This is a genomic window from Zhenhengia yiwuensis, from assembly GCF_014384995.1.
Lineage (GTDB): Bacteria > Bacillota > Clostridia > Lachnospirales > Cellulosilyticaceae > Zhenhengia > Zhenhengia yiwuensis.
This window is the reverse complement of the sequence record NZ_JACRSY010000022.1, coordinates 1-57,671: the sequence shown is the minus strand read 5'-3', so window position 1 is coordinate 57,671 and position 57,671 is coordinate 1. Positions and strand designations below refer to the sequence as shown.

Annotated in this window: 49 protein-coding genes and 1 other annotated feature (1 of these 50 running past the window's edge); of the genes, 40 read left to right on the top strand and 9 right to left on the bottom strand. The window is 34.8% G+C overall.

Annotated elements, in window-relative coordinates:
* A protein-coding gene (locus H8718_RS13455) for an erythromycin esterase family protein (RefSeq protein WP_249333295.1) crosses the window boundary here: on the top strand, window positions 1–1,259 show its 3' portion. It extends 1 nt beyond the left edge of the window; the window shows 1,259 of its 1,260 coding nt (coding positions 2–1,260); its start codon straddles the left edge of the window (only 2 of its three bases are visible, at window positions 1–2); its stop codon occupies window positions 1,257–1,259.
* Between the two features lie 73 nt (window positions 1,260–1,332).
* On the opposite strand, the gene H8718_RS13450 is transcribed toward H8718_RS13455, so the two are convergent.
* Window positions 1,333–2,016 (bottom strand): AraC family transcriptional regulator, encoded by a 684-nt coding sequence (locus H8718_RS13450; RefSeq protein WP_177671680.1) that lies wholly within the window; start codon window positions 2,014–2,016, stop codon window positions 1,333–1,335.
* Window positions 2,017–2,181: 165 nt separating this feature from the next.
* Window positions 2,182–2,403 (top strand) — a binding site (T-box leader).
* 51 nt (window positions 2,404–2,454) lie between these two features.
* On the opposite strand from H8718_RS13450, the gene epsC reads away from it, so the two are divergent.
* The 8 genes from epsC to H8718_RS13410 all read left to right on the top strand — a co-directional run bounded on the left by epsC (window position 2,455) and on the right by H8718_RS13410 (window position 10,612).
* A complete protein-coding gene (gene epsC / locus H8718_RS13445; RefSeq protein WP_408646580.1) occupies window positions 2,455–3,216 on the top strand; it encodes a serine O-acetyltransferase EpsC in 762 nt (253 codons plus the stop codon).
* Window positions 3,212–4,621, top strand: a complete 1,410-nt coding sequence (gene cysS / locus H8718_RS13440; protein WP_249333303.1) for a cysteine--tRNA ligase — start codon at window positions 3,212–3,214, stop codon at window positions 4,619–4,621. Before epsC ends, cysS begins: the two co-directional genes overlap by 5 nt.
* 53 nt (window positions 4,622–4,674) lie before the next feature.
* Window positions 4,675–5,055, top strand: a complete 381-nt coding sequence (locus H8718_RS13435; protein ID WP_249333293.1) for a Mini-ribonuclease 3 — start codon at window positions 4,675–4,677, stop codon at window positions 5,053–5,055.
* Window positions 5,056–5,078: 23 nt separating this feature from the next.
* Window positions 5,079–6,662, top strand: a complete 1,584-nt coding sequence (locus tag H8718_RS13430; RefSeq protein WP_177671677.1) for a putative polysaccharide biosynthesis protein — start codon at window positions 5,079–5,081, stop codon at window positions 6,660–6,662.
* Window positions 6,663–6,664: 2 nt separating this feature from the next.
* On the top strand, window positions 6,665–7,654 hold the full coding sequence (gene rlmB, locus H8718_RS13425; RefSeq protein WP_177671676.1) for a 23S rRNA (guanosine(2251)-2'-O)-methyltransferase RlmB: 990 nt from the start codon (window positions 6,665–6,667) through the stop codon (window positions 7,652–7,654).
* Between the two features lie 61 nt (window positions 7,655–7,715).
* A complete protein-coding gene (sigH, locus tag H8718_RS13420) occupies window positions 7,716–8,324 on the top strand; it encodes an RNA polymerase sporulation sigma factor SigH (RefSeq protein WP_177671675.1) in 609 nt (202 codons plus the stop codon).
* 96 nt (window positions 8,325–8,420) lie between these two features.
* Complete coding sequence (locus tag H8718_RS13415) at window positions 8,421–9,833, top strand: flotillin family protein (protein WP_177671674.1); 1,413 nt, start codon at window positions 8,421–8,423, stop codon at window positions 9,831–9,833.
* Window positions 9,834–10,138: 305 nt separating this feature from the next.
* A complete protein-coding gene (locus H8718_RS13410) occupies window positions 10,139–10,612 on the top strand; it encodes a hypothetical protein (protein ID WP_177671673.1) in 474 nt (157 codons plus the stop codon).
* Between the two features lie 45 nt (window positions 10,613–10,657).
* Here H8718_RS13410 and H8718_RS13405 read toward each other — a convergent pair whose 3' ends face one another.
* Both H8718_RS13405 and H8718_RS13400 read right to left on the bottom strand, forming a co-directional pair.
* Complete coding sequence (locus tag H8718_RS13405) at window positions 10,658–12,139, bottom strand: UDP-glucose--hexose-1-phosphate uridylyltransferase (protein WP_249333292.1); 1,482 nt, start codon at window positions 12,137–12,139, stop codon at window positions 10,658–10,660.
* Complete coding sequence (locus H8718_RS13400; RefSeq protein WP_249333291.1) at window positions 12,132–13,319, bottom strand: galactokinase; 1,188 nt, start codon at window positions 13,317–13,319, stop codon at window positions 12,132–12,134. The genes H8718_RS13405 and H8718_RS13400 overlap by 8 nt, the downstream gene beginning before the upstream one ends.
* A gap of 179 nt (window positions 13,320–13,498) precedes the next feature.
* Here H8718_RS13400 and H8718_RS13395 point away from each other — a divergent pair, with 179 nt between their 5' ends.
* Both H8718_RS13395 and H8718_RS13390 read left to right on the top strand, forming a co-directional pair.
* Window positions 13,499–14,479: a LacI family DNA-binding transcriptional regulator gene (locus H8718_RS13395; RefSeq protein WP_177671670.1), complete on the top strand. Its 981-nt coding sequence runs from the start codon at window positions 13,499–13,501 to the stop codon at window positions 14,477–14,479.
* 4 nt (window positions 14,480–14,483) lie between these two features.
* Window positions 14,484–15,521, top strand: coding sequence for an aldose epimerase family protein (locus H8718_RS13390; RefSeq protein ID WP_249333290.1), 1,038 nt, complete (start codon window positions 14,484–14,486; stop codon window positions 15,519–15,521).
* 79 nt (window positions 15,522–15,600) lie between these two features.
* On the opposite strand, the gene melA is transcribed toward H8718_RS13390, so the two are convergent.
* Complete coding sequence (melA, locus tag H8718_RS13385) at window positions 15,601–16,923, bottom strand: alpha-glucosidase/alpha-galactosidase (RefSeq protein ID WP_249333289.1); 1,323 nt, start codon at window positions 16,921–16,923, stop codon at window positions 15,601–15,603.
* 169 nt (window positions 16,924–17,092) lie between these two features.
* On the opposite strand from melA, the gene H8718_RS13380 reads away from it, so the two are divergent.
* Together H8718_RS13380 and H8718_RS13375 are read left to right on the top strand one after the other, a co-directional pair.
* Entirely contained in the window at window positions 17,093–17,857 is a 765-nt protein-coding gene (locus H8718_RS13380) for an AraC family transcriptional regulator (RefSeq protein WP_249333288.1), read from the top strand.
* 194 nt (window positions 17,858–18,051) lie between these two features.
* Complete coding sequence (locus tag H8718_RS13375; protein ID WP_249333287.1) at window positions 18,052–18,393, top strand: DUF6508 domain-containing protein; 342 nt, start codon at window positions 18,052–18,054, stop codon at window positions 18,391–18,393.
* Between the two features lie 159 nt (window positions 18,394–18,552).
* Here H8718_RS13375 and H8718_RS13370 read toward each other — a convergent pair whose 3' ends face one another.
* Complete coding sequence (locus H8718_RS13370) at window positions 18,553–19,617, bottom strand: glycerol dehydrogenase (protein WP_249333286.1); 1,065 nt, start codon at window positions 19,615–19,617, stop codon at window positions 18,553–18,555.
* Between the two features lie 368 nt (window positions 19,618–19,985).
* Between H8718_RS13370 and H8718_RS13365 the strand changes: the two genes are divergently transcribed.
* From H8718_RS13365 to H8718_RS13350, 4 genes are all read left to right on the top strand, one after another.
* Window positions 19,986–21,317 carry a sulfatase-like hydrolase/transferase gene (locus H8718_RS13365; protein ID WP_249333285.1) on the top strand — a complete coding sequence of 444 codons (1,332 nt, stop codon included), beginning with the start codon at window positions 19,986–19,988 and terminating at the stop codon, window positions 21,315–21,317.
* 172 nt (window positions 21,318–21,489) lie between these two features.
* Entirely contained in the window at window positions 21,490–21,648 is a 159-nt protein-coding gene (locus H8718_RS13360; protein WP_249333284.1) for a hypothetical protein, read from the top strand.
* 69 nt (window positions 21,649–21,717) lie between these two features.
* Window positions 21,718–22,809: an FHA domain-containing protein gene (locus H8718_RS13355; RefSeq protein WP_249333283.1), complete on the top strand. Its 1,092-nt coding sequence runs from the start codon at window positions 21,718–21,720 to the stop codon at window positions 22,807–22,809.
* Between the two features lie 108 nt (window positions 22,810–22,917).
* Window positions 22,918–23,223, top strand: a complete 306-nt coding sequence (locus H8718_RS13350) for a hypothetical protein (protein WP_249333282.1) — start codon at window positions 22,918–22,920, stop codon at window positions 23,221–23,223.
* Between the two features lie 53 nt (window positions 23,224–23,276).
* Here H8718_RS13350 and H8718_RS13345 read toward each other — a convergent pair whose 3' ends face one another.
* Window positions 23,277–23,513, bottom strand: a complete 237-nt coding sequence (locus tag H8718_RS13345; protein ID WP_249333281.1) for a hypothetical protein — start codon at window positions 23,511–23,513, stop codon at window positions 23,277–23,279.
* A 255-nt stretch (window positions 23,514–23,768) separates the two neighbouring features.
* Here H8718_RS13345 and H8718_RS13340 point away from each other — a divergent pair, with 255 nt between their 5' ends.
* From H8718_RS13340 to H8718_RS13320, 5 genes are all read left to right on the top strand, one after another.
* Window positions 23,769–25,481 (top strand): alpha-L-fucosidase, encoded by a 1,713-nt coding sequence (locus tag H8718_RS13340; protein ID WP_249333280.1) that lies wholly within the window; start codon window positions 23,769–23,771, stop codon window positions 25,479–25,481.
* 83 nt (window positions 25,482–25,564) lie between these two features.
* Window positions 25,565–26,665: an aminopeptidase gene (locus H8718_RS13335; RefSeq protein WP_177671660.1), complete on the top strand. Its 1,101-nt coding sequence runs from the start codon at window positions 25,565–25,567 to the stop codon at window positions 26,663–26,665.
* 78 nt (window positions 26,666–26,743) lie between these two features.
* Window positions 26,744–27,805 carry a sialidase family protein gene (locus H8718_RS13330; RefSeq protein ID WP_249333279.1) on the top strand — a complete coding sequence of 354 codons (1,062 nt, stop codon included), beginning with the start codon at window positions 26,744–26,746 and terminating at the stop codon, window positions 27,803–27,805.
* 171 nt (window positions 27,806–27,976) lie between these two features.
* Window positions 27,977–28,504 (top strand): sigma-70 family RNA polymerase sigma factor, encoded by a 528-nt coding sequence (locus H8718_RS13325; RefSeq protein WP_177671658.1) that lies wholly within the window; start codon window positions 27,977–27,979, stop codon window positions 28,502–28,504.
* Complete coding sequence (locus H8718_RS13320) at window positions 28,501–29,982, top strand: hypothetical protein (protein WP_249333278.1); 1,482 nt, start codon at window positions 28,501–28,503, stop codon at window positions 29,980–29,982. Before H8718_RS13325 ends, H8718_RS13320 begins: the two co-directional genes overlap by 4 nt.
* Before the next feature lie 51 nt (window positions 29,983–30,033).
* Here H8718_RS13320 and H8718_RS13315 read toward each other — a convergent pair whose 3' ends face one another.
* Entirely contained in the window at window positions 30,034–31,749 is a 1,716-nt protein-coding gene (locus H8718_RS13315) for an oleate hydratase (RefSeq protein WP_249333277.1), read from the bottom strand.
* Between the two features lie 187 nt (window positions 31,750–31,936).
* On the opposite strand from H8718_RS13315, the gene H8718_RS13310 reads away from it, so the two are divergent.
* Entirely contained in the window at window positions 31,937–32,179 is a 243-nt protein-coding gene (locus H8718_RS13310) for a hypothetical protein (protein ID WP_249333276.1), read from the top strand.
* Here H8718_RS13310 and dhaS read toward each other — a convergent pair.
* On the bottom strand, window positions 32,174–32,749 hold the full coding sequence (dhaS, locus tag H8718_RS13305) for a dihydroxyacetone kinase transcriptional activator DhaS (protein WP_249333275.1): 576 nt from the start codon (window positions 32,747–32,749) through the stop codon (window positions 32,174–32,176). The genes H8718_RS13310 and dhaS overlap by 6 nt on opposite strands.
* Before the next feature lie 387 nt (window positions 32,750–33,136).
* Here dhaS and H8718_RS13300 point away from each other — a divergent pair, with 387 nt between their 5' ends.
* From H8718_RS13300 to H8718_RS13225, 16 genes are all read left to right on the top strand, one after another.
* Window positions 33,137–33,967, top strand: coding sequence for an HAD family hydrolase (locus tag H8718_RS13300; RefSeq protein ID WP_249333274.1), 831 nt, complete (start codon window positions 33,137–33,139; stop codon window positions 33,965–33,967).
* A 238-nt stretch (window positions 33,968–34,205) separates the two neighbouring features.
* Window positions 34,206–35,252: an ABC transporter ATP-binding protein gene (locus H8718_RS13295; protein ID WP_177671652.1), complete on the top strand. Its 1,047-nt coding sequence runs from the start codon at window positions 34,206–34,208 to the stop codon at window positions 35,250–35,252.
* The gene (locus H8718_RS13290; protein ID WP_249333273.1) at window positions 35,249–36,124 is read left to right on the top strand and encodes a carbohydrate ABC transporter permease; all 876 of its coding nucleotides are present in this window, start codon (window positions 35,249–35,251) and stop codon (window positions 36,122–36,124) included. The genes H8718_RS13295 and H8718_RS13290 overlap by 4 nt, the downstream gene beginning before the upstream one ends.
* A gap of 8 nt (window positions 36,125–36,132) precedes the next feature.
* Window positions 36,133–36,951 (top strand): carbohydrate ABC transporter permease, encoded by an 819-nt coding sequence (locus H8718_RS13285; protein ID WP_177671651.1) that lies wholly within the window; start codon window positions 36,133–36,135, stop codon window positions 36,949–36,951.
* Window positions 36,952–36,981: 30 nt separating this feature from the next.
* Window positions 36,982–38,310 (top strand): ABC transporter substrate-binding protein, encoded by a 1,329-nt coding sequence (locus tag H8718_RS13280; protein WP_249333272.1) that lies wholly within the window; start codon window positions 36,982–36,984, stop codon window positions 38,308–38,310.
* A gap of 12 nt (window positions 38,311–38,322) precedes the next feature.
* Complete coding sequence (locus H8718_RS13275) at window positions 38,323–39,573, top strand: alkaline phosphatase family protein (protein WP_249333271.1); 1,251 nt, start codon at window positions 38,323–38,325, stop codon at window positions 39,571–39,573.
* Window positions 39,574–40,024: 451 nt separating this feature from the next.
* On the top strand, window positions 40,025–41,017 hold the full coding sequence (locus H8718_RS13270; RefSeq protein WP_249333270.1) for a LacI family DNA-binding transcriptional regulator: 993 nt from the start codon (window positions 40,025–40,027) through the stop codon (window positions 41,015–41,017).
* A 164-nt stretch (window positions 41,018–41,181) separates the two neighbouring features.
* Entirely contained in the window at window positions 41,182–42,828 is a 1,647-nt protein-coding gene (locus tag H8718_RS13265; RefSeq protein ID WP_249333269.1) for a glycoside hydrolase family 13 protein, read from the top strand.
* 115 nt (window positions 42,829–42,943) lie between these two features.
* Window positions 42,944–44,602, top strand: coding sequence for a PTS transporter subunit IIBC (locus H8718_RS13260; RefSeq protein ID WP_249333268.1), 1,659 nt, complete (start codon window positions 42,944–42,946; stop codon window positions 44,600–44,602).
* A 15-nt stretch (window positions 44,603–44,617) separates the two neighbouring features.
* Window positions 44,618–45,409, top strand: coding sequence for an endonuclease/exonuclease/phosphatase family protein (locus H8718_RS13255; protein WP_249333267.1), 792 nt, complete (start codon window positions 44,618–44,620; stop codon window positions 45,407–45,409).
* Window positions 45,410–45,585: 176 nt separating this feature from the next.
* Window positions 45,586–46,524, top strand: coding sequence for a DUF4474 domain-containing protein (locus H8718_RS13250; protein ID WP_249333266.1), 939 nt, complete (start codon window positions 45,586–45,588; stop codon window positions 46,522–46,524).
* Between the two features lie 14 nt (window positions 46,525–46,538).
* Window positions 46,539–47,444 carry a metallophosphoesterase gene (locus H8718_RS13245; protein WP_249333265.1) on the top strand — a complete coding sequence of 302 codons (906 nt, stop codon included), beginning with the start codon at window positions 46,539–46,541 and terminating at the stop codon, window positions 47,442–47,444.
* Between the two features lie 198 nt (window positions 47,445–47,642).
* Window positions 47,643–48,158: a GNAT family N-acetyltransferase gene (locus H8718_RS13240; RefSeq protein WP_249333264.1), complete on the top strand. Its 516-nt coding sequence runs from the start codon at window positions 47,643–47,645 to the stop codon at window positions 48,156–48,158.
* A 243-nt stretch (window positions 48,159–48,401) separates the two neighbouring features.
* The gene (locus H8718_RS13235; protein ID WP_249333263.1) at window positions 48,402–49,919 is read left to right on the top strand and encodes a replicative DNA helicase; all 1,518 of its coding nucleotides are present in this window, start codon (window positions 48,402–48,404) and stop codon (window positions 49,917–49,919) included.
* Entirely contained in the window at window positions 49,909–50,640 is a 732-nt protein-coding gene (locus H8718_RS13230) for a DUF6063 family protein (RefSeq protein WP_249333262.1), read from the top strand. The genes H8718_RS13235 and H8718_RS13230 overlap by 11 nt, the downstream gene beginning before the upstream one ends.
* A 3-nt stretch (window positions 50,641–50,643) precedes the next feature.
* Window positions 50,644–55,065 carry a coiled-coil domain-containing protein gene (locus H8718_RS13225; RefSeq protein ID WP_249333261.1) on the top strand — a complete coding sequence of 1,474 codons (4,422 nt, stop codon included), beginning with the start codon at window positions 50,644–50,646 and terminating at the stop codon, window positions 55,063–55,065.
* 46 nt (window positions 55,066–55,111) lie between these two features.
* Here H8718_RS13225 and H8718_RS13220 read toward each other — a convergent pair whose 3' ends face one another.
* Entirely contained in the window at window positions 55,112–56,032 is a 921-nt protein-coding gene (locus H8718_RS13220) for a LysR family transcriptional regulator (RefSeq protein ID WP_249333260.1), read from the bottom strand.
* Window positions 56,033–56,537: 505 nt separating this feature from the next.
* Between H8718_RS13220 and H8718_RS13215 the strand changes: the two genes are divergently transcribed.
* Window positions 56,538–57,290: an EAL domain-containing protein gene (locus H8718_RS13215; RefSeq protein WP_249333259.1), complete on the top strand. Its 753-nt coding sequence runs from the start codon at window positions 56,538–56,540 to the stop codon at window positions 57,288–57,290.
* Window positions 57,291–57,671 lie beyond the last annotated feature (381 nt).

Genomic DNA, 57,671 nt, shown 5'->3' with positions numbered 1-57,671 from the left:
TGAAAATGAGAAGTTTGATAAAGGGATTAATAAGTATAAGTATTACGGCTTGTCTTGTTACAGGATGTGCTATGCAGACAGAAGCTAAAAAAGTAGAGAATATGATGCAGTATGTTACAGATATTGAAGCTATTAAGGTCCCAGATGATGTGAAGATTATAGGGCTTGGGGAAGCAACACATGGTAATTCAGAATTCCAGGTGTTGAAACAAGAGGTTTTTGAAGCAGTATTAGAGCATAATGGCTGTAAAATCTTTGCTATAGAAGGCGACTTTGGAGGTTGCCAGAAAGTGAATGATTATATACTAACAGGTGAAGGAACTGCTAAAGAAGCAGTAGAGGCCATTGGGTTTGAAATTTACCGTACGCAGGAAATGGAAAATTTGGTGCAGTGGATGCATAACTATAATCAGGGTGTAACAGATGATGAAAAGATTAAGTTTTACGGATTTGATATGCAAAGATATGATTATAGTAAAGAGGGACTCCTAAGCTATTTAGGTCAAATAGATGAGAAGCTCGCTAAATCCTATGAAGAAAAATTAGCTGACTTAAATAATGCGACAGTCTACACACAAGCTAAGGAAAAGATAGAATACGCCTTATCAGAGCTAAATACCTTAATGATGGAAATGAGTGAGAATAGGGCTATTTATATAAAAGAGACCAGTGAAAAAGAATACACCTTAGCCCTTCAATATGCTCAGTGTCTTAAAGAAAATGCAACGTTGCAGTTAGGAAAAGCTAATTATTCACAGACAAGAGATACTTATATGACTCAGAAGGTGAAATGGATTTTAGAGTATGAAGAAGATGAGAAACTTTTTATTACAGGTCACAATGGACATATTACAAAGTCTAAATCAGGGCTTTCTTATACGACTATGGGGAGCCGTTTATTTGATGAATTTGGAGATGCTTACTATGCTATAGGAACAGACTTTTACCAAAGTACTTTTAGAGCCAATAACTCAAAAGGAGAGGCGAAGCATTTTACACTCAAAAATAACAATACACTTATAGAGCAGTTTATGGATTTACCTCATAATATGTACTTCTTAGATTTTGAAAAGGCAAAAACTCATCCAGAATTAAAAGCTATTCTTGAACATTCACAGTCTATGGCTAATATAGGTTCTGAATTTAATGAGTGGCAAAAATTACTAAAGATGAGTTATACGTTAATTTTAGTACCTGATACAAGCTATGATGGGATGATTATGGTAAAAGAGGCCACTCCAACTCATATAGAGAAATAGTGATATTCTATCTTTATAGATGTAAGAGATAAGCAAAGGAAATAGAAAGGCTGTAACAAGGTCCGTCTTAATGTTAATTAAGACGGACCTTGTTAATAAGATCTAGATACTGTACATCTCCTAATCCATAGGCTGTAAAGGTTTGGAGTAATAAAGCTGCCAGTTTTCGATCAGATAAATTTTTATGCTCTTTGATAAAAGTGAGAACTTCCCAGTCATCATCAAAGGTATTAAGATAGAGCCTTATGCCTTTTTGAAGAACAGGCATTAAAGGGGCGGAAGGGATTTCTTTTTTCATAAAAACTTTTTTATAAATATCTGCATAACCTGAACAAGAAAGTGGATAAATCTGGATAGTTTGTAAGTCCTTGTTGATAAAATCTGTATAGATAAGATGAAAGTTGACCTTGCCTGTAAAGTGCATAGTATCTAGATAAGCTAATAGGGTAAGTAGATTCATTTGGCAGAACATATCATGATCAAAGTAAAGATGGATTTCATCAAAATGTTTATTTAAGTCAGTTTGTAAAAGAGGTGCAAGGGGATTGAGTGTAATAGCTTCATAGTCTGAAGCAGTAATATGATGTACACGAGGTCTCTTGGCTATAAAAGATGATGTAAAAGGTAGATCAGTGACTTTACCGACGCACATAGCCTCATTAAAAGGAATATAAATGCCTTCTTTAAAAAGATTATTTGTTTCAAGGTAATCATATAGACATTGCCCATTTAAAATATGTAATGAAGTATTAGACATAAAGTACCTTCTTTCTTATATTTTTATACTTTTTATATTATAGTAAAATAAGCACGAAAATCTAATCTTTTAATATAATGATTCATATATCAGTTGAAACCCTTCTTTTTATGCATTATAATATGAAAGTATCATATACTGAAATGTATAATTAAAATTTATAAAGGAAAAGCAATGAAGGAAAGAGTAATATAGAAGCTTTATTCTAGAGAGACACATCATGGCTGGAAGTGTGTTATGAAGAACTATATGAAGTGCATTCTGGAGCTTTCTATGCGAAAGAAAGTAGTATAGAACGTATAAGCTGCGTTAAAGCCATTGAGATAGAGTACCTGGCATACTTAGGTGCTTTAAACAGAGTGGAACCGCGTATAACTCGCCTCTGATTATAGAGGGGAGTTTTTTTATGTACATTTAAAAATAAAGGAGATGAGAGTTATGGGCTATATTAAAGAGCAAATCGAAGTTATTAAAGAACGTGACCCGGCCATTAAAAAGTCAGCAGAAGTATTTTTATATCCTAGTTTTTATGCACTTTTATTCCATAGAATAGCGCATAAGCTTTATAAAAAAGATCATTTTTTTATAGCAAGACTCATTTCACAATTAGGTAGAGGACTTACGGGTATTGAGATTCATCCAGGAGCTACTATTGGTAAAGGATTATTTATCGATCATGGTATGGGTGTTGTTATAGGAGAAACTTGTGAAATTGGTGAGAATGTTACCATCTATCATGGTGTTACATTAGGCGGTACAGGGAAAGATCACGGCAAGCGGCATCCTACTATCGGTAACAATGTAATGATTAGTACAGGTGCTAAAGTATTAGGACCTTTTAAAGTTGGCGATAATTCACGTATTGCAGCCAATGCAGTAGTCCTTCAAGAAGTACCAGAAGATTCTACTGTAGTAGGTATTCCAGGAAGAGTTGTAAAAGTAGCAGGTCAAAGAGTCAATCCATGTAAGCAGCTTGATCAGGTTAAAGTACCAGACCCTATTCAAATGGAAATCTGTAAGCTTAAAAATACAATAGAAGTATTAGAGAAGAAACTCGGGCAAATAGAAAGTATAACACATATTCATACATCGATGATGTCTCATGATCATCACTGCACTGTGCCTAACTGCACCGGAAAAGAAGTATGTGAAAACTATAGAAAAGATCATTACGAAGGAAAGGAAGAGAGAAATGATTAAAATTTATAACACTCTTACAAAACAAAAAGAAACCTTTAAACCTATTGAAGAAAATAAGGTGCGTATGTATGTGTGTGGTCCAACAGTTTATAATCTCATTCATATTGGGAATGCTAGACCATATATCGTATTTGATACAGTAAGAAGATATTTTGAAGCAATAGGTTACGATGTAAACTACGTTCAAAACTTTACAGATGTAGATGATAAGATTATTAATAAAGCCAATGAAGAAGGTCGCAGTACAACAGAACTTGTGGAAGAGTATATTAGTGAGACGCTTCAAGATGCTAAAAATCTTAATGTAAAACGTGCAACTCATCATCCACGTGTAACAGAAGAGATGGACGGTATTATTAAATTGATCGAAACTTTAATCCAAAAAGGTTTTGCTTATGAGGTAGAGGGTACAGTATACTTTGATACAACAGCCTTTAATGAGTATGGTAAGCTTTCTAAAAAAGTATTAGATGAGCTTGAAGCTGGTGCACGTATTGAAGTTGCGCAGGAAAAGAAAAATCCTATGGACTTTGTACTTTGGAAACCTAAAAAAGATGGTGAACCTTACTGGGAAAGTCCATGGAGTGAGGGAAGACCAGGCTGGCATATTGAATGTTCTGCGATGTGTAAAAAATACTTAGGTGAGACAATAGATATTCATGCTGGTGGTGAAGATTTAGTGTTCCCACACCATGAGAATGAGATTGCACAAAGTGAAGCGGCCAATGGAAAGACATTCTCTAATTATTGGATGCACAATAGCTTCCTTAATATTGATAATCACAAAATGAGTAAGTCTCTTGGTAACTTTAAAGTGTTAAGAGATGTAGGTGAAGCATTCGGTTATGATACAGTACGTTTCTTCATGCTGAGTGCTCATTATAGAAGTCCACTTAATTATAGCAATGATTTAATGGAAGCTGCAAAAAATGGGTTAGAGCGTATTAAAACATGTAAGTCTAACTTAGAATTTGCCCTTATCCATGCAAAAGGTGAACCTTTAACAAATGAGGAGACTGTTCTTTTAGAAGAACTTAAAGGTTTCGAATTTAAATTCCATGAGGCTATGCAAGATGACTTTAACACAGCAGATGCTATAAGCGTTGTCTTTGAACTTGTTAAATTTGCAAATACTTATGCTAAAGAAGGTGCTACAAAAGACTTTACACAAGCTGTATATGATGAGTTTATGAAGCTTGTCAATATTCTTGGTCTTATCTATGAATCAGGTGAAGAAAAAGCACATGCTTTATCTGATGATGAAGTACAAGAATATATTGCAAAAAGAACAGCAGCTAAAAAAGCAAGGGACTTTGCTGAAGCTGATAGAATTCGTGAGTTCCTTAAAGAACAAGGTGTGCTCATTGAAGATACAAGAGAAGGAGTACGTTTTAAACGTATATAAAGCATTAGAATATGAATACTAATCTTAATGAAGTTTTAAATGTGACTACAAAAATGAATACGCATAAAGCCAATACCTATTCTCCGTTAGCACTTGCTTACATTGGAGACGGCGTATATGAACTTTTTATTCGCACATATGTTTTAAGTCGTGGGAATATGCCAGTAAATAAAATGCATAAGGCTTCACGCGAGCTGGTACGCGCTACAGCTCAGGCGAAGCTTTATCATCTTATAGAAGATATGCTTACAGAAGAAGAGCTGCAAGTGTTAAAAAGAGGTCGTAATGCAAAAAGTATCTCAGCACCTAAAAATGCCGATATTACAGAATATAGACATGCAACAGGTGTTGAGGCCCTCATAGGGTATTTATATTTGGAGGGTAGAATAGACCGTATCAATGAAATCATTGAAATAGGCCTTAATGCATTATAAGACGTTGTACTAAGGAGGAAATTATGTCAAAAGCAACAGGAAAGTTTGTAAAAGGGGCACTGATTTTATCAGTAGCAGCACTTTTCGCTAAAGTACTTAGTGCCTTTTTTAGAATACCACTTGGTTCACTTATTGGGAATGTAGGGATGGGATACTATGGATACGGTTATCCAATTTATACTTTTTTAAGTTCTATTGCAATCGTAGCCATTCCTTCAACTATTTCAAAATTAGTAGCCGAAAAAAGAGTTTTAGGTCAGTATAAGGAAGCACACTTAATCTTTAAGCATACTATGCGTTTTATGATTATTGTGGGTCTGATTATGTCTGGATTTTTCATCATAGGATCACCCTTACTTATTAAAGCATTCAGATGGGAAGAGCAGACAATTTATTCTTTATGGGGACTTAGTTTAAGTCCAATCTTTGTTTGTATTATGGGTGTATACCGTGGTTATTTCCAAGGTATGCAGAACATGGTTCCAACAGCTATTTCACAAGTTTTAGAGAACTTTGGCCGCGTTGTAGTAGGACTTGGACTTGCTTATTTCTTTATGCCAAATGTAGGTTATGCAGCAGGTGGGGCATCTTTTGGCTCCGTAGTAGGTGGTGTATGCGGTGCATTAGTACTTGCACTTTTATATCTTAAACATAAAAAAGAAATTCATGAGGAAATGGACAGTCAAAAACAAGCTACTATTGCGACACCATTTAAAAGTGTTGTAAAAGTTGTACTTGTACTTGCTATTCCAATTTCTATTGGGGCAGCAGTTAACTCTGTTATGAATTTTATGGATTCTGCTATTGTAACAGCTGTACTTGTAAAGGGTGGTATGTCTGACTTAGATGCAGCTAATCTTTTTGGACAGCTTACAAATACTTCAACACTTGTTAATCTACCACTTGCTTTTGGTATGGCACTTGTAACAAGTGTTGTTCCTGCTATTGCAGAAGCGGTAGCACGTAAAGATCACAAGGAAATGCAAGATAAGATGGAACTTGGCTCACGCTTTGGATTACTTTTATCCTTGCCAGCAGCTATTGGACTTGCAGTACTTGCTGTGCCAATTATGGGCTTCTTATTCCCAGAATCACTGCAAGGTGGCCCAATTCTTCAAGTAGCAGCTTTCAGTATTCCATTTATTATGTTAGGACAAGCTATGACTGGGGTATTACAAGGACTTGGAAAAGTGTGGATTCCAGTACAAGCAATTGGACTTGCAGCAGTTGTAAAAGCGGTACTTAACATTATTTTAGTAGGTACACCATTAGGTATTTTAGGAGCGCCATTATCTTCTATTGCAGGATATGGTGTATTTACACTTTACAACTTTATAGCCGTTAAAAAGATTACAGGCTTTAAACTTAATGTAGCATTAGTTATTATTAAGCCACTTATTTCAGCGCTTACAATGGGCGTTGCAGCTTACTTTACTTATGGACTTTTAGGGAAAGTATTAGATGCTTCATCAACGATACAAAATGCGGTGATGACTCTTGGAGCTGTTGCAGTAGGTGGAGTCGTTTATATGATTATGATTTTAGTAACAGGCGGTATATCTAAACAAGACCTTGATGAACTCAAGAAGAAAAAGGAGAACAAATAGTAATGAATCTAGAGCAAACAACTGAAAATAGACCAGCAGAAGGCAAAAAGCCATTTAAGAAAAAACCATGCCAAGGTAAAGGGCACCAAGGCAAGAAGCCATTTAATAAAGTACAAGGTGAAAAAGTAGTAGATGGTAAAAAAACATCTAATAAAGCACAAGGCGAAAAAGGTGGTGAAGGTGAAAAAGCTACAAATAGAAGACCTTCTTATAACCAAAGACCAGCTAGAAGCAAACAACCAAAAGAAGGTGTAGTAGTTGATGAAAACATCTTATTTGGTAGAAACTCAGTACTTGAAGTATTAAAATCAGGTCGTGATATTGAAAAAATCCTTGTACAAAAAGGTCAAATGGAAGGCTCTATCAAAAAAATCATGGGTGATGCAAAACAACGTGGGATTGTTGTGCAAGAAGTTGAAAAAACAAAACTTGATGAAATGTGTAACATGGAAAAACATCAAGGTGTGGTAGCTTATGTAAGTGCACACAAATATGTTGAAATCGATGAAATTTTAAATGATGCAAAGTCTAAAGGTGAAGATCCATTTATTCTTATCCTTGAAAACATTCAAGACCCACATAACTTAGGGGCTATTATTCGTTCAGCACATAATGCAGGTGTACATGGTATTATTATTTCAAAACGTCGAGCAGTAGGGCTTACTTCAACAGTATCTAAAGCATCAGCAGGTGCTATTGAATATACAAAGGTAGCGAAAGTATCTAATATTGCACAAACAATTGAAGAGCTTAAAGCAAAAGGGATCTGGGTAGCATGTGCAGATATGGATGGTGAAATCATTTATACAGATAACTTAAGAGGACCAATTGGTATTGTAATCGGTAGTGAAGGCGAAGGTGTATCTAAACTTGTTAAGAGTAAATGTGACTTCGTTGTTAGAATTCCAATGTATGGGAAAGTAACTTCTCTTAATGCGTCTGTAGCAGCAAGTATTCTTGCTTATGAAGTTGTAAGACAACGTTACTTCTAAAATTTTTACAAGAGAGATGAAGGCTTATGTCTTGGAGAGCTAGACTAAGGAGGGGATAGGTATGATGACACCCGAGGTCTTAACAGATGAAGAGCTTATTGCAGCTTATAGGTCTGGAGATTTAAACTGTATAGAAATTCTTATTCAAAGGTATAAAATATTTGTAAGGAAAAAGATTAAATCCACTTATTTCATAGGTGCAGATAGGGAAGACTTGATTCAAGAGGGTATGATTGGATTATTTAAAGCTATATGTGATTATAATCCAAACAAAGATACAACTTTTAAGTCTTTTGCAACTTTATGCATTACAAGACAGCTTAGTACAGCTTTTAAAACAGCTACAAGACAAAAGCATATGCCTCTTAATACAAGTATTTCTTTAAACTTACCTATAGCGGGGGAAGAAGAAGATCAAATCACTTTAATGGATACCTTAAGAGATGAAGTAGGACCAAATCCAGAAGAACTCATTATTCATCAAGAAGATTTGAAGCTTCTGAAAAAGCATATGAAAGAGACCCTTAGCGATTTAGAATGGGAAGTACTTTTAAGTCACACACAAGGCAAAAATTATCATGAGATTGCCCATGAGATGGGTAAGTCTGTAAAATCTATTGATAATGCTCTTCAACGTATTAAAAGAAAACTAAGTGAAAATATAAGATAAGAAAGAGTTTGCATAAGCAGACTCTTTTTTGTATAATTTAGTTATATTCGAAATATTATATTGAGTATAGAATTAATTAATTAAGGGGGAGATAAAATGGATACTATGATTATTACACTTATAAGCGTAGTAGTAGGAATTGTTGTTATTTTGCTTTTGATTGCTCTACTTTGGAAGAAAGCTCCACAAGATAAGGCTATTGTTGTAACAGGTCTTAAAAAGCGTGTTATTAGTGGAGCCGGTGGGGTTGTTATTCCTATTTTCGAACAGGTAGATCGTATTTCCCTGGAAAACATGAAAGTCGAAATTAAAACTTTTGGTTCTTTAGATAGTAACGGTGTACCACTTGATACAGATGGTGTTGCAATTATTAAAGTAAAATCTGATAAAGAATGCATCCTGCAAGCTGTAGAGCAGTTTAATACAGGTCGTGAAAAAGAAACCATTCAAGTTATTAAAGCAACAGTTCAAGATGTACTTGAAGGGAAATTACGTGAAATTATTTCTAAAATGACTGTTGAAGAAATTTATAAAGATAGGGAGATGTTTGCTAATCAAGTCGAAAGTGTAGCAAAATCTGATCTGGAAAAAATGGGTCTTGAAATCACTACTTTTACAATTCGTGATATTGATGACCAGCAAGGGTATTTAAAAGCACTTGGAGCAAAACAAATTGCAGAGGTAAAGAAAAATGCGGCGATTGCAGAAGCAGAAGCTCAAAAAGAGCAAATGCAAAAAACAGCAGAAGCTAAGCGTGCAGGTCGCGAGGCACAGCTTTTAGCTGAGACAGAAATTGCACGTGCTGAAAAAGAAAAAGAATTAAAAGTTCAGGAATACAAAGAACAAGAACAACGTGCACAGGCTAAAGCAGACCTTGCTTATCAAGTAGAAGAAAATATTGTTAGGAAGCAAGTTATTGAAGGACAGAAAAATGCTGAATTGTTTGAAGAACAACGTCAAACAGAAATTGCAGAGCAACAAGCTAAAAAACGTGAACGTGAACTTGAAGCAACGATTAAGAAAGTGGCAGAAGCAGATAAGTTCAAAATTGAAAAGAATGCAGAAGCTGAAAAATATCGTATTGAACAAAAGGCCGATGCTGAACGTACTGAGATGATTAAGCGTGCAGAAGCAGAAGCTGAAACCATCAAGCTTAAAGGTATGGCAGAAGCAGAAGCTATTAGGCTTAAGGGTGAAGCTACAGCTGATGCTATGAAAGCAGAGGCAGAAGCTATGAAAGAAAAAGCAGAGGCTTACAAACAATACGGCGAAGCAGCTATTGTTGAAATGCTTACATCAAGATTACCTGAAATTGCAGCAGCTATCTCTGAACCACTTAGTAAAACAGAAAAAATCGTGGTTATTGATAATGGAGGAGATGGCGGTGCAAGTAAGATCACAAAAAATGTAACCAACATTGTAGCACAACTTCCAGAAGTCATTGATTCATTAACAGGTGTAGACTTAGTAGACGTTGTAAAAAATGTTGTTAATAAAAAAGAGAGTTAGAAAAGTATAAGAAGATGCCATCTGAGCTATTAAAGGTTTAGATGGCTTTTTTATACTTACTGTGGCAAGAATGAATAGGGAGAAGCAGAGTCTCTGCGTACGCTAAAGAGAATGAGATAGTATGCTTAAAAAGAATGGATATAAAGAGAAAAGAATAGGATATGATGTGTTAAATAGTAATAAGAGAGGGAGATAGAATGGGGGAAAGAGTCAGGTTAAATGAAATAACTGACGAGGAAATAGAATATAAATACTGGTAAGAGAACTAGGTTTTAGAGATAAATTAAAGCTTGGGGGGAGAGTGTGTGGATAAGAAAGTACGATATTGGCCAGCTTTTGTACTAGGGATAATGGTTATAGGTTTCTTTATAATGACTAGGCCTGTGACCTTTGAGAAAATGAATCATATTGAGGAGGAGACAGAGATTATAAACTGTATCGTACGTGTAACATGGTGGGATAGGGGAACACCAGCTTCTGAAACGATTGCTATTCATCAAGAACAGTTTGAAGAAATAGCAGCATTGATGGAGGCGTTTAAGTATTGTAAAGTATGGGACAAAAAATATCATAGTTCACCAGATGGGAGGTACTATACGATTGATATTGAATATTTGGTAAAGGGAGAAACTCTATTTCAAAGAATGTACTTAACACGAGATGGCTATATTTATATAGATGATGAAACGTTGCCTTATCAAGAAATACATGGTAATACAGAGTACATTGTCTTAAATTTAGAAAGTTATCTTAAAGGGATTATGGAATCAGATGAATAAAAAACTGCTGTAATATATATTTACAGCAGTTTTTGTATGTCCGATTTATAATGTTGCAAAGTTGCTAAGGAATTTTTTAAGGCCAACTAAACCTTCATTAGTTAATTTGTATACGCCACAGTGTTCAAGTACTTGAACAAACTTATCTCCAAGTGCTGCTGTGATATAATCGTCTAAATTAGTATCTGGTATGTACTTTTCTTTAAGCATATCTGCCCAAGCTTTATGATATGGAGGAACATCTTGGGATTCAGATAAGATATAAGCTTTAATCGTTTCTAATTCAGTAAGAAGTCTCGCTGGCAAGATTGCAAGACCCATTACTTCAATAAGGCCTATATTTTCTTTTTTAATATGGTGTACATCTTCGTGGGCATGGAAGATACCTAGAGGATGTTCATCATTTGTACGGTTGTTGCGAAGTACAAGACGCATAACATATTTATCACCTTGACGTTTGCAAATTGGTGTAATGGTGTTGTGAGGTGTATCTCCAGTATGAGAGAGAATACCAAGACTCTCATCACTATAATTACGCCAAAGTTTTAAAATCATATTGCTACACTCTGCTAAGTCACTAAGAGAAGTGCTTGTGAGTTCAAGTGTAGAAAGAGGCCAGTTAAGCACATGACCTTCTACATTTGGGTATTCATTAGGTGTAAAGTTAAAGAGTGTTGTAGCATGGTCCATAGGGAAGGTGTAGTGCCCACCTTGGTAATGCTCATGAGAAAGAATAGAGCCACCCACAATAGGAAGATCTGCATTTGAACCTATGAAGTAGTGAGGGAACTGTTTGGTAAAGCCAAGTAAGGTATAGAAAGTTTCACCTGTTACTTGCATTGGCGTATGGTTTGCTGATAAAAGGATGCAGTGCTCGTTGTAGTAAAGGTAAGGAGAATATTGAAGCATCCAGTCACCATTATTAATAGCAAGGCGAATCATACGATGGTTAGCACGATCAGGTTGCTTAAGTGTACCTTCGAAGCCTTCATTCTCAGTACAAAGCAGGCAAGTTGGGTAACTACTGCTTGCAAGAAGTTTTTCTGCTGCAATCTGCTTAGGGTCTTTTTCAGGTTTAGATAAATTGATAGTAATCTCAATAGGACCGTAAGGAGAAGGTGTTGTAAATTGCTTATTTTTAGCAATGCGGTTCATTTTAATATAGTTAGAAGCCTGACTCATAGCATAGAAGTAGTTTGTAGCTTCTTCTGGTGAATGAGCGTAGTGTTCAAAGAACTTAGCATTAACTACAGAAGGTTTATCTAGGAAAAGATTCATAAGACGAGAAGTAAAGATATCTTTTTCTGCTAATGTATCGCCAATGAGTTCTTTTTGCATGGCTAAGTCAGCAAGCGCGTCTAATGTATCATAAAGAGTACCTGTAGCTTCTTCAGTTTCCTCGTAGCTCAGTTCACCAAATTCAGCAAGGATACGATTACGTACGTACTGAATGTCTGTTTCCTCTATAAGGTTTGCATCTAGAGAAAGCACAATAAGTCTATCTACAAGAGAGAAAAGGTTAGACATGTGCCTCATCTCCTTCCATTTGAATGCAAGTAGGACCATCACCGATAGATGCGATGTAGAAGGAAGCCTCATAACCGATAGCATCTACATATTTAGCACCTACATATTTAGTAAAGGCTTCAGCAGAGTCTTTTTCTACGATAGCTAAACTACAGCCACCGAATCCAGCACCTGTCATACGTGCACCTACAATACCAGGCGCTTCCCATGCTGCTTCAACGAGTGCATCAAGTTCTTTGCCTGTTACCTCATAGTCATGGCAAAGAGAAGTATGAGAAGCATTAAGAAGTTTACCGAATTCTTCTAAGTTGTTAGCTTTTAAGCATTCAGTTGCTTGTTTAACGCGTTCATTTTCTGTAATAACGTGATGTGCTCTGCGGTATTCGACTTCTGTTAAAAGGTTTTTATGAGCTTCTAAGTCAGCAAGCACTATAGAGCATAAGTTAGGTGCATTTAAGACAGTTTGGAGTTTAGAAAGAGCGCTTTCACATTCACTGCGGCGTTCATTGTACTTAGAGTCGGCAAGTTCACGACGTTTATTAGTATTCATAATAACTATACAATGATCTTCGAGCTTTATTGGGAAATATCCATAATCTAAATTTTCACAGTTTAGTAAAACTGCATGATCTTTTTTACCTAAAGCTATGGCAAATTGATCCATGATACCACTATTTACACCGATATAAAGATTTTCTACTTTTTTACCTAAAAGGGCAGAATCTACAGGGGATAAATTAAAATTAAATAAATCTTTAAAGATATAAGTTGTAAGCATTTCAAGCGAAGCAGAAGAAGAAAGGCCTGAACCGTTAGGAATATCTCCGAATACTACAAGATTAAGTCCTGAAGGAACAGGAGTGCCTTCTTCAGCAAGCATTTTAGCCACACCTTTGATGTAATTTACCCAGTCATGTGCTGGATCATAGGTAAGGTTGTTTAAATCAAAAGTAATAAGGCCAAGATCTTTAAAATTCATAGAATAAGCTTTTACTAATGTATCATCGCGTCTACTTACGAGTGCATAAGTACCAAGTGTAATAGGCGCAGGGAAAACAAGACCACCATTGTAATCAATATGTTCTCCAATAAGATTGATACGGCCGGGGGCAAAGTATGCATGCTCAGGCGCGTGGTCAAAAAGTTTGATGAATTCTTGCTTCATGGTCACTACGTGCATAAGAATCCTCCTTGAAATATTAGAATATAATTTAATTATATTAAAATAGTAAAATAAATCAACATTTTTAGTAAAAAATTATGTTTATTTTACTTAAGAATAAAAAATATAATATTGAAAGACTAGTAAGAATGTAATATACTAAAAGTAAAAAAGAGTAAATTAGAGAAGAGGTATATATGGCAACTATTAAAGACATCGCAGCTCAGGTAGGTGTATGTGTAGCTACAGTTTCCCGTGTACTTAATTTTGACCAGAATATGAGTGTGTCAGAAGAGACAAGAAAGAAGATTTTTGAAACTGCAGAAGCCTTAAATTACACGCCTACACGAACACGTAGATCTAAATCAAAACAGTATACAATAGGTATTGCAAATTGGTATAGTCAAAAAGAAGAGGTGGGGGACCCTTACTATTTGTCTATTAGATTGGCAGTAGAGAAGAAATGTCAGGAACTTGACGTACAGTACGTCAATATTAATCATTTAAATGAAGAAAAAGTAATTGATGGACTTGTGGCAATTGGTAAGTTTGGTGAAGAGGATATTAAAGAAATAGAAGCTCTTTCGCCACATATTGTATTTTTAGATTGTTCACCTGCACCAAAGCGTTATGATAGTGTTATTGCAGATTATGAGGGTGGGGTAGAAGAAGCTTTAAACTATTTAGAAAAGCTTGGACATAAAAAAATAGCCTTTATTGGTGGAGAAGAATTCATTAATAAAGATAAGCAGAAACTAGATGACTGTAGGGAAATAGCCTATAGAAAATGGATGGCACAAAAAGAAGCTGTAAAAGAGAAATGGATTTTAAAAGGAAGTTTTACTTATGAAGATGGACACCGCCTTATGGGTAAACTACTAAAAGAAAAAGATAGACCAACTGCTGTTTTTATTGCTAGTGATCCTATGGCTATAGGAGCTTATAAGGCTATATTTGATGCAGGACTTTCTATTCCAGAAGATATAAGTATTTTAGGTTTTGACGATATTAAAACAGCACAATTTTTAACACCAGCGCTTACAACAGTTAAAGTTTATACAGAATTTATGGCTGAAACAGGGGTCGAGCTTTTGATTGAACAACTTACAACAGGGAGAAGTTTGCATAAGAAAGTAACAATTCCAACTGCTCTTATTCAAAGGGATAGTGTGAGGTGAGAAGATGCGATTAAATAGAGAAGCTATTGGGGTAGGACCTAAACAGGCACAAAAGATAACCTTAACAAATACACAGCAAATGAGTGTAGAAATTTTGAGCTTAGGTGGTATCATTACAAAGATTATGGTACCTGATGCTAAGGGTAATATAGAAAATGTAGTATTAGGATATAGAAATTTAGAAGATTATTTAGAAGATGGAGCATGTTTTGGAGCTCTTATAGGACGTACAGCAGGACGTATTGGCGGAGCTAGATTTACACTCAATGACAAAGTTTATAAATTGCCAGTTAATAATGGAGAAAACAATCTTCATGGTGGGTTAGAAGGCTTTAATAAAAAAGTTTGGAATGTAGAAACTTTCGAGCACGCAGATGCAGTGGGTGTTAGTTTATCTTATGTAAGTACCCATTTAGAAGAAGGGTATCCAGGTAACGTACAAGTTGAAGTAACTTATACATTAACAGAATCTAATGAATTAAAAATACATTATAAAGCAGTAAGTGATGAAGATACATTAGTTAACTTAACAAATCACAGTTACTTCAATTTATCAGGAGATGTAAAAGCGCCTGTTACCATGCATAACTTACAAGTATGTAGCGATTATATCGCACAACTCGATGAAGCTTCGATTCCTACAGGAAAACTTTTATCGGTAAAAGATGTAGATGCATTTAATTTTAATAACTTAAAGTGTATAGGCGCACAAATTGATGAAGAATGTACAAAACTTCAATCAGGCTATGATCATCCATGGGTATTACGTGAAGGAAGTAAGCAGGCAGTTGTTTACGAGGACCCTATTTCTAGAAGGCGTATGTATGTAACAACAGATCAAAAAGTAGTAGTGATTTATAGTATGAACTTTGCAGATGATCCAAAGTACTTACAAAATGGTGAAATGGCTAAAGTAAGAATGGGAATCTGTTTTGAGACTCAGAGTTTACCTATTGGATATGAAGACTGCTTTATAGAAGATAGCATCTTAAGAGCAGGAGAAAAGTATGAAAAGGAAAGTTGCTTTAAATTTGAGTGGTAAAGCGTATCTTATAATATAGAAATAAAAAAGGGAGGATTGCAAATTTTATTTTGCAATCCTCCCTTTTTTATTTGGAAGATTATTGGTATTCAGGAAGCCAATCTTTTTCAGCTTCTATAAGTTCATCTACCATAGCCATAATATCAGGGATAGAAAGTTCACTAGCTGTATGAGGGTCTAGCATAGCAGCGTGATAGATATGTTCTTTCTTTTTAGTAACAGCAGCTTCTATAGTGAGAAGTTGAACATTAATGTTAGTCATATTCATAGCTGCTAGCTGTACTGGAAGCTTACCTACATAGCAAGGATGAATGCCTGCATTATCTACTAGACAAGGCACTTCCACGCAGGCATCTTCAGGAAGGTTTTCAATGAGATGGCCTTTGTTAAGTACGTTTCCACCGATTTTATAAGGAATATTAGTAACGAGGGCTTCCATGATATAAGAAGCATATTCCTGGCTACGATTATGTTCGAGAACTGGGTGAGCAAGTAAGTCATCACGTTGATGTTCCCAACCAGCAATTTGATTAACACAGCGACGAGGGTATTCATCTAAAGGAATATTGAACGCATCAATAAGTTCTGGGTATTTGCTCTTAATATAGAACATATTGTATTCAGAATTATGTTCGCTAGATTCTGTGCAGTAGTATCCAAGTTTATCCATATAGTCAAAACGTACCATATCGTGATGTTTTTCAGAAGCATTCTTAGCTTTGGCACGTTTTTTAATTTCTGGATAGAGGTCATTACCCTCTTTATCTTTGATTTCTAGAAGCCATCCCATATGGTTAATACCTGCTATAAGTTCCTTGCGACCTTCAATTTTATCTTCTAGACCTACAGATTTTAGAAGTTCACGGCTACAAGTTTGTACGCTATGGCACAGACCTATAGTTTTTATTTTTGTATAGCGTTGCATATAGCCTGTAAGCATAGCCATTGGATTGGTGTAGTTCAGGAACCATGCATCAGGGCAAACCTCTTCCATAGCGCGTGCAAAGGTTTCCATAACAGGGATTGTACGAAGGGTACGCATGATGCCTCCAATGCCTAAAGTGTCCGCTATGGTTTGACGAATACCATATTTCTTAGGAATTTCAAAGTCTAAAATAGTACAAGGATCATAACCGCCTACTTGAATAGCATTCACTACAAAGTGAGCATCTCTTAAAGCATCTTTTAGAGCATCTAAACCTAGATAAGTTTTAATAGTACTAGGATTTCCTTTTCCTTTATTAATAGCATTTAGTATCATGTGACTTTCATTTAATCTTTCAGCATCAATGTCATAGAGTGCAATCTCACATTCGCGTAGTACAGGACTACACATACAGTCACCTAGAACGTTACGAGCAAAAACAGTGCTTCCAGCACCTAAAAAAGTAATTTTAAGCATATTTACACTTCCTTTCTTTGGATTTATTATAGGAAAAAAATTAACTATAGGTAATTGGATGATGTGAGATAAATTTGTTATAATGTGTGTAATCTTTAAGATACATCTATTTCGTATTGTTTTAATAAGTACATATAAAATTTGTAATAAATTTAGGAGAAGTGGAAAAATGATTAAAGAAGTTTTATTAAGGGATTATCCTTTTAAAGATATTAAGCCACTTTTATGTGGAGAAGAAAAGTGTAGAAATGGACATGCATTTGGGCCTGCTACAAGACCCTATTATTTATTACATTATGTGTTATCTGGTAAAGGAAGGTTTGAAAGCTCAAGAGGTAGTTATAATGTTAAACAAGGTGAAATCTTTGTGATTCATCCTTTTGAAGTAACCTATTATGAAGCTGATCAAAAAGAACCATGGCATTATTGCTGGGTAGGATTTGAACTAGATTTGCCTATTCGTACATGTCTTGAGGAAGATGTGATTTCGCTCCCTCAAGCAGAGTATATTTTTAAAGCGATAAAGGAAAGTGACCTTATTGAAACAGGTAGAGAGTTTTATATTTGTAGTAAAATTTATGAACTTCTTGTACAGGTAGAGGATAGAAAAAGAGAAAACAAAGAAGCGGTGAGCATCTATATCGATAAAGCGAAGAACTATATTATGGCCAATTATATGAAGCCTATTACTATAGAAGGTTTGGCAGAAAAATTAGGACTTGAAAGAAGTTATTTCAGCAATATATTTAAAAAGAAGATGGGTAAATCTCCTCAAGCTTATTTAGTAGAATTTAGATTAACAAAAGCTGCAGAGCTTATGGGATTATATGATTATAAGCCGGGAGAGGCTGCAACGAGTGTAGGATATCATGATTTGTTCAATTTCTCAAAAATGTTTAAAAAAAAGTTTGGCATATCGCCTACTGAGTATTAAAAAAACTATAGACATTTAAAGAATTAGATAATAATTACCATAAAATAAGTTAAAAAAATATTATATTTTAATAATGAAAATTATAAAATTATCTGATATAATTTATACAATTACTTCTAATTCAAAATTATAAGGTGTTAATTTTGGTTAAAATGATTAAAAAAATACTGAAATAGCTATCAGGGGGACAAATTATGAACAACTATGCTCGTTTATTAAAATTTATTCCGTATTTTGAAGACCCAACTGTACTTACTCTGGGGTACAGAAGACAAGACGATGAAATTACAGCATTTGTAGACGAATCCCATCAATGTGGCATAATTAACAAAGAGTATTTTAACTACTTACAAGAAAAAGCACCAGGTGAAGAATATGAAGCACTTATTCCAACAGCTGATATGGATATGCTAAAAGCACTGTTTGGCTATTATATTTGCCAAAAGCCTTATGCTATGAAGCTTTGGGAAGAACCAATCAAAGAAGAAATCTTTTTGAAACTCTTATATAGACTTAAAACATTAAGTGAAGCGTAAAAGGAAAAACACGTCTTGAAAGGCTATGTGGCCTAGTCAGGGCGTGTTTTTAGTTTAGAGCCTATATTGAGAAATGCTATTAAGAAACTTTATTTAAAGTTGTATAAAGATGTAAGAGAGAGTTGTTTCTTAAATAAAAGCATTGGATTTATAATAAAGCTAGTGTATTAAGCTGATAAGTGCATCATAAAGCATATCAGAAGTAATTGAAAAGGGCATATTTTTGATGCCTGGTTCTTCTAAGATAAGGGGGATGAGTGTGTGAAGTTGCTCTTCTTGAACGCCAAGAGCTGTTAAGGTAGTTGGGAGGCCTACAGTACAGCAAAAACCTATAATAGATTGAACTTCTGATTTTGGTCTTTGCTCAAGTATGATTTGAAGTAGTGTACCAAAGGCAACCTTTTCACCGTGTAGAGAAACAGTAGAAGTAGGTAGTTTAGAAAGTGCATTAGCCGTAGCATGAGCAAGGGCAAGACCGCAGTTTTCAAAGCCTACACCACTTAAATAAGTATTAGCTTCTATAATATTGTTTACAGCAGGTGAATCAACTTTTTTCTCGATGGCACACTTTGCAGCATAACCATCTTCAAGCAATGTATCTAACGCAAGTTTACTAAGAGCAAGAGCGGCTTTAGTGATTGTTCCACCTACTTGAGAGCATGCACCTGACTGGTAGCAGGCATAGGATTCATAATAAGTAGAAAGTGCATCTCCCATACCGGCTACAAAAAGTCTGATAGGTGCTTGTATAATGAGTGAGGTATCTACGATAACCATATTGGGATTAGTGCCAAGCTGAAGGTAGTAATCGAAACATCCATCAGCTGTATAAATGGCAGAAATCTGACTGCAAGGTGCATCAGAAGAAACAGAAGTTGGCAAAATGATGACAGGTAAATGAAGAAAATGTGCTACAGCTTTGGCAGTGTCTAATGTTTTCCCACCACCTATACCTATAACAACATCATAGGCATTTAAAGTATGTGCATGTACATGTAATTGAATTTCTTCCATACAACATTCTTTTCCGAATACAGTTAAGGTGTAGGGCGTATGTGAAACTTCAAAGCTCTTTATAATCATGTCATGATAAGTTTGGTTAATAAATGAATCTACAATAATATAGGCAGATTGATTACCTATTTTTTTATAATAAGAAGCAAGTTTTTCTATAAGATGTTGACCTTGGCTATATTGACTAGGTGCACAGATTATTCTTTCCATTACAAAACCCCCTTAATTTTTTATTACTGTAGCATTTTCGAAATTCTAGGTCAATATTTAATTAATATATTTTTTAAAGTTTTAAATTAAGGAAATTTTTTTACGTGAAAGTAAAATGTAGCTATAAAAATGTTAAGTAAAACAGTATTTCTAAATAGAATGATAATTTTAAAATATAATATGCAAATTTAATACATAATTTATGATATAGTATAATCATATAAAATATTTAGGCTTATAGAGAAAACAAAGGGGGCTTATAAATGATTTATAAGTCATATGGAAAAACAGAAAAGAAGTACCTGTACGTGGGCAGCTATTGTTAAAGAACAAGCCTATAAATAAAAGAAGAATTTAGGAGTAGAACAATGGATAAGAGACCTAATATTATTTTTTATTTTTCTGACCAACAAAGATGGGACACTCTAGGATGTTATGGACAAAAATTAGATGTAACACCAAACTTAGATAAGTTAGCTGAAATGGGGACAAGGTTCAATGGAGCCTTCACTTGCCAACCTGTATGTGGACCAGCAAGATCATGCTTGCAGCTTGGACAGTATGCTACAGCTACAGGATGCTTTACAAATGCTATTGCACCAGATTTTACGCAGAAGATGCTAGCAGATTATTTTAATGAAGCAGGGTATGAAACGGCTTATGTGGGTAAATGGCATTTAGCAAGTGATAATGGTACCAATATGCATTATGAAAAAGCAGCTATTCCAAAGGAAAGAAGGGGGGGCTATAAAGATTATTGGATGGCTTCAGATGTATTAGAATTTACTTCACATGGCTACAATGGGTATGTATTTGATAAAAACAATGAGAAGGTAGAATTTATAGGATACCGTGCAGACTGTATCAATAATTATGCACTTGATTATATCCGCAATAAAGAAAGTGATAACCCATTCTTCTTATTTGTATCACAAATAGAGCCTCACCATCAAAATGACCGTAATCGTTATGAAGGGCCTGATGGAAGTAAAGAACGTTTTAAAAACTATGAAAAACCAGGAGATTTACCAGAAGGAAAAGGCGATTGGGAAGCACAATATCCAGATTACTTAGGATGTTGCCATAGCTTAGACTATAATATAGGAAGACTCGTAGATACACTAAAAGAAAAAGGTATTTATGATAATACTATTATTATTTATACATCTGACCATGGTTCACACTTTAAAACACGTAACAGTGAGTATAAACGTTCTTGTCATGATGGTTGTATACATATCCCACTTATCATCCATGGACCAGGTTTTGAAAAGGGGCGAGTAGTAGAAGAGTTAGTAAGTTTAATTGATTTACCACCTACACTTCTAGATTGTGCAGGGATTGCTATACCAGAAAGTTATCACGGAAAATCTATTCGTAAATTGGCTCAAGGGGATGCAAAGAACTGGCAAGAAGAAGTCTTTTTGCAAATTAGTGAAAGTCATATTGGAAGAGCTATTCGTACTCAGCGTTATAAATACGCTGTAAAAGCACAAGGTGATCCATGGAAAGAATCAGGAGCATCTACTTACTATGAAGCTTACTTTTATGATTTACAAAAAGATCCATATGAACTTTGTAACTTAGTTAGCGATGCTGCATATAAAGAAATTAGAAAAGAGTTAGCGGCAAGACTTGTGGAGAGAATGAAACAAGCAGGGGAAGAGGTGCCTGTTATTTTACCAGCTGAATCAGTATAAGATAAAACACCTCCTTAAGATGATGTAGAAGTCACCTTAAGGAGGTGTTTTGTGACTTTAGTGTAGATTATTATAAATTACAGATGATAGATTGAATAACTTATAATTTTGAGAAAAAATTAGTTTGGTAATTGTGTGGCGTGCACAATAATACTAGAGGAGAAGAATAAAAGTGGTTGTAACAATTAAAGAAATAGCAGAAATGTCAGGTGTTTCGAGAGGTATTGTAGAAGTGATCGCCAAGTGCCCTAATCAACAAGAATATGTTTTTGTTCCTTATTATAGCTGGGGGAATAGGGAAATAGGAAAAATGAAAGTATGGCAGAATTAGTAGTAATTTTTACAGATTATGTTAAAATATATAACATAATATTTTTGTATAATAGGAAGGACACGATAGATGATGGACACTTCAATTGACTTGATGCAGTACGCCGCAGTAGGTGGTATAATAGGGATTCTTATTTCTCTCATACCTGTTGCCATATATTTAGCAGGTGCTGCAAAACGTGACGCAAAGAGAGAAGCAAAAAGAGAACGTAAACTTAAAAAAAAAGAAGCAAAAAAAGCCGAGAAGATGGGCGAAAAAGTAGTATCAGAAGAAAATCAAGAACCACAAGAAGTAAGAAAAGTTCAGAGGGAAGTACCACCAGTCAAACAGGAGGAAGTTCAAGAGGTAAATCAGCCGCAAGTAAGCACACAGCAGGTAGAGGAAAGGTTACAGCCAGTAGAAAAAACACTAAATCAGGGGCAGGAAAGCAAGCAGCAAGTGCAGGAGCCAAATCAACTAGAGGAAAGCAAACAGCAAGCAGAAAAAGTAAGTCAGTCTCAGGTAAGAGAACAACTGGTGGAAGAAGTAAGATGGCCACAGGAAAAACCACAACAAGGAGCAAGTCAGCTTCAAGTAAACGAACCACTAGTGGAGGAGATAAATCCACCCCTAGAAAAAATACCGCAAGTAGAAGTGCAAAATCAGGAGCAGGCAAGGGGACAAGTAGAAAATCTACAACCAGCAGAAGTAGCAAGTAGCCTCAAGGAAGAACCCCATTTAGAAAAAATTATTAGTCAGCTCAAACAAAAAAGTGAGGAATTAGAAGCAGAAAAGTATAAGCAGTTTGCTGAAGATAAACTAGTGCAGCAACAAAATACACAAATCGTATCAGAAACAAGCTATGCAGAAGGATCCGTACCTGTTATTTTAAACTTCTATAAAGTAAGTGCTACTCAAAAAGATGAAAATAAAAGATTTGTACTTGATGGTTATTTAACTATTGGTAGAAATACAGGTTATCATCACTGGACTATTGAGGGAGATATGACAGTATCAGGAAATCACTGTAAGATTTATCAAAGAAATCAAGAGCTTTATATACTAGATTTAAATTCTACAAATGGTACATACATTAATGGACAGAGAGTAAGAGGTGAAATGAAGCTTTCTAATCATGATAAGATTCGCATTGGTCAAAGTGAATATAGATTAGGTCTATAAGAGCTGGATGAATTAAAATGCGGAAGTACTTTAAGTGAGAGTAAATTGAGAAGTTATACAAATACTATAGTATAATGGCATATAAAATTTAAAACAGTGAGGTGTAAAATGACAGCATTAGAGAAGCAATTTGAAGAAGAACTAATTAAAAACTGCCAAATAGCAGAGAAAGAATGTGGTTGTAAATTAACACGCTTCTTACAGACAGTAGAGAAGTTTGGTGGAGTTAAAACAGCAAAAGAAATTCTGAGAAAAGGTAGACTTTCGGATGGATTTGATAAATTACAAGAAGCAGGGCGTATAGAGCTTACTATGGAAGCAGTAGTATGTGATAGTAAGTATGGTGACCTCTTTACAGATGATGAAGTAAATAGCTGTTATGAAGTACTGTGTGAGCATGGATACTATAAGTAATAGGAAAATGAAAAAGAATAATGAATGCTAAAAAGAACTAACTGCCTAGGCAGTTAGTTCTTTTTAGCATTAGAAGAAAGTAAGGCATCACCCTTAGCAATATTAAGCATTCTAGCAGCTTCAAATAAATTTTGGGGATCATGTTCTTCTAATACACCATCTGGAGTTGGGCCACTATTGACAATAAGTAGATTACCTTGTTTGGTTAAATGATGATATTTTTCTGCAATAAAAGCAGGTGTAAGAGTTTGCGTTTTGGGATAAGCTGGCCCCCAGAACCAATAAGTCATATTAAGAATGCAAATAGTAGCTTCAAATAGTAAGTATTATATTCTCTAATGGTGATGTTTACACCAAAACTACAATGAGGTTGAAGTGCTTTTAATGATTTGACATTGTTTTGTGTTATGATTTTAGTATATATTTATAAAAGATTAAATAAAATTAATATAATTATTTAACAAAAACACTATTTATAATAATTGAATTCTATTATAATATTAATGAAATTTTAAACTACAAACTAAAATGATAGGAGTAATAAGATGTTACATAATCAGTTTGAAGCATTAGGATTAAAGCCATATGGAGCGGTACCTTCTAGAAGACAAATGGATTGGTATCGTAGAGAAGCAACAGCATTTTTTCATTTTGGTGTAAATACATTTACTGATTTAGAGTGGGGAGATGGAACAGAGGCAGAAAAAATGTTTAATCCTACAGAATTAGACTGTAGACAATGGATGCGTGTTATTAAGCAGGCTGGATTTACAACAGCTATCTTAACAGCTAAACATCATGATGGATTTTGTCTATGGCCAAGTGAGTACTCTGAGCACACTATAGCAAAAAGTCCTTATAAAGAGGGAAAAGGGGATGTGGTAAGAGAGTTTGTTGAGGCTTGCCATGAATATGGTATTAAACCGGGTCTTTATCTTTCACCTTGGGATAGACATTCAAAATATTGGGGAACAGATGCATACAATACATATTATAACAATCAATTAACAGAACTTATGACACAGTATGGCAGGATTTATGAATGTTGGTGGGATGGTGCGGGCAGTACAGAAGCTCAGTACGATTGGGGAAGATGGGCATATACAGTTAGAACTCATCAACCAGATTGTATTATTTTTGGATCATTAGGTGCTACAGAATATGTAGAAGCAAGATGGGTAGGAAATGAGAGTGGTTATGCAGGTAATCCTTGTTGGGCAACCATTGACCAGAGTTCATTAGAAATAGAAAATACAGTAGAACTTAATAGCGGGAAAGCTGGTGGTAATCGCTTTATTCCAGCAGAGGTAGATGTATCCATTAGACTAGGTTGGTTTTATCATGAAAATCAAGATGGGGCAGTACGCTCAGCTGAAAACTTAGTAAAATATTGGTTTGAATCAAGTGGTAGAAATGCAGGTATCTTATTAAATTTCCCACCTGATCGCAGAGGCTTAATCCATGAGATTGATACTAAGAATGTTCTTAATGCCGCTACTATACTTCAAAAGACTTTTGCAGTAAATTTATTACAAGGAGCAGAAGTTAGTGCGACAAGTGAAATGAGGCCAATTTGTTCAGCTGATAAGATGCTTTTAAAAGATGAAAATTTATTCTATGCAGCAGATGAAAAGGATCTTACACCAACTATTACTTTTATGGCCCAAGAGCCTATTACCTTTAACTGTTTTGTACTCTCAGAAGTGATTGAGTTAGGACACCGCGTAAGAGGCTATAGGATAGAGGCAAAAGTAAAAGATGAGTGGAAAGTATTAGTAGACAATCAGTGCATTGGATTTAGATGGGCAGAGTACTTTGATACGATTACAACACAGGAAGTTAGAATTGTGATTACAGATGCGGTGGTAGCACCTGTATTACGTAGCTTTGGTGTTTATTATAAACCAGAGGTAGCGTCTGTAACGAAGACAATAGATGAAGTTGTTGACCTTATAGCGCAACCTACTACGCGTCAAAGTGTTAAAGATAATGAATTAGAAATTGAATTTGGAGGTATTTACCCATTTAATACATTAGAGATGAATGGTCAAGGAATGAAAGCTTATGTGCTTTACGCTTTTAATGGCACACAGTATGAAAAAGTATATGAGAGTAAGCATGTAAGCGCACATGAAAAAGCTGCCTTTGAAATGCAAGAAGGAAGCTATAAAGTAAAATTAGTAATAGATATGGAAGAAGGATGTAGTTTAGAAACCCTTATAGATGGGCTAGAAATCAAAATTTATAAGTCTATATAAGTGAGATTTAAGTATTAAAATAAGTTACAGTCTGCTATTAAATATCATGACAATAGCAGGAAGTGATAGATTTAGGAGGAAATATGAGAGACCAAAGAATAACAAAACTTGCACAAAACTTAATTCAGTATTCTGTGCAATTACAACCAGGAGAAAAGCTTTTAATTGACCTTCCAAATGGAGGAGAGGAGATTGCATCAGCACTTGTAGAAGAAGCATACCGTGCGGGCGGTATCCCATTTGTAAATCTAGAATCTGAAGTGATTCGCAAGGCCCTTCTTATGGGGGCTACAAAAGAGCAGTATGAGTATCAGTTAAAGTACGACTTAGAGCGTATGAAAGATATGGATGCTTATATTGCTGTAAGAAGAGTAGATAACCTTTATCAAATGAGTGATGTACCAGCAGATAAGATGAAAATCTATACAGAATATAGTGGACCACTTCACTTAGGAGAAAGATGTAAAAATACAAAGTGGTGTATTTTAGGGTACCCAACCAATAGCTTTGCTCAAATGGCGCATATGAGTACAGCAGCTTTTGAAGACTACTACTTTGATGTATGTACATTAGATTATGCTAAATTCACTGAGCTTATGGAACCTTTAAGATCACTTATGGCTAAAACAGATAAAGTACATATTAAAGCACCAGGTACAGATTTAACGTTCTCTATTAAAGGCTGCTGGGCAGGCATTTGCGGTGGACGCTTTAACATTCCAGATGGAGAAGTAGGACTAGGGGAAATTGTAAAAGACTCAGTTAATGGAACAATTGCTTATAACGTACCATCTCATTACCAAGGCACAGTGTTTACAGATATTAAATTTACCTTTAAGAATGGCAAGATTGTAGAAGCAACAGCTAATGATACAGAAAAACTTAATGCCATTTTAGATACAGATGAAGGTGCACGTTATATTGGAGAATTTTCTATTGGGACAAACCCATTTATGACACACCCTATTTATAATACCCTTTTTGATGAAAAGATGATAGGAAGCTTCCACTTTACACCAGGATGCAACTCTTCTATTCACTGGGATCTTATTCAATCTCATAAGCCAGAATGTGGCGGTGGAGAGATTTGGTTTGATGATGTACTTATTAGAAAAGATGGAGAATTTGTTTTGGATGAGCTCCTTCATCTTAATCAAGAAGCACTTCAAGAAGCTTTAAGCTAATAATAAAGCAGAAGGTATAGAATGCATGAAATAGTTAAATATTCACAAGTGATAAAGAAAAGGAGCTAGGGGAATAAAATGAGTAAGCTCGTGTCAGTCAATATTGAAAACTATAATGAAGGCGGATTTAAAAGTTATAGAATACCAGGTATTGTGATATCAAGTAAAGGTACGATTATTGTGTACTATGAAACCAGACTTTCGGCTTATGATGATTGGAGTGCAATGGGTATAGGAATGAAACGTAGCACGGATCAAGGTAAAACTTTTTCAAAAAGGCAAATGATTGCGATTTCTGAAGACCTTGCAGTGAATAATCCCGTTATGATTGCCTCTCAGGATGGACGCATACATTTTCTTTGGCAAAAAGATTATAGACAGCTTTTTTACCAAGTGAGCACGGATGATGGACTTACTTTCTCAGATCCAGTAAGTATTTTAAATGCTGTAACAGCCTTTAAAGAAGAGTACTGCTGGTCACTCTTTGCGATAGGTCCAGGACATGGCATTGAAATGAGAAATGGCAGATTAGTTGTACCTATATGGCTAGCTCGTGGAGAAGGAAATAATCACTATCCAACACAGGTAAGTACCCTTATCAGTGATGATGGAGGCACAACTTGGGAGCGTGGTGAAATCATTTACAGTAGTGAAAACTGGGGAGATGATTTCTTCTGGGTGAATGAGTCACAAGTTGTAGAACTTTCAGATGGGAGTGTCTTAATCAATATGAGGCATAACGGTATTAATCGTTACCGTTATATAGCCATCTCACCAAATGGTAAGGACCACTTTAGCACACCAGTTCCAGATAAACAACTTCCGGATGCTATTTGCTTTGGAAGTATTGTAAGAGATAAGGATGGTAAAATTTTATTTGTAAACTGCGCTAATAATGAAGAGATGAGAGGAAATGGCTGGCCTAAACGTATTCATCTCACTGTAAAAATGAGCTATGATGATGCAAAGACTTGGCAATATGCGAAACAAATTGCAGAAGTTGGGGGATACGCAGATATTGCGACTTCACCAGATGGCAAGACTTATTATTGCTTCTTTGAAGATGGGAATCCACCAGAAAATGAAGAACCAGCAAGATTAACTTTAGCCATATTTGGAGAAGCGTATTTGATCGATTAAAGCTTAGAATAGAAAGAAAAGAACCTACTTAATCTGAGAGATGATGAAGTAGGTTCTTTTTAAAATAAATTTAATAAATGTAACCAATATGAGTAGTGATGGATAAAAATATTTAAAATGTGTTACAATTTTAAAATTGATTGTGTCTAAGGGGAGAAAGGGGGATAGGAGATGGAAAGTATTATAGAGATTGAACAACAAGAAATCGTAGAAATTGAGAGAATGATGAGAGAGTATGGTGATTCACTTTTACGAATGTGTATCATTTACTTGAAAGATAGAGCATTAGCAGAAGATGCAGTACAAGAAACCTTTATTAAAGTCTATCAGAAATATTATACTTTTAATCAAATATCAGAGGAAAAGACATGGATTATGCGTATTGCTATTAATGTTTGTAAAAATTATATGCGTACAAGTTGGTTTAAAAGAGTTAAGACTGGTTTAGATTTAGAAACGATTTCTAAAGAGCGTATAGACCAGAATTTTATTGAAAGAGAGAGGCAAAAACAAATTTTAAGTGAGATTGCCGAATTAGAACGTAAATATAAAGAAGTCATTCTCCTTTACTATTATCAAGAAATGTCTACAAAAGAGATTGCAAGCATTTTACATATTAAAGAAGGCACAGTAAGAGTGAGGCTACAGAGGGCAAGGCAAAAGTTAAGTGTACAATTAGAGGAGGGTGAGAAGTTATGAAAGAAGCTTATAATCTAAAAAAGGTTATAGATAAGCAACTCAAAGAAGTGCATCTTAACGCACAGCTTGAAGAGTCTATAAAAGCCAAGTGTCTAGATAGGAGTACGCAGGCAAGAAAGAAAATATATAGCGTACCTAAAGCTTTAGCACATGTGGCACTATGGATAATAGGTATCCTATTTGTCTTTTCAGGAACTGCCTATGCCATAAACCATGTAGAAGGCTTTAGTATGTTTATAGGAGAGAAGGTACTCAAAAATATAGCTCCTCATGTACAGACTATTAATAAAGAGGATCATCAAAAAGAAGTTAAAATGGTTGTAGAAGCAGCTATAGCAGATCATTACAATTCTCTTCTTGTTTTTAGTTTTATTAATGAAGGTGAAAAACCCTGGACAGAGGGGGTTAAAGTAGGAGAGTGGGATGATTCATGGTCACAATCAGGCAAATATGGACCGCCTATTCTTTCGGAGGATGGCAGGAAACTGACTTATTATGTGGAAAGTAGTGGAAATGAAGATATACTAGAAGGTAAAAAGTTTATACTAAAAGCAAGTAATATCATTCAATCAGTAGAAGTGGAAGAAGAAATTGATATACCGTTAGGTGATTTATTTCAGGCACATAACACGGTACTCGATACAATAGATTATGATTATCCACCCCATAGTAAATATCTTTATATGAAATTAGATAGGTTATTACACAGAGAAATAGGTGATTCTCAAAGAATTGTATTAAGAGAAGAGCCACTTGTGACTTTTGAGTATGTAGGGTTAATTCAAGACTCAAGGCTTGAAAATCCTATGAATCCAGATGGAGGTTTAACCCTTTATACAAGAAATGCAAGTGATAAATATTGGACAGGGACAAGTCATGATTATGTCATAGGAACTATTTCAGAAATAACAGATATACGAACAGGTAAGGTCTATACGGCACATCAAAGAAGTATAAATTATGATATGGCAACTTTATGGAGAGGAAGCCTAGGGACAAGTCAGTTTAGTGAGATCATGGACCCAGCTGATATACCTTATCTAAAAGCTACAAAAGTAACTTATGAGGTGCAGGAAGTCCTTACAAAACAAGACTGGAAAGTGGAATTTGATGTGCAAGATACAACGACCATAGAGCCTATTCAGCTTAATTTAGGTTTTGCTGCAAATGGAGAATCGATTCAGATTCAGCAGATGAATATATCCGTAATGGGGATTACCTTAACAGGAACAAAAACAGGAAGGCCAAAAGATCCTAAGAAGGATTCAATCTATGAACAGATAAAAGTAGAGATGCATATGCAAGATGGTAGTATCATTCCATTTATAAATAGTGATACGACTAGTAGTAAAGATAAGTTTAAAGCTACCTGTGTAGTTTTAGATGATAAACATGATAGGGTGTTCTTAGACATAGAGAAGATAGACAAAATCTTTATTAATGGAGAGCAGGTATGGTCTGCATCACCAAGTATGTAAAAAGAGTGTTCACTTAGCAAAAGTGAACACTCTTTTTTAGCTAGTCATAGCTTAACTATAAGATTTTTTTAATGCTTTAAGGAGGACTTTTTTATCCTTTTTATAAGGGGTAACAGGGCAAATGGTTTTATCTGTAACACCCATTAATTTATAAATAGCCATACGTGCTGCACGGACAGAATACTCTTCAGTAAAGACCATATCTTCAGGAATTTCAACGAATTGGCTAATCATAGCAAAGTTGGTTGAACCTTGTGGAATGACTTGTGGGCGGTCTGTCATTTTACGAGGTTGGAATTGAGCGTCAATATAAGGCATCATACAAGGAACAACATTCACGACATCTGCCATAATCTCATCTAAATGATCTTCCCAGTGGAAGTGATGAATAAGCTCTGTAAGGATTTCTTCACCTGTACAATCACGCATAGCTTTTTTTACATAGTTGCCTGTTTTATCTGTATATAGGCCATAGCCCCAGAAGATAGTTGTATCAGCTGGTTGATTTTTAAAGTGTGGCTGTGCTGCAACGACAATACTCATAAGCCAGTTAGAATCCTTGAAGGTCATAAGGGCACCACTTCCAGGAATATTGCCTGAGAATTGTTCAATCATTTTAAGAAGTTTATTACCTTTGCAAGTTACAGTAAAGCTTTCCCAGTTGGTTTCATCTGGATGCCCAAAGAAAGGTTCAGGATTGCCAAGCCCTTCTCTCTTAGCAGCCACTTTGGCCCAAAGGTCACCAGAGATAGGGTTTGTTGGGTTATAAGGGGCTGGTGTATACATATCGCCAAGGGTTGCACTATCTGTCATACAGCCGTTAGTCATAATGCAAAGGTCTTGGTCTTGTAACGTAATAATTTCTTCGCCTTCACTTGTCTCAAGGTGAATAGCAGTTACAGTAATAGAGCGGCCTTCTTTAAAATCAAGGTCTGTTACCGTAGCATTAGTATGGAAGTTCACACCATAGCCTTCTAAGTAAGTGCGTAGTGGTAAAATGACAGAGTCATATTGGTTATAAGGTGTACGTGTAACCCCTTCAAGTGTTTCAATACGTGAGAATTCAAAAATCATACGTTCCATATAGCGTTTGAATTCAAAGAGACTAGACCATTTTTGGAAGGCAAAAGTAGTTTGCCACATATACCAGAAGTTGGTTGTAAAGAAATGAGGACTTTCTGCAAACCATTCTTCAATGGTCATATCATCAAGAGTTTCTTCTGGCGTAATCATAAGTTTACCAAGAAGAAGACGGTCTTGTGTATCAAAGCCCATACTTGTTACATCTTGAATTACACCTTCTTTATCAATAAGACGTGCCTGTGCATGAGTTGGATGTAAGTGGTCAAAGTTTAGAATTTCTTCTGTAACACTCATGCCTGGCATATCAAGAGAAGGAATAGAAGAGAAAAGCTCCCAGAAGTTTTCGTAAGTCTCTTCGTTAAGCATACGACCACCACGGCATACAAAGCCGTTTGTTACATTACCAGCCCCATCGTTGCTGCCGCCAAGTATATTCATACCTTCAAAGATGTGAATGTTACTTCCTGGGAATTTACAGTCGCGAATAAGATAAGCAGCACCTGCTAAAGAAGCAAGACCACCACCTACAAAGTACACTTGTCTGTCACTATGGTCAGGATAGTTGCTAAGAAGAGGTGTCATTTTATGTGTGTTTTTTTTCTTATTAGTATGATGCATGGCAAAAGCCGCAGCACCTGTAATAGCACCTACAGTTAAAAGAGCGCCTAAATGATTTTTTTTCATATGAAATACCCCCGATTCTTTAAGTTGTTAAGCTGTTTATAGGCCTAGTATATAGAAGGTTAAGAAAGTTGTAATTAGACAAAAAGGAGAATTTGTATAAGAACTAGACAAAAGTGAAAATGTGTATATATATCTTCAAGCTATATAGGCCTAAACTAAGTTTAAATGAAAGAAAGGGGATTATAAGATGAGTTTGGAGACAAAATTAAAGCAGGTTACGCTTAGTGTGTCTCTTCGCCATTTATTGAGAAATAAGGCGAAATCTAAAGAGCGTACCTGCCGTAATATGATTGAGTTAGGGAAAGGATTAAGTAAAGTTACACCTTCAGAAGGTGAGCTAAGTAGACTCTATCAAGAGCTTTTAAAAATGATAGATGAAAAAGATGAAGATGAGCTTAAAAAATGGATGATAGGTGTTTTTAAGCTATAGAAGCCTTTCGTGTTCTTTAATATAGAAATTATAGCCAAGCTGTTCACTGTGGCGTGCAAGTTTTTTAAAGTTCTTAGCAACCTCTTCGGGTGGCTGTTTCATATTGGACTGAACCCAAGAAAGAATAACACCACAAATGCCATAAGCATAGAATTCTGAGAAAAACTGCTTTTGCTGTGCCTGTACTTTATGCTGGGTATCTAAAGCATTAATAGCTTCTGTAAAGAGGGTGGCAGTAATTTCTAAAAGATAGTCCATAAAATAGCGGCTGTCATGCTTGATGGTATGACAATAAAACGTCTGATCCTTCTTCATAATATTTAATAGAAGAAGGATTTTTTGATCCCAATTTTCAAAAGTAATATCTTCTACTACAAAAGCAAAGCCTTCTGTATAGTAAATCCAAGTAAGGAGCTCATATTTATCTTGAAAGTGATAATAAAAAGTTTGCCTGTTAAGCCCACAGGCTTTTGTAAGGTCTGCTATTGAAATTTTATCAAAAGGTTTCTCGAGAATGAGGCTTTTAAGTGCTGTAGCAATAGCTTTTTTGGTAATAAGTGATTCTGACATAGGCCCCTCCTTTGTAAGTTAATATGAAAATACTATAGCAGATTCTATTGCGGCCTATCAAGTTCCACTAGAGATTTTTCGCTAAACATAATGGTTATGGCATAGACATGTTCATAGTTGTGCTTTTCATAGACCTCAGGCTTATAAAAATGCTCTAGAGTGTAAGAGCTAACTACATTTTGAGAAGTTAGTATTTGCATAACCAGTGGGATTTCTTTTCTAAAATAGAAATTGTTAAGTTTATAAGACTATTTGTTAAAAAACAACTTACAAAGTTAAATCGAGTTTAAATATATTGTCATACTTAAAAGAATATTATAACGTATTAGATATAAAAGTTTAAATAGAAATATAAAAAGATTAGATTAAAGAAGAGGTATAAAAAAGATGGACAATATTAAAGTGATTATATGTGATTTAGATGGAACCTTATATCAAGACAGGCAATATTATAAACGATTTATTTCTCATCTTTTGAAAGAAAGTGTATTTGAAGAGTTTGAAGCGCTTATTCAAGCAAAAGCTGATGCTATCATAGAAGGTAAGGATAAGTTTTTATTAGGGCATCTTTATGATAGGACAATGGACTTAACAGGTAAAACATTAGAAGAGAGATTAGATATTGAACCTATTGTAAATATAGATGGACATTTTGAAAACTATTTAGATAGAAAGTATGGATTCATAGGGGATGGATGGAGTATAGTCTTTATGCTTGCTAGCCAATTAGGCATAGCAAAAGAAGTAGTAGATAGAGCCTTTGCTAAGGTAAGAGAAGAAATGCTTATGCCTGAGTATGCTATAGAGGTCAATGAGCAACTTGTGCAGGTTCTAGGTGAACTTGCTAAGTACACAGAGGGGATGTATATGATGACGAATACAGCTAGGCCAGAAGCAATCGATTTTACCAAGTATATTAACTTAGAGGATAAATTTAACATCATTCACTATGGGGCAGATAAGCCTTTTGGTCTTATGGAGCACTTACCAGGCATCCTTAAAAATCATCATATAGAGGGTTCAGAAATATTAGCTATTGGGGACCATGGCTATAATGACCTTTATCCTGTTAAAGCTATTGGAGGTCATACCATTTTAACTTCCCCTTATGATATTCATGATCATGTAGATTGGTCAGTACGTGTTCATACATTAGAACAATTAAGAGAGCAGTTAGAAGAAGTTTTAGTCTACTGCAAGAAGAGAGAAAGTGCTTAATGATAATGGCATGATGTCAAGTTCATGAGATATAAAAGGAAGAGAGAAAGTTTTGATGAGGACTATTTACAAAGAGATAGTCCTCGTTTTGATTTATGAGTCAAAACTCTATTTATCATAAATTTAATATAAAAAAACAATTATTTAACCTAAAGTTCCTCAGAGTTTAATAAAACCTCTTTAAAATAGGCCTTGTAACAGCAGAAGAGAATAAAGTTAGACCAATAAGGGAGGACTTATGTCAGAGATTTGTTTAAAGAATATAAGAAAGACTTATGAGAACGGAACAACCGTTATTGAAAATCTAAATTTAAAAATTGAGTCAGGTAGCTTTACAGTATTAGTAGGGCCTTCTGGGTGTGGCAAATCAACTACATTAAGGATGATCGCGGGCTTAGAAGATACAACAGATGGAGAAATTTATATTGATGGCAAACTGATGAATCATGTAGAGCCAGGAGATAGGGATATTGCTATGGTATTTCAAAACTATGCTTTATATCCGACTATGACGGTGAAAGGCAATATTGAGTTTGGTCTTATTAATGCCAAAGTACCTAAGGCAGAGAGAGAACGTCTTATTGAAGAAATCGCAGGCATTGTGGATTTAACAGAACATCTTCATAAAAAACCTTCCCAACTATCTGGTGGGCAAAGACAACGTGTAGCCTTGGCAAGAGCCATGGTGAAGAAGCCAAAAGTATTCTTAATGGATGAACCTTTAAGTAATTTAGATGCTAAATTACGTAATCAAATGCGATCAGAGCTTATTGAGCTTCATCATAAATTAGGAGTGACTTTTGTATATGTAACGCATGACCAAGTAGAAGCCTTATCTATGGCAACAGATATTGTACTCATGGAAAAAGGTGTGATTAGACAGCACAGTACACCTCATGAAATCTATGCATCTCCTCAAAATATTTTTACAGCACAATTTATTGGGACACCGGAGATGAATATCTTAACAAGAGACAAGGTTAACAAATGTCTAGAGCTACAACCAGAAGTAGGCTATATAGGTTTTAGGCCTTCTAAAGTGAAAATCTATGAAGAAGGCGATGAGACAAAAGAAAAGTTCGTATTTAAGGGTTCTGTTTTAACAAGAGAGATGCTTGGTTCAGAAGTTATTTACCGTATCCAAACTAAGATGGGTGTTATAGCCATTAAGGTATTTAATGATGTAGAACTTGAAATAGAAGATGAAGTAAAGCTTTCTCTTGCTTATAAACATATGTATGGATTTGACTACAATAAAGATAGAATTCAGGGGAGTATATTATGAAAAAAGCTATTAAGACTCTGAAGCCTTATTTATTTGTGGCACCGGCACTTATCGTTTTTATTGTGTTTTCTATTTATCCTATTTTAAATACTATTTTCCTTAGTTTTTATGAATGGGATATGATTTCACCTACTAAAGAATTTGTAGGTATTAAAAACTATCAAACTTTATTTAGAGATGTAAAGTTTTATCAAACCCTATCCAATACCTTTGTGTATATGCTATTAACGGTTGGATTAGGTGTGATTTTAGCTATAGCCTTAGCTTTATTTTTAAGGAAGGATACACGCATTAATAAATTTATGCAAAATCTCATTTTTACACCTTATATTGTATCCCTTGCCTCTATTTCATTCTTATGGATGTGGCTTATGAATAATGACTTTGGACTACTTAACTATCTTTTATCCCTAGTGGGGGTAGGACCTATAGATTGGCTAGGTAATCCTAAAGTGGCCTTAATCTCACTTGTAATTATTTCTGTATGGAAGACGCTAGGGTACAATACGCTTATTATTTTATCAGCCCTTCAAAGTATACCAAAGCATTTGTATGAAGCGGCATCTTTGGATAAAGCAACTAAAAGGCAAACCTTCTTTAAAATTACCTTGCCTATGATTTCGCCTACACTCTTTTTCTTAACCATTGTAAGTATTATTGCCTCATTTAAAGTTTTTGAGACTATTCAAATCATTACAAATGGAGGGCCTCAAAATAGTACCAATACTCTTGTGTATTCCATTTATGAATATGGATTCCAGTTCTATAAGATTGGGTATGCATCAACCATTGGTGTGGTACTCCTTGTAATTATCTCCATTTTTACAATCATTTACTTTAAGTTACTTTCTAAGAAAGTTCATTACCAATAGGAGGCAGTATGAAAAGGATTAAACAACTTCCAAGATTTATGGTGACAGTGATTTTATTTCTCATATTTTTCTTTCCGTTTTATTGGATGTTTATCACATCTGTCAAAACTTTAGGGGAGACTGTTATTTTCCCACCGAGTATGTGGCCAGAAGTTTTTCAGTGGCAAAACTTCCAGCAAGCTTTTAATTCTATACCTTTTATGCATTATCTTAAGAACAGTATCATCATTACAATAAGTGTACTTGTTTTACAAATGCTTACCATTGTTCCAGCAGCTTATGCCTTTGCTAGGTATGAGTTTAAAGGGGATAAACTTATCTTTGGGATTATTATGATTACTATGATGATTCCAGGACAGCTTGTTTTCCTACCTTTATTCGTTATGTTTTCTAATATGGGACTTATTAATAAATTGCCAAGTCTTATTTTACCGTTTGCTTCTAGTGCCTTTGGCATCTTTATGTTAAGGCAAACTTTTAAACAAGTTCCAAAAGAGCTGATTGAAGCAGCTAAACTAGATAAGGCAGGGGAGTTTAAAATCATTACTAAAATTATGCTACCTCTTGCTAGACCGACTCTTACAACGTTAGCTTTATTAACCTTTATTAGTACATGGAATGATTATTTCTGGCCTTTAACGTTAACTACAAACGATAGTGTTAGAACATTACCAGTAGGAATTGCTTCCTTAAGACAGATTGAAAGTGGTGTAAACTATCATATTTTAATGGCAGGTAATGTCATGCTGGTTATACCGATTTTAATTGCATTCCTATTTGCACAAAAACAAATTATTAAAGCTTTTACCTATTTAGGGGATAAATAAAATTTGAATACTCATAAAAGGAGAATGAAAATGAATAAAAATCTTTTTAGAAAAATGTTAGGTGCTTCACTTATTGCTATGATTTCTATAAATACAGTAGGATGTGCATCAGGCCAGGCCGCTGAGGCACAAAGTAGTGTGAAAGATACCCAGAAAGGAAGCAATCAGGAAGGTGAAATGATTGAATTAGAATTTTGGTACTCTTGGCAAGATAAAGTAGCTGAAAATAACCAAGAACTTACTGAAAAATTTAATGAAACCGTTGGCAAAGAAAATAATATTCGTATTACAGCTGAATACCAAGGTAGCTATGATGAATTACATACAAAACTTAAAAGTGCTTTCATTGCCAATGAACAACCAGCTATTTCTGTAATGGAGATTGCCAGTATTAAAAGCTTTGCTGATGCAGGCATGATTGAACCTTTAGAGAACTATATTAGTGATGAAAAAGAAAGCAATTTCTTGCCTGGATTAATGGATAATTCTTATGTAGATGGTAAGCTCTATGGCGTACCTTACTTAAGAAGTACACCTATTTTCTACTATAACAAAACGTTATTTGATCAGGCAGGCATTACCAGTGCACCAACCAATTGGGAAGAGCTTGCAAGTACTTCCAAACAACTTGAAAGTATTGGTGTAAAAGGTTTTGGATTCCTTAATGATATTTGGCATTTTGAAGCATACACACAAGGTAATGGTGGAAATATAGTGAATGCAGATGAAACAGAAGCTATCTTTAACCAAGAACCCGCAGTTGAGGCTGTAGAGTTCTTAAAAGAAGGTATAGAAAAATATAACTTTAAATATTATAGTGGTAACAATGCAAGTGATACACGTACAACTGAAATTATGAATCAAAAAATTGGTATGTGGGTGGACTCTACAGGATCTCTTAATAATACGTTAGATATTGCGGGGCAAAATGGTTATGAAATTGGTACAGCTTTTATCCCATGTGGCAAAGAATATAGCGTACCAACAGGGGGATGTAATATTGTTATGACTTCTAAATTAACCGATGAAGAAAAAGAGGCAGCAGCACTTTTTATTAACTTTATGACAGAAGAAGAACAAGTAGTGTATTCACATAAGAAAACAGGTTATCTTCCAACAACGATTAGTTCAACAACTCATCCAGAAATTGAAGCTTTATATGAAAGCACACCACAATTTAAAGTGGCTGTAGATCAATTACAATATGGTCATGGACGTCCTATGAATAAAGCATATGGTGAAGCCTATAATGTGTATATTAATGCTTTAGATCAGATCTTTACAACGGATGTAAAGGTGCAAGATACATTAGACAAGGCAGCTATGGAAGCAACAAAATTATTACAAGAAAGCAAATAGGAGAATGAATAGATGAGAAAATTAGTGGTAATCAGTGTAGACTCTTTATTTACAAGTGACTTAGAAGTGGTGAAAGACTTACCAGGTTTTAAAGAAATACTAGAAGACAGTGTTGTTGTGAAAAATATAGAGTGTATTTATCCAACACTAACTTATCCATGTCATGCTACGATTATGACAGGTCATTATCCAGAGGGGCATGGTATTCATCATAATGAAATTTTAGATCCCGAGCATTATAATGAAAATTGGTATTGGTACTATAAAGATTTAAAGGTTAAAACAATCTTTGATTATGCTAAAGAAAAGGGCCTTACAACATCAGCAGTGCTATGGCCGGTAACAGCTGATGCACCTATAGATTATCTTATTCCTGAGATCTGGGCGCCAGAGTATGATGCAGCGAATAAAAGAATTGTAGAAACAACATCATCTCTTATGGAAGAGATTTACGAGCATCATAAAGGGTTACTTAATTGGAAGAAAAATCCTAATCTTGACCAGTTTGGAGAAGCTTGTTTATTAGAGATTGTAGACCGTTATACACCAGATGTACTCTTTTTGCATCAGGCAAGTCTAGATCATGCAAGACACGCGGCAGGTACTCAGGCTGAATTAGTAAGTGAGGCGCAAAGACTGCATGGACAGTGGATTCAAAATATAATAGACCTCTACAAACGTAAAGGCCTATTTGAAGATACAACTTTTGTTGTACTAGGAGATCATGGTCAGCTAGATATACAAAGTGTCATCAGTATCAATGAAATGCTAAGACGTGCAGGCTTAATTAAGACAGATGGAGCGGGCAATGTATTAGAGTATGAGGCCTATATGCAGTCAGCTGGTATCTCAGGACATTTATACATAGTAAATCAAGAAGCAGAAATTAAAGCTTTAGAAGTAATGGAAGAAGCTAAGAAGTTAGGTTATATTGAAGCCATCTTCAATAAAGAAGAGGCTAAAGCACTTCATCTTACAGGAGACTTTGAATACGTAGTAGAAGGTAGTGCAGGTATATCCATATCTAATCAAGTAGACTGTGAGGTGGCACAAGATGTAGATACAGAAGACTACAAGTATTCAAAGGCTACCCATGGACACCTTCCTGTAAAAGGAGATAAGCCACCTTTCATTATTTACAATTCTAAACGCCCAGCCAAGGTTATAGAATCTGGTAAGCTAGTAGATGAATTCCCAACTTTAATGAAGTTATTAGGGTTAGAGTTACCAGAAGGATTAGAAGGCAAGGCATTTATAGATTAAATCTTTAGGGAGCATTAGTGTTATGAGCACTGGTGCTTTTTTTTAGCTATATTATAAAATGATTCATATAAATATAAGCATTAAGATATAACTATATGAAAACTTGGATTACTCAGTAATAAACTCCATAAAATTTATAACAAGGGAGTTAAAAAAGATGAAATTAATCGATTAGAAATTGCTGATTATAGAGAAAGTCTAGAGCAAGTATGTGAACCGTACGACGACACGCCTAGCTTAAAATTTCTTTGGGATGGGGGCAATGTGCCTGGAGACAAAAATATGCTTAGGACCAAGTCAAAAGAATAGTATAGTAGTATTTAGAGTATTTTTATATGACTCATAGAGATTATACAACTGAGTTAATAGATTTATTGCTACAGGCTATGATTTTCTTTTTAAAAAAGGTATGATAAAGAAAATGTATAGTACTGGCAAAGGAGTTATAAGCATGAAGGTTACGATTCGAGATGTAGCAAAGGAAGCAGGGGTATCACCTTCTACTGTTTCAAGAGTGTTATCAAATAATGAGCGTATTAGTCAAGAAACAAAGCAAAAGGTAAAAGAGGCAATCAAGAAGCTAAACTTTAAACCTAATGCCATTGCAAGAAGTTTGGCGAATAATAAAACACACATATTAGGTATTATTTTACCTAATGAAATTGAAAATACTTTTGCAAATCCATTTTTTATTCAAGTTATGCAGGGTATTAGTTTATATGCTACGCAGCATCATTATTACTTAATGTATGCTGTAGCCAAGGATAAAAAGGATGAGCTTAAGTATGTCAAAGATTTTACTTTGAATGGGCGAGTAGATGGGATTGTCATTTTAAAAGCTGAATCACAAGACCATACCATAGAACTTTTAAAAGAAATGAATTTTCCCTTTGTAGTCATTGGTCATCCAGAAGATACGGATACTACTTTATGGGTAGATAACGATAATGAGAGTGCTACATATCAGGTAGTAGATGAACTAATCAAAAGTGGACATAAGCATATTGGTTTTATAGGCGCCAAAATAGACTGGGTGGTTTCTAAAGATCGGCTGGAAGGTTATAAAAAAGCACTTAGAGATAATCAAATAGTATATGATGAAGCACTCGTCTATCATGGAACAGGTTTTGATGAGAGAACTGGGGAGGAAGGGGCTAAGGTCTTACTTTCTAAAAAAGAGTTGACAGCTATTCTAACTACTGATGACCTTATAGCAGTAGGGGTTAATCTATACTGCAATGAAAATGGGAAAGATGGAAAAGTACTTATTGGGTTTAACAATACAGTAATAGGCCAGTATCAAAATCCACCTATTTCTTCCATAGATATTCAAGCTGTAAAATTAGGATGGTATGCAAGTAAGCTACTCATTAATCAATTAGAAGGAAAAGAGCAAAAAAATAAGCATTATATAGTAGAAACTGAATGGATTAAAAGAAAATAGAATAAAAAGAATGAAACCGGTTGCATGAATGTAGCAAAATGAGTATAATAAAAATACGATATCAAATTGCACAAAACAACCGGTTAATTTACTATAAATATGGTCATTATAAACATATATTTTTTTAGAGATTTATGCAAACGGTTGCACTGAAAGGAGACATCATGGACTGGAAGAAGGAAGCGATAGGTTATCAAATATACCCACGCAGTTTCATGGATTCTAATGGAGATGGTATAGGTGATTTAAGAGGGATCATTTCTAAGCTAGATTATCTGAAAGATTTAGGTATAGACGTTATTTGGATTTGTCCAATGTACAAATCGCCAAATGATGATAACGGTTACGATATTAGTGATTATGAAGAAATTCTTGATGAGTTTGGCACAATGGAAGACTTTGATGAACTTCTCAATGAGGTACATGGAAGAGGTATGAAGCTTATCATAGATTTAGTTATCAATCATACATCAGATGAGCATGAGTGGTTCTTAGAATCACGTACTTCAAAGGATAGTAAGAAACGTGATTGGTACATTTGGAGAGAAGGTAAGGATGGACAAGAGCCAAATAACTGGGAGAGTATTTTTAGCGGCTCAGTTTGGGAATATGATGAGGTAACGGATGAGTACTTCATGCACCTCTTTAGCAAAAGACAACCTGATTTGAACTGGGAGAATAAGGAAGTTAGAAGAGCTTTATATGATATGATTAATGGCTGGTTAGATAAGGGTATAGATGGTTTTCGAGTAGATGCTATTAGCCATATCAAAAAAGAAGAAGGATTAAAGGATTTAGATAATCCAAAAGGACTTAAATATGTCTCTTCTTTTAGTAAGCATATGAATGTAAAAGGTATACACACTTATTTGCAGGAGTTGAAGGAGAACACTTTTGATAAGTACGATATTATGACTGTAGGCGAGGCCAATGGTGTAAGTGCCAAGGAAAGTCATCTATGGGTAGGTGAAAAGGAAGGGAAGTTCGATATGATCTTCCAATTCGAACATCTAGAGTTATGGGATAAAGAAGGTGTAGAAGATTTAGATGTTATCACGTTTAAGAAGACGCTTTCAAAGTGGCAAGATGCGCTGTATAACAGAGGGTGGAATGCCTTATTCATTGAAAATCATGATATTACAAGAGCAGTATCCAAATGGGGAAATGATAAAAACTATTGGCTAGAAAGTGCTAAAGCTTTAGGGCTTATGTATTTTATGCAACAAGGCACCCCTTTTATTTACCAAGGACAGGAAATTGGTATGACCAACGTAGCTTTTGATAGCATAGAAGCTTACAATGATGTATCTTCTGTCAATAAATACAATGAAATGATTGCAGAAGGTGTACAGGAGTCTGAAGCACTGAAATTTATGTGGAACTGTTCAAGGGATAATGCAAGAACGCCAATGCAATGGGATGGGAGCGTAAATGCTGGATTTACTACAGGCATACCTTGGATAGGTATAAATCCTAACTATGTTACTATTAATGTAAAAGCTCAGCAAGAAGATAAAGATTCTATTTTGAATTTCTATAAAGAGATGATCAAAATTAGAAAATCAAACAAAACCTTAGTTTATGGTAAATATCAATTAATCTGGGAGGAGCATCCTAAGGTTTATGCTTATACACGTGGAGAAGAAGATGAAAAGTATTTAGTACTTTGTAACTTAACAGACCAAGTGGCAACACTTAACGGAGAGATTTTGGAGGTAGAAGACTTACTATTAGCTAATTATAAAGTAGAAGAATTTAAGCAGTATACTACATTACGTCCTTATGAAGCAAGACTTTATAAATTGAAGTAATCCCTCATACATGTATATAAAGTCATTTTAGAAAATATAAGAAGAGGTGATTTTAAAGGCATAAGTATAAATCATTTAAAAAGAGAAGAGAGTAGGAAGAGAGCGAGGTATTGACATGAAGGATAAGAAGGTATTTTCATTCGAATTTTGGCAAAAATTTGGTAAAGCATTACTCGTTGTAATTGCTGTAATGCCAGCAGCAGGGATTATGATCTCAATTGGTAAATTAATTGGTATGAATTTTGATGCAGGATTTTTACAAGCAGTAGCAAGAGTCATGGAAGACATTGGTTGGGCTATTATTGGCAATTTACATATTCTGTTTGCAGTTGCCATTGGTGGGTCTTGGGCAAATGACAGAGCTGGTGGTGCATTTGCAGCACTGTTAACCTTTGTTTTAACAAATCGTATTACAGGGGCTATTTTTGGTGTAAGTAGTGCAATGTTAAGTGATAGTAGTGCAACAGTAACAAGTCTTCTTGGACAAGCGTTAACAGTTCCAGATTACTTTACATCTATCCTAGGTGCACCAGCCTTAAATATGGGGGTATTTATCGGTATTATTTCAGGTTTCTTAGGAGCTTATTTGTATAATAAATATTATAACTTTAATAAATTACCAAAGGCACTTGCCTTCTTTAATGGAAAACGTTTTGTACCTTTTATGGTTATTTTAGGGTCTACAGTAATGGCGGTAGCTTTATCTGTGATTTGGCCATTTATTCAAGGTTCTTTAAATAGTTTTGGGCAATGGTTAGCAGCTTCAAAAGATACAGCGCCAGTTGTAGCACCATTTGTTTATGGAACCTTAGAAAGATTACTTCTACCATTTGGTCTTCACCATATGTTAACTGTGCCTGTTAATTACACAGAGTTAGGTGGCTTATACACTATGTTAACAGGGCCAGCGGCAGGACAAGTTGTAGCAGGACAAGACCCACTATGGCTTGCATGGATTACAGACCTTAATAATTTAAAAGCTGCAGGAGATATGGTAGGCTATAGCAATTTAATTGAGGCAGTTACACCAGCACGTTTTAAAGTAGGACAAGTTATTTTATCCTCAGCTTCTCTCCTTGGGGTAGCCTTTGCAATGTATAAAAATGTAGATAAAGATAAAAGATCAAAATACAAAACCATTTTCTTATCCGCTATTTTAGCCGTATTTTTAACAGGTGTTACAGAACCAATTGAATTTATGTTTATGTTTGTATCACCTATCTTATATGTAGCTTATGCCATCTTAACTGGACTTGCATTTGCTTTAGCGGATTTGATAAACTTAAGAGTACATTCATTTGGAGCAGTTGAACTCTTAACACGTATACCAATGATGGTTAATGCAGGTATTGGTATGGACCTTGTGAATTTTGGGATTAGTTGTATTGTATTCTTCTTCTTAAACTTTGGTGTATTTGGCTTCTTAATTAAGAAGTTTAATATTGCTACCCCAGGACGATGTGGTAACTATATTGATGATGAAAGTGAAGAAGCAGAAGGAAATACTAAGAAAGTGGCATCAACTTATCAAAAAGCATCTCAAGCTACAAGAGCCATTGAACTTTTAGGTGGCGCGGATAATATTGTTGATGTAGATGCTTGTATAACGAGACTTAGAGTAACTGTTAAGGATGTAAGTTTAGTAGGTGACCTAAGTGCATGGAAACAAAATGGTGCTATCGGTCTTGTATGTAAAAACAATGGTGTCCAAGCTATTTATGGTCCACAAGTGGATGTGCTTAAATCAGAAGTTCAAGATTTGTTAGGAAAATAAGTAGGAGATTAAAGCATGAAATTATTGACACTTAACTGCCATTCATGGCAAGAAGTAGATCAACAACATAAGATTAAAGTTTTAGCGCAAGAGATTAAAGACAAGGGCTATGATGTCATTGCTCTCCAAGAAGTTAGTCAGCCTATAGATGGAGATGTAGTTGTACAAGGCCTTAAAGAAGGTAATTTTGTCTATGCTTTATTAGATGCCTTAAAGGCAATAGGTGTAACAGAATATGACTTTAGATGGGGATTCTCTCATATAGGCTATGAAGTTTATGAAGAAGGCTTATGTCTTTTAAGTAAGCACCCAATTGTAGAAGAGCAAGAATTCTTTGTGACGAAAGGGCATGATACAAATTACTGGAAAACACGTAAAGTTGTAAAAATTGCTATAGATTATAAAGGTAAAACCATAGATTTCTATACTTGTCATCTAGGATGGTGGATAGATGAAGAAGAGCCTTTTAAACATCAAATAGATACACTTAATGTATCGATTAACTCAAACCGTCTCTCCTTTATGATGGGCGATTTTAATAATAATGCTAATGTAAGAGATGAAGGCTATGACTATATGCTTTCTAAAGGTTGGGTTGATACTTATACGTTAGCTGAGAAAAAAGATGAAGGTATTACAGTACAAGGTAAGATTGATGGATGGGAAAAAAATCAAGCAGGGTTAAGAATTGATTTGATTTGGGCCAATCAGCCTATAAAAGTTTTAGAATCTCAAGTTTGTTTCAATGGTGTAAACAAAGAAATTGTCTCAGATCATTTCGGTGTAGAGATGGAATGTGAAGTATAAAGAAATACTCGAAAGACGTTATGAGCAGGGTTTTATAGAAAACCCTGCTTTTTGCAATTTAAAAAATATTAAGGATAGAGCATGATAGGGATACAAGCTAGTGATAATAGATCACCAATACTGCTATGAAGGAATAAAATAGTGTAGAGATACATTTATAATAAGGGGGAGGTTAAATGGAACATTCACTTATCCTTGCAATTTGTATGGTAGTTTTATTTATGGGATTAATTGTGTATTGGGCATGGATACGTAGAAGATTAGCAATAGAAAAAGTAGAGGAAAGAACGGATAGTCAAAAGGTAAAAGATATAAATGAAGCATTAAGTCTATATGGTTTTTTGTTTGATGTACAACAAGATCTTGTCTATTCGCACATGTATCCATGGCAGAGAAAGGTAGGGTATTGTCGTCTTTATGATGAATTAGCACCCTCATTAAATATGATTATAGACAGTGAACCTATTTATTTTCAATATGATGGTAGAAGGTGGCTCATTGAGTTTTGGAAGGGGCAGTATGGTATGACAACAGGGGGAGAAGTCGGCGTGTATGTAACAGATAAAGAGGATGTAGATATACCGGGCATTTTCTCAGGGGCTTTCTATGAGTGTGTATCCGATGATGACCGTTTACAAATGGCATATACTTTAAAAAAAGAGGATAAGACGATCATTGAAAGAAAAGGGAGACACTGGTGGTTAACGGATTTTGATGTAGCTGTCTTTTCTAAACCAGAGCAATTATCTTTAGAGCTTCAAATTATTTTTCCAAATAGTGAGATGCAAAGAGCTTTTATTAAGGGGCTGAGTGATGCGGGTTATAAAGCTCAGGATATTAGAGTAGAAAATAGAATGGTCCAAGTTATTTTTACAACGCCTAGAACGGCACAGCCACAGAAATATGGCAAATGGGTAGTAGCCTGGATTCAAAGACTTAATAGATTTTATTGCCATTTATTTAATTGGGTTACGAGAGATTTTACACGCACACTTGATAAGATTGATTTCTTACGTATCTATTATCCTATATTATTTAGAATGCTTGCCAATAGTAAAAGAGCTAAAAAATTGGAAGAACTTTATAAAAATATGCAACCTTATCTCAATCAATAGCAAGGGAGGGGAGTATGAGAACATCTAAATGTTTATCAAAAGCTTATGAAGAGGCAATAATCCTTCCTTATGATCAGGACTCTAAGTTTGTGATGATGAGTGATTGTCATAGAGGGAGTGGAAATTGGGGAGATAATTTTTTATTGAATCAACATTTATTTTGGGCAGCATTAAATGACTATTATAAAGAAGGCTTTACGTATATTGAGCTAGGAGATGGTGATGAACTTTGGGAAAATAGATGTATGAAAGAGATTATTCAAGTGCATAGTAATGCTTTTTGGCTGATGTCTAGGTTTTATAATGAAAAGAGATTATATATGATTTATGGCAATCATGATAAAGAGAAGAGTAATAAGAAATTGTTTAAAAAGAAGTGTACAGAGTATTACTGTGAGACGCGAAAAAATGTTTGTCCGCTATTTCCTTCTATGCAAGTTTATGAGAGCTTGATTTTAGAAGATCGAAATAGTGGTAATAGAATTTTTCTTGTGCATGGGCATCAAGGAGATTTTATTAATGATCAAGCCTGGAGGTTAGGGAGATTTTTGGTAAGGTATTTATGGAGAACAGTGGAGCTTTGGGGTGTAAAGGACCCCACGAGAGCAGGGAAGAATTATAACAAAAAGAATAAGGTAGAGGCTCACTTAAAGAAGTGGGCAGAGGAAGAAAATAAGATGTTAATAACGGGACATACACATAGACCAAGTTTTCCTAAAGTTGGTGAGCCTATGTACTTTAATGATGGAAGTTGTGTGCATCCAAGGTGTATTACAGCAATAGAAATCGAAAAGGGTGCCATTAGCTTAGTGAAGTGGCATGTCATGACAAGGGCAGATAGAAGCTTATATGTTACAAGAGAAGTCTTGGAAGGCGCAGTAAAAATACAGGATTTCTTTGACAGTAGGATAGATGTATAAAATGTTTATAAGTATAGGAATTTCTAAACCATTTTTAGAGAGGCTTATACTTTTTTATTTAAGCTGGGTAGAGCCCTACATAGAGTTTAAAGCTAAGAGGTATATATTCTAAAGAATAGCTGTATACATACATTGTGCATGAAGTTCTTTAAAATAATGATATAATAAGGAAAACTTATAGAAATAGGGGGAGATATTTTGGATATTCAAATTAGGGATATGATGGAATCAGATATACTTGATTTTCACAAAGCTTTTAAGTTACAGGGATGGGATAAGCCTATCAACTTATTTGAAAAGTATTATAAAGAACAAAAAAATGGTGTGAGAAAAGTTTTTATAGCAGTAAAAGGAGAGCAAGTACTTGGATATGCAACGCTTCTGCCAAATGCTCAGCATGGTCCTTTTGCTAATCAGCATATTCCAACTGTATGTGATTTCAATGTTCTTGAAAAGTATCAAAGAAAAGGAGTAGGGACGGCCATTTTTAATGCAATTGAAGATGGAGTCAAAAAGTATTCTGATAAGATTTGTCTAGGGGTAGGCCTACATGCTGGATATGGTCCTGCACAGCGCTTGTATATCAAAAGAGGTTACATTCCAGATGGGAGTGGCGTTTGGTATAACAATGAAAGGTTAGAGCCTTATGCGGCATGTACAAATAATGATGATTTAGTACTTTATTTATCCAAAGATTTTACACGTAAAGCATAAGCGTTTTGGCGTTGGGATTGATGGGCCAGAAGGTAGGGGGTTATTAGGATAGGGATGAACTGAATAAAGACTAATAAGTATAAGAATTTCTGAAATTATTTTTAGGGATTCTTATACTTTTTTAATTAGGGATTGATAGGGGGACATGTTATAATAGAGGGGAACATAAGTTTCTTTTAGTAAATAAGATGATGTGGAAGCGATCCATAAAAAAGATATTTTAGAAATTTGGAGGAAGCTAAAATGCATATAGACATGGGCGGAGTTTTGGACCATTTTGGAGAGCGTATGAAAAGGCTAGCTATTTATGATCCTTTATACAGGCTTGGAAGAAAAACAAAAAAAGATCATTCGAGTCAGGATATTCCTTATTATGAATTAGGGATGCTCACTTTACTGTTCTTTTTTGAAAATATGATTGTGCGCCAGAAGACCAGTGGGGTCAAGGAATTGGCGGCCTTTTTATATAAAGTGAATGATGGAAAAATAGATATGAATAGAGAGGAGTTTCTAGAATTAGCTAGAGAGATTATTGATGTCTTTAGACCTTCTAATGGGAGTCGTAATAGTATGACTTTCTACAACTGGGAGACTAAGCAGGAGGAGACTATTTACTATTCCATTTTGAAGGCTGCACGTGCTGATGTAAAGTCTAATACACAATACTATACATTAGATGACCAAGGGTTAGAGCTGATTTTCTCTAGTAAGGAATACTTTAGTGAGTTTCAAATCTCTATTAATCAATTGCTCCTACGTAAGCAGCTTGAAAAAGGTGAGTTTATAGGTGCCCTTAGACAAGTAGATGAGATGAGTCTTTCAGTTGAGAACTTAAGAGAAAGGCTTATGAAAATTAAACATGAAGTGACGAGGAGCATTGTATCTGAAGAGACCTATGAGCGTTATAAAAATCTTATTGAAGATATTCATGTAAGGCTAGCAAGGGAAAATCAGGAGTTTGATGAACTACAAGACTTTGTGAGATTGACAAAAGATAGTTTAAAGTATCAGATTGAAAATGAAAAAGATAAAAAAGCTTATACACTTATGCTAAAAATCGACCAGCAATTAGAAGCAGTACATCATGAGCATAGCAAGCTGTTACAAGATAGTATTGTGCTACGTACTCATGCTTTAGAAGCGGCTCAGCAGGCACTTTACTTTATAGGACTAGATAATTTTAACTTCCAGCAAGATATTGTAGGTGCTATGATGGGTAAACCACTGCCACTTCATGCAAGTAAAACTTTTGTAGAGCCGTTTTTAAAAGTGGCACGTAGTAGGGAATGGTACCCGCTTAGTGTATTTGGTAAGCAGCGTATTGAAAAGCGTACAGAAGAGGAAACAGGTAGAGCCTTTTTAGAAGGGGCAAGTGAAGAGCAGCTTAATCAGCACAAGGAGCAGTTAAAGGCATACTTTAAAGAGGTGATGTTAGAGGCGCGAGAGCTTCTAAAAGGAAGAACGTGTATTACTTTAGAAGAAATTTGCAGTAGTTTGGAGGAAAAAGAGTCCGTTTTATTAGAACAGAGGCTGTTCTATGATTTTTGGATTATGCTCCATCAAAAGTCTCCTATCGATTTAGATGAATTAGATGATGAAAGCCTTTTAAGTGGCGTGAAGGAAGTTTTACGAGGTATGACTAACAGCATTAAAGTGAGAGAAAACGAAGGCGAGATAGAAAAATATGAGCGTTTTACCATCACAAATATGGAAATAGATTTGACATTAGAAGTAAAAGCAGGTGAGGACGATGGAATATAAAAATGAAGAAATTATTGAGGCTTATAAAATTTATACAAGGCTAGCGGCTAGTGGGAATTGCCTCACAGCAGACGCTAAGGCTTATATGAGAGATGAGCGTATTGAAGAATTAGTAGATCAATTTGCAAGGGAGGATGATGCAACCATTATTGTTGGTGGTGACATACTGTATTTAGTCCCTATTGCAACCACTTCTCCTTTACATATGAGTAATGAAATGATTAAAAGGATTTATCTCTCAAGTGGTGCGACCAATCTAGATATTTATCTTATGTATGTGACTATTATTATTCTACTTGGTGAGTTCTACAATAGCTATCAAAGTCAAGAGCCTACAAGAAGCTTTATTAAAATGGAAGAATGGCTAGAGGCAGTACACTTAAGACTTGAGAGCATTTCCCAAATAGAGGAAGAGGAACTTAGAAAAATAGAAGAAGAACAAGAGTACAACTGGATTAGAATTCTAGAAAAATGGATGGCTATTGATGATGTTAAAGAAAAAGCTAAAAAGCAATCAGGCAATACCAATAGCCGTATGAGTTTCTTAAATTCAGTGAAGAACTTCTTAGAAAAACAAGGTATGATTCATGATATTGGGAACAACGAAATGGAGCTGACTGAGAAGACTAAAGTTATTGTTCAGCGTTACTATATGGATTATGAATACAACCGTGGGTTACTAGATTTTATTTATCAGTTTGACAAGAAGGAGGGAGCATAAAAGATGGCATCGATATCAAAAATTAGATATACTAACGTAATTTATGAAAATGGTAGTAAGCGTTATAATGATGAACTCTTTAAATGTGCAGGACATAACACAGCTATACTACTAGAGAATGGGGGAGGAAAAACAGTTTTCATTCAAGCTGCCCTTCAAGCTGTACTCCCTCATATGGATTTAGGTGAACGTAAAGTTAAAGAGACTTTTTCGTTAGAAGGAGAAGCGGCACATATTGCTATTGAATGGATTATTCAAGATAAGCCAAGACGTTATGGTTTAACAGCTGTTACCCTTTACTTACAAAATAATGAGTTAAAATCTTATAAATATGCTTACGAATACGGCGTAGATGATAAACATAGCATTGAAAACTTACCTTTTACTCAGCCAGAACTTTCAGGAGGTCTACGTGCTTCAAGTAAAGGTGAGATGAATGAGTACTACCAAAGAATGAGCAAAGATTATATGACAGCTCAGTCCTTCCAGACAACAAGACTATTTCATGATTACATCGAAGAGCATTTTAAAATTATTGCTGAAGAGTGGCGTAGTATTGCTGTTATTAATAGTGGAGAAGGTAGCGTAGAGGCCTTCTTTGATGGTTGCAAAACCACACAAGATTTAGTAGAAAAACTTCTTTTGCCAACTGTAGAGCAAGGCTTAGTAGGTAGTGGCAGTGATGACTTTACAAGTACTTTTGAGAGCCAAAGAGAGCACTTCAAAAAGCATAAACAGCTTACAAGAAGTATTGAAGAGAGTAAAAAGATTAAAGAAGAAATGGCTAAATATGTAAAAAGCTATAGTGTTTATGCCAAAAAGATAGAAGACTATACGGCTAAAAAAGAAGAGGCTAAAGCACTTTGGGAACTGATTGAAATGAAGGAGCAGGAAGCACAAAAAGAGCTTAAAGCCTTAGAACAGGAGCAGTATCAATTAAAAGAAGAGAAAGAGCTGCTTGAAAAGCAAAGTAAACTTATAGAAGTAACCGAAGCCAAAGAAATTTTCGAGCAGAGTCAGAAAACTTATGAAGCCGAAGATCATCTGTATCAGGCTATGCGTCATAAGCGTGAGGAGAAGGAAACAAGACGCCATATGCTGAAGCTTTCATGGTTTAAGCATAATATGGGTGAGGCACAGGCTAAAATAAGAGTTTACGAAGAACAGCTGGCTTTATTAAATGAAGACCAAGAAGTAGAAGCATTAAAAGAAGCCTTAGAAGAAAATAGCTGTCAGCTTAAAGGGTGCTTTGAAGATCAGTTGGCTGGCTATAAGAAAGAATATGAACGAGGCTTAATAGAAAAAGAACGCTATGAGGAAGACAGAGAAGTAGCGACTAAGGAAAAGCTCACTTTAGAAGAAGAGATGAAAGTACTGAGAGAAAAGTGTAGCAAGTTAGAAGGGATTATAGAGAGTCAAAAGAGCCGTATGGAGGCCATCAAAAAGACTATTTTAAGCCAAGGGATAGGGGAAGATGTAGAAGAACATTTCAAACTTTGGCAATCACGTATAAGTGAAATTGAAGTCCATGAACTCACTTTAAGACAGGAGTTAAAAACTTTAGAGGAAGAGCAAGACACTCTGAATGTAGCCATTGAAGAAAAAAATAGTAAGAGAACTGCCTTCATGGGAGAAATCAGCCGTATTACTGCCGAGCTTTGCCAGTTAGAGGAAGCTGGAGAAAAAGTGCTACAAGATGTTAAGGTTATGCTACCCATTTTCTATAGCGTGACTTCTATTTATGCCAAACCACAGCAAATGCTCGATACACTAGAAGAACAGGTTGAAAGGTTCACAAGGGAAAAAGAAGATGCACTATTAATGGAAAGACAACATTCTCGTTTCCTTGAAAACTATGAGGATCATGAGTATTTTACAGCAGAACCTCTCATTGAGAGCTTTGTGGCAAAATGGTACAGTCAGTTCTCCTTCCTACAATCTGGGACAGATTTTATCCAAAGTCTAGAAGATGAGGCAGTTAAAGAAAGGATGCAAAATCAGCCAAGATGGACACAGGTTATGATTGTAGCAGATGGGCAAAAGGAAGCTCTTCGTATTAAGCTAGAAGAACAAAGGCAAAAAATAACTACACCAGTAGGTGTTCTCACTTTAACAGAGGCGAAAGGGCTTTTAGAAGAGCATGTAGAGATAGATCAGATGATTTATCCAAAAGCTTGGCAGGAAGATATGCAAACGGAAGCTTTTAAGGCTCATAAAAATGAAGCCATGAAGGCACTGGATGAAGCAATTGCTTATCGTAAACAGAAAGAAAGTAAATTAAGAGAGCTTGATCAGTTACTCGATAAAATCAGAAACTTCCTAAGTGTTTACCCTCATGAAAAATATGTGGCCTTAAGAGAACAGCAAACTAACCTTAAAGCCGAGGAAGCTACTTTAAGTAGAGCAATTCAGCAAGATAAAGACCGTATAGAGGAGATTAAGAAAGAAAGCAAAGGGATACAAACCCTCTTACAGCAAGAAAGCCATGAAAGGAATACCTTGCAAAGCGCTGTAGAAAAGGCGGCCGAATACTTAAAGCTTAAACAAGATAATGACCTTCAGGAACAAGCTATTCATATCTTACAAGGTCAAATTAAAGACCAAGAAAATCTTATTACTAAAGTTCGTGTATCTCTTGAACAACTTAAAGAAGTTCTTGACGACATTAAGGAAAGGTTAGAGGGCCTTAGAAGAAGTCAAACACGTATAGAGGATGATGAGCTTTATAAAGAAGTGAAAAACTATCAGGCAGACTATAGCAATGGGGATTTGGCTTACTTACGAGATAAACAAATCCAGTTAAAAGAAAGCCTAAACAGTAAACAAAAAGGACGTAGTGAAATTGAGCATCTCTTAGAGCAAAGTAAGAAGGCTTATGCAGATAACGAGAAGAACTTCCATTTAGAAGAAGCAGAACTAGAAGAAAAGCTTACAGAAATTCCAAACTTTAGAGTGGAGTATGAAGAAGAAATTAATAAGCTTACAAAAGAGCTTAATGGACTTAAGAAAGACTTAGAAGATTTAGAGCAAAAGGTAAAAGGAGCTAAGACTCAATTTGATAAGATGGAGCAAGATTATCATAGTAAAAAAGAAAACTTTGAGAAGGCTTATGAGCCAATCAGTACCTTTATACCTTATTGCTGTAAGGCAAGGGAAGAGGAAGAGAAGCTTCAAACTCAGTTAAAAGACAAAGAGCAGTATATCAAAGGCCAAAGTCAAACTTTAGAAAAACAGCTTGCTCTTATTGTAGAAAGCAAACTGCAAATGGATAAGAAGGACCAGCTTTATGGCTACTGCGCACCAGAAGTCAAAGTGGGATTATTAGATGAAAAGATAAAGGAAGAAGTTAAGACTCAGCTTAAACGTATTACAACAGAGATGATTCGTACTTTAGAAACGCTCAAAAGTAGTATGGATTCTAGCCATACGCATATTACTGTGCAAAGAGAAAGTTTTAAACACTTCTGCCAAAGAGAGATCAGAGATAGTAAGCTTAGAAATATGGCAATCCAGGGGATTACTCAAAAAGAAAATTATGAAGACCTTATTAAATGGCAAGACCATATGGTAGAACGTATTAATCATACCCTTTCTATTTTAGAAAGAGATATGATTGACCAAGACAAGCAGCTTTCTCAGTTCATTACCCATCTTTATACTTACCTTAGAACAGTGGTAGCAGAACTTAAAGAGATTCCAAAGAAAACAAGGGTAAAGACAGAAGAAGGCTGGAAAACCATCTATGAATTTGATATTCCAGGATGGCAGGAAGATGAAGGTAAAGAAAAGATTCGAAATCATATTTACAAAATGCTAGATGACATTGACCATGAGAGCTTCTTAGATGAGGATAATGAGGAGGCACTACAAAAGGTTAAGAAATATATTAAAGAGCAGTTTAAACTCAAACAGCTTCTAAAAGTGGTTATGGGTAGCACAAGTATTCGTATACGTTGTAGAAAAGTAAGCAATATTAGTGATATTAGTACCCAACTCTTTTCCTGGGAAACATCTAATAAATGGTCTGGTGGGGAGAAATGGAGTAAAAACATGGCGCTTTACCTAGGTATCTTAAACTACCTGGCAGAGAAGAAACAAAACATTCATAGTGATAACAATAAAGTAAGCCGAGTGGTCATTCTAGATAACCCATTTGGTAAAGCTTCAAGTGGACACGTTTTAGAACCTGTCTTCTTTATTGCCAAACAACTTGGATTCCAAATCATTGCCTTAACGGCACATACGGAAGGGGACTTCATTAGAAAATACTTCCCTATCGTCTATAGCTGCAAACTAAGATCTACAGCAGACTTACAAACAGCTATTTTTACAAAAGAACAGGAAATTAAGAAAGCCTACTTTATGGATAACGACCCAGTAGCTCTTAGCGTATTGGGTGAGACGAATCAAGTTAGTTTGTTTTAGTTTTTAAGATTAGATAGATAGCAAAGTAAAAAACAGCATTAATTCTTTAGAGAGAAGGATTAATGCTGTTTTTTACTTCATCGATGAAGTGCAGTTCAATAGGGGTAAGAGGTTCGTTTTTTCGTTTGATACAAATAAGGTTCGATTCATAAATATCATTGTTGCTGATTGGAAGGGCTTTAATGTTTGTATTTTTAAAGTATTTTAAAATCCATTTCGAAGCATATAATACCGCATCTGTATTTTCTAAAAGCTCTATACATAGATGAATAGAGTTACAGTATATAACATGATTAAGGTTAATATATAAGTGTTGCTTATGCGTTTGCCACTCAGATCTTGTGAGCTCATCTATACTTAAACAAATATGTGAGAGTCTTTCTAAATCTTGAAAAGTTATAGAGGCTGCATGATATAAACTTGATTTTGGACCTAATAAAATATAGACAGTATCTGAAGCCAGGTATTCTGTTTCGAGATTTGTAGAGGTTAGTTGCCAATCAAAAGCTTTCGTTTCTTTATTGGTTTGTACAATTAATCCTATATTACAATCCCTTTTTTGAATAGCCTTTATTACATTAGAACGATGACTTTCATAGACTTCAAATTTTAGATTATGATTACTATATTTTTTATATGTATTTAGAACAACCTCGGGAATAAAATCTAATGTTTGGGTAGCAACGAATAGTTGAATTTGATTAATGTAAAAAGAATCTTGAAAGCTTCTTTCTAATGAGTTTGCACTATGAACAACATTTTTGGCATAATACAAAAAATGTCTACCTTCTGATGTTACAGAAACACCTGTAGCAGTGCGTTCGAATATTTTAATGTTATATTGTTTTTCTAGATTTGAAATAGTTTTAGTTAAGCTAGGTTGACTAATATAAAGCTCATGAGCAGCTTTAGTAATAGAACCTAATTCTGCCACCTTTAAAATATATTTCAGATGATTTAGTTGCATGAACTTTCCTCCATATGCTTAATAGGCTATGTTTTATATAAAAGTGGTAGTAGGTTTATAGAAGAATATTAAGAGTAATAAGTATAATAGTATTTAAATGAACCTGTCAAGATAAAGTACTATAGACAATATATATAAAAAAGTTATGGATACTCGATAGGAAAAATATATTACTACCTTAAGAAGATATAAAGATATAATATAGAAATATAATATAAAAAAGTAAAGATATATGAATTAAAGCTATGTTGATTTTAACCTTTATGTTTTCTAAAATTTTTAGGATAGAGACACTTATTAAGTTAATTAAGTAGAGTTATAGAATATGAATAGATAAGCACAGAGTAAAATAGCAAATTAGTAATAAGGCTAATTTGCTATTTTATTTGTGAAAAACTAGGTATAAGGGCATCTTGTAGATTTAAAGATGGGAATAAAGGATAGAAAACACTTAAAAAATATGTACGAGTATAAAAAAATGAGTTAATAAAAAATGGGAGGGTCTATGCAAAATTATGTAACAAGAGAAGATATCATTAAAGCATTTGAGAATAATGAGTTTAAAGTTTATATTCAGCCTAGATATAATATATATACAAAAGAAGTAATAGGAGGAGAGGCATTAGTAAGATGGTTTCATAGGAAAAAAGGAATGTTAAGTTCAGGCTTATGCATACAAGTATTAGAAAAACTAGGATTAATAGAGAAGTTAGATTTATTTATATTTGAGGAAGTGTGTAAAAGTCTTACTTCTTGGGAAAAGCAAGGGCTAAAAAGAATTCCTATATCAGTTAACCTTTCACAAATGACTTTAAAAGATATAAAGAATACTATGCACTTAAAGGACCTATTACATAGACATGAAGTACCTATAGAATTAATAGAATTAGAACTAACAGAAACTTTCATGTGTATGAATACTGAAGCCATAAATAAATTAAGAGAAGAAGGCTTTAAAATTTTGATGGATGACTTTGGGAAAGGTTATTCTTCACTTGTAAGTTTAAAAGAGTTACCTATAGATGTGATAAAGATAGATAGAGATTTTTTAATAGATATAGAAAAAAGCGAAAAAGCACAAGCTATTTTAAAAACAATCATTGATTTAGTTGAAATTATTAAAAAGGAAGTAGTTATAGAGGGAATAGAAACTAAGCAACAATTAGAATTTATCAAATCTACTAAATGTAAATTTGCACAAGGATTTTTATTTAATGAAGCAATGAGCTTGGAAGATTTTAAACAGCTTATTTCATAAGAGATAAAAGACTTGTAATGAATAAAATAAACCTTAAATAAGGACGATATACAAAATAGCCTTCAAGAGAGGAATCTCTTGGAGGCTATTTTTATTAATATTACTTTAAAAATAAAAAAAAATTTCACCAAATTAAGTTTGAGATATATAAATAGCAAAGAAAATCAAAATAATTGAATAAAATATTAATTATTATAAGTCTATAAAGACTATTCTTTGGAAAATAAACAACTAAATACTGAATAAAAATAGAATTAAATTTTGATGCTAGAATAAAAATTGGACACATAGAATGGAGATTTGAGTTATAATAGAAATAACTATAATGAACGAGGTGTCCTAAAACAATGGCTAAGAGATATGACAAAGAATTTAAACTTC

What these genes read in the sequence shown, in the direction of transcription:
- H8718_RS13315 (WP_249333277.1), bottom strand. Translation starts at nt 31,749, where the DNA reads ATGAAAAAAAATCATTTAGGCGCTCTTTTAACTGTAGGTGCTATTACA.
- H8718_RS13215 (WP_249333259.1), top strand. Translation starts at nt 56,538, where the DNA reads ATGCAAAATTATGTAACAAGAGAAGATATCATTAAAGCATTTGAGAAT.
- H8718_RS13320 (WP_249333278.1), top strand. Translation starts at nt 28,501, where the DNA reads ATGAAAGAAGCTTATAATCTAAAAAAGGTTATAGATAAGCAACTCAAA.
- H8718_RS13245 (WP_249333265.1), top strand. Translation starts at nt 46,539, where the DNA reads ATGAGAACATCTAAATGTTTATCAAAAGCTTATGAAGAGGCAATAATC.
- epsC (WP_408646580.1), top strand. Translation starts at nt 2,455, where the DNA reads ATGGGCTATATTAAAGAGCAAATCGAAGTTATTAAAGAACGTGACCCG.
- H8718_RS13365 (WP_249333285.1), top strand. Translation starts at nt 19,986, where the DNA reads ATGGATAAGAGACCTAATATTATTTTTTATTTTTCTGACCAACAAAGA.
- H8718_RS13280 (WP_249333272.1), top strand. Translation starts at nt 36,982, where the DNA reads ATGAATAAAAATCTTTTTAGAAAAATGTTAGGTGCTTCACTTATTGCT.
- H8718_RS13275 (WP_249333271.1), top strand. Translation starts at nt 38,323, where the DNA reads ATGAGAAAATTAGTGGTAATCAGTGTAGACTCTTTATTTACAAGTGAC.
- H8718_RS13390 (WP_249333290.1), top strand. Translation starts at nt 14,484, where the DNA reads ATGCGATTAAATAGAGAAGCTATTGGGGTAGGACCTAAACAGGCACAA.
- H8718_RS13450 (WP_177671680.1), bottom strand. Translation starts at nt 2,016, where the DNA reads ATGTCTAATACTTCATTACATATTTTAAATGGGCAATGTCTATATGAT.
- H8718_RS13255 (WP_249333267.1), top strand. Translation starts at nt 44,618, where the DNA reads ATGAAATTATTGACACTTAACTGCCATTCATGGCAAGAAGTAGATCAA.
- rlmB (WP_177671676.1), top strand. Translation starts at nt 6,665, where the DNA reads ATGAATCTAGAGCAAACAACTGAAAATAGACCAGCAGAAGGCAAAAAG.
- H8718_RS13330 (WP_249333279.1), top strand. Translation starts at nt 26,744, where the DNA reads ATGAGTAAGCTCGTGTCAGTCAATATTGAAAACTATAATGAAGGCGGA.
- H8718_RS13270 (WP_249333270.1), top strand. Translation starts at nt 40,025, where the DNA reads ATGAAGGTTACGATTCGAGATGTAGCAAAGGAAGCAGGGGTATCACCT.
- H8718_RS13405 (WP_249333292.1), bottom strand. Translation starts at nt 12,139, where the DNA reads ATGTCTAACCTTTTCTCTCTTGTAGATAGACTTATTGTGCTTTCTCTA.
- H8718_RS13430 (WP_177671677.1), top strand. Translation starts at nt 5,079, where the DNA reads ATGTCAAAAGCAACAGGAAAGTTTGTAAAAGGGGCACTGATTTTATCA.
- H8718_RS13345 (WP_249333281.1), bottom strand. Translation starts at nt 23,513, where the DNA reads ATGACTTATTGGTTCTGGGGGCCAGCTTATCCCAAAACGCAAACTCTT.
- H8718_RS13355 (WP_249333283.1), top strand. Translation starts at nt 21,718, where the DNA reads ATGATGGACACTTCAATTGACTTGATGCAGTACGCCGCAGTAGGTGGT.
- H8718_RS13260 (WP_249333268.1), top strand. Translation starts at nt 42,944, where the DNA reads ATGAAGGATAAGAAGGTATTTTCATTCGAATTTTGGCAAAAATTTGGT.
- H8718_RS13235 (WP_249333263.1), top strand. Translation starts at nt 48,402, where the DNA reads ATGCATATAGACATGGGCGGAGTTTTGGACCATTTTGGAGAGCGTATG.
- H8718_RS13335 (WP_177671660.1), top strand. Translation starts at nt 25,565, where the DNA reads ATGAGAGACCAAAGAATAACAAAACTTGCACAAAACTTAATTCAGTAT.
- H8718_RS13375 (WP_249333287.1), top strand. Translation starts at nt 18,052, where the DNA reads ATGAACAACTATGCTCGTTTATTAAAATTTATTCCGTATTTTGAAGAC.
- H8718_RS13250 (WP_249333266.1), top strand. Translation starts at nt 45,586, where the DNA reads ATGGAACATTCACTTATCCTTGCAATTTGTATGGTAGTTTTATTTATG.
- H8718_RS13340 (WP_249333280.1), top strand. Translation starts at nt 23,769, where the DNA reads ATGTTACATAATCAGTTTGAAGCATTAGGATTAAAGCCATATGGAGCG.
- H8718_RS13350 (WP_249333282.1), top strand. Translation starts at nt 22,918, where the DNA reads ATGACAGCATTAGAGAAGCAATTTGAAGAAGAACTAATTAAAAACTGC.
- H8718_RS13230 (WP_249333262.1), top strand. Translation starts at nt 49,909, where the DNA reads ATGGAATATAAAAATGAAGAAATTATTGAGGCTTATAAAATTTATACA.
- H8718_RS13285 (WP_177671651.1), top strand. Translation starts at nt 36,133, where the DNA reads ATGAAAAGGATTAAACAACTTCCAAGATTTATGGTGACAGTGATTTTA.
- H8718_RS13435 (WP_249333293.1), top strand. Translation starts at nt 4,675, where the DNA reads ATGAATACGCATAAAGCCAATACCTATTCTCCGTTAGCACTTGCTTAC.
- H8718_RS13325 (WP_177671658.1), top strand. Translation starts at nt 27,977, where the DNA reads ATGGAAAGTATTATAGAGATTGAACAACAAGAAATCGTAGAAATTGAG.
- H8718_RS13295 (WP_177671652.1), top strand. Translation starts at nt 34,206, where the DNA reads ATGTCAGAGATTTGTTTAAAGAATATAAGAAAGACTTATGAGAACGGA.
- dhaS (WP_249333275.1), bottom strand. Translation starts at nt 32,749, where the DNA reads ATGTCAGAATCACTTATTACCAAAAAAGCTATTGCTACAGCACTTAAA.
- H8718_RS13225 (WP_249333261.1), top strand. Translation starts at nt 50,644, where the DNA reads ATGGCATCGATATCAAAAATTAGATATACTAACGTAATTTATGAAAAT.
- melA (WP_249333289.1), bottom strand. Translation starts at nt 16,923, where the DNA reads ATGCTTAAAATTACTTTTTTAGGTGCTGGAAGCACTGTTTTTGCTCGT.
- H8718_RS13300 (WP_249333274.1), top strand. Translation starts at nt 33,137, where the DNA reads ATGGACAATATTAAAGTGATTATATGTGATTTAGATGGAACCTTATAT.
- H8718_RS13290 (WP_249333273.1), top strand. Translation starts at nt 35,249, where the DNA reads ATGAAAAAAGCTATTAAGACTCTGAAGCCTTATTTATTTGTGGCACCG.
- H8718_RS13415 (WP_177671674.1), top strand. Translation starts at nt 8,421, where the DNA reads ATGGATACTATGATTATTACACTTATAAGCGTAGTAGTAGGAATTGTT.
- H8718_RS13400 (WP_249333291.1), bottom strand. Translation starts at nt 13,319, where the DNA reads ATGCACGTAGTGACCATGAAGCAAGAATTCATCAAACTTTTTGACCAC.
- sigH (WP_177671675.1), top strand. Translation starts at nt 7,716, where the DNA reads ATGATGACACCCGAGGTCTTAACAGATGAAGAGCTTATTGCAGCTTAT.
- H8718_RS13370 (WP_249333286.1), bottom strand. Translation starts at nt 19,617, where the DNA reads ATGGAAAGAATAATCTGTGCACCTAGTCAATATAGCCAAGGTCAACAT.
- H8718_RS13265 (WP_249333269.1), top strand. Translation starts at nt 41,182, where the DNA reads ATGGACTGGAAGAAGGAAGCGATAGGTTATCAAATATACCCACGCAGT.
- H8718_RS13310 (WP_249333276.1), top strand. Translation starts at nt 31,937, where the DNA reads ATGAGTTTGGAGACAAAATTAAAGCAGGTTACGCTTAGTGTGTCTCTT.
- H8718_RS13220 (WP_249333260.1), bottom strand. Translation starts at nt 56,032, where the DNA reads ATGCAACTAAATCATCTGAAATATATTTTAAAGGTGGCAGAATTAGGT.
- H8718_RS13380 (WP_249333288.1), top strand. Translation starts at nt 17,093, where the DNA reads ATGATTAAAGAAGTTTTATTAAGGGATTATCCTTTTAAAGATATTAAG.
- H8718_RS13395 (WP_177671670.1), top strand. Translation starts at nt 13,499, where the DNA reads ATGGCAACTATTAAAGACATCGCAGCTCAGGTAGGTGTATGTGTAGCT.